The sequence below is a fragment of the Lysobacter capsici genome (genome assembly GCF_014779555.2).
Classification (GTDB): Bacteria; Pseudomonadota; Gammaproteobacteria; order Xanthomonadales; family Xanthomonadaceae; genus Lysobacter; species Lysobacter capsici.
Genome location: NZ_CP094357.1, coordinates 3,266,497 through 3,324,167 on the forward strand (window position 1 = coordinate 3,266,497; position 57,671 = coordinate 3,324,167).

Below are 57,671 nucleotides of genomic sequence, written 5' to 3' on the forward strand. Positions count from 1 at the left end.
AGCCCAGGCGTTCGAATTGCGGGTCGATCTTGCGCAGCGCGGCGAAGGCGCGCTCGGCGGTCTGCTTGGGATCCGACGGCGCGGCCGCGGCGGGCGGCGGCGTGGCGGTCGCGCCGGTCTGGGCCGCGGCGGCGGCCTTGTCGCCGGATTGGCAGGCCGCCAGGGCCAGCATCAGCAGGGACGGCATCAGAGTCTTGCGCATGTTCACTCCTTGAAGGGTTCGGGGTTCGGGGGCGACCCTGGTTAACGCGGTGATTCGAGATTAGGGATTCGGGATTCGCAAGCGGCGCGGCGGCGGGCGCAGGCGCGGCATCAACGTTCTTCGTCCATGTCGAAGGGGCCGTGTTCGGACAGATACAGGTCGCCGTCGATCAGGTTGAACCTGACTTGATGGCCGCCGCGCGTGCCCGGGTCCGGCCAGCGCACCAGCACGCTCGCATCGAGGACGTAAGTGTAACCGTCGGACTCGAGCATGGAATCGTCGGCGCTGGGCTCCAGGTCGAGGTACAGGGCGCGTTCGGCCGACTTGCCCGCGCCCGACGTCGCCAGCGTCGCCTTGCGCGCGTGCTTGCCGTCGTTCTGGAATTCGATATGGCTGAGCATGCCGACGGTATCGCTGAAGCCGCGGCGCAGCGCGGCGTCGGCGAAGATCTGCTCGGGCGCGGCGCGCGGCTTGGCGCGATCGGCCGGCGCGGTCGGAGCCGGAGCGGCGCGCAGATGACGGTCGACCTCGTCCTTGCGCTGGGCCAGCAAGGCTTCGCGCAACTGCTGCAGACGCATGACCACGCGCTGCTCGGTGTCCTGCTCGTACACCTGACGCAGGCGCTTGCGGCGGTCGTCCCATTCGAACGCGTAATAGCCGATGGTCTTCGGAAACGGCACGATGCACGCTTCCAGCGCATCGGCCAGCAACTGGCCGCCGACGATCTCGCGCACCACCGGACAGCCCGAGAACGCCTCGGTGACCTCGGGCTGCAACTGCAGGCCGCCGTCGCGCGCGAGCAGCAGGTAGATGCTCTTGGCGACATGGCGCGTCGCGTCTTCATCGCCGACGCCGTACTCGATCACCACGTCGTCGCGGCCGTCGCGGTCGAGATCGCCGGTGGTGTAGTTGACGTCGAAGCGGTCGAAACCGGGATCGGCCTTGCGCATGACCGCCTCGGCCTGCGCCAGCAACGGGTTGGCGACCGGCGGCGTGTCGTGCGGCGTGGTGCCGCCCCAGTTCAGGGCGGGATCGGTGGCATTGCTCGGCGCGGTCGCGGCCGGTTTCGGGTTCTTGTCGACACCCTCGCCTTCACCGCCCTTGCCTTTGTCGACGCAGCCCGCCACCGACAGCAGCGAGGCCGCCAGCAACGCCATGCGCGCGGCGGGAAGCGCGAAGCTTCCCGCCCTGCTCATCGAACTCACGGCTGACGCACCGACAAGCTCGCCGGCGAGGCCTTGCCGACGCCGCGCATCTCCGGACGGTACATGTCCTCGACCAGCGACGGCGGCACGGTGTAGGTACCCGGCGTCACCGCGCGGACCAGATAGAACACGCGCGCGGTCTGGTTCTGACCGAGCTTGAGCGCTGCCACGTAGCGATCGTCGCGGAACTCCTCGTGCTTGACCTCGGCGGCGCTGGAACGCTCGGACAGTTCGATCCCGTCGACCACCACGCCGGCCCACTGCTTGGCGTCGCCGAGATTGAAGTTCTCGATTTCCAGGCCGGCCGGCAACAGGTCGGTCAACAAGGCATCGGGCATCGCGCTATGCGCCTTGATCGTGACCTGCACGATCAGCGCCTCGCCCTCGACCAGGCTGCCGCCCGACCAGTCCTTGCCCTCGGTCGTATAGAACTTGCGGCTGACCTCGATCTGCGAAGCGTCCGCGGCCGGCGCGGTGCGCGGCACGCCGGCGACTTCCAGGCTCGCGTACAGCGGCGGCTGGCCGTTCGGGGTGAAGCTCACCCCGCTCGACAGCGCGGCGAAGTCGAACACGCGGCCGATTAGCTTGGCCGGATCGGCATCGGTCGAGGCGCCGGCGATGGTCCAGCGGCCGGAGATCTGCTTGCCCTGATCGGCCATCAGCGCCTTGCCCAGACGCGCCAGCGCGACCTGCTCCTGCGTGCTCAGGTACAGCCAGCCGCTGTTGCGGCGCGCATCGAGGTCGCGGCCCATCGACACGGCGCGCGCGTCGTACTCGGGCTGCGACAGCTTGTGCTCGTGCACCAGCGCGATCATCAGCGCGTCGTCGCGCAGACGGCTGCCGTAGTCGCCCAGGTACGGCGGGCGCTGCGAAGCGTCGCGGGCGAAGCCTTCCTTGATCGCCTTGCCGCCGCGCGACTTGTCGCCCTGCAACGACAGCGCCAGGCCCAGATGCACCAGCGGCAGACCGGTCAGGCTCTGCTTGCGATCGTTGTCGTACAGCGCGCGCAAGGTGCCCAGCGGAGCGCGGTTGACCCGCGCCAGCACGTAGCCGGCATGCGCCTGATAGGCGAACTTGAGGTGTTCGCGGCGATCGTAGCCGTAGAACGAGGCATTGCCCGAAAGCAGATCCTCGTTGAGCACCTTGAGCGCTTTCTGCAGCATCCCGTCGGGCACGGCGAAACCGGCGTCGCGCGCATCGAGCAGGAACTCGACCACGTACGGCGTCAGCGCCGGATTGACCGAGTCGCCGTCGCTGTCGCCGCCCCACATCGAGAAGTGGCCCGAGGCGATCTGCATCGCCGCCAGCCGCCCGAACGCGCCTTCCATGCGGGTGCGCCGCTGCTTGGCGTCGATGCCCTTGACCCCGAGCATCTTGGCCGTGGCTTCGTCGAGTTCGAGCGCGGCATAGCCCTTGCTCGTGGTCTGCTCGGCGCAGCCGTACGGGTATTCCAGCGCGCCTTGCAAGGCGCTGGCGAACGGAATCGGCGGCAAGGCGCTGACCACCATGCGCGCGTTGACCGAATCGGGCATCAGGCCGTCGGCGAAATCGGTGCCGATCTGGATCGCGCCGAGTTCGTCGAGCACCCGCGTGCGCGAACGCAGCACCGATGGCCAGGCCGGACGCACCGGCACGTCGTAGCGGCGATCGACCTTGTAGCCGTTGCCGTCGACCCGCACCCGCACCTGCGCGGTGGTGTAGCCCTCGCGCGCCACGACCGGGAAGGTCAGGGTCTTCTTGGCTTCCACCCCGAGCGTGAGCGTGTGCTCGCCGTTGCTCAGCGACAGCGGGCCGATGCCCTCGACCTTGACCGCGAACTCGCCGGGCTTGCCGGTGAAGTTCTGCACGTCCAGGGTCACGTTGCTCCTGTCGCCGGGCGCGAGCACGCGCGGCGTGCTGGCCTCGGCGAGCACCGGCGCGCGCACGATGGTTTCGGCGTCCTTGTTGCCGTAGCTGCCGCCGGAATACACCAGCGCCGACACCCGCAAGGTGCCGTTGAAATCCGGCACCGCCAGCTTGATCCGGGCGATGCCCTGGGCGTCGAGCTTCACGGGACCGGCGAACAGATCCACCGTCTGCACCCGCGCGGTCGGACGCCGCGCCTGCGGCAGCGCCTGCAAGGCCATGTCGCCGCCGAAGCGGATCTTGGCGACCTCGCCCTCGTAGCTTTCGATCACCCGCCCGTACACGTCATAGGCGTCGACCCCGAGCCGGCGCTGGGCGAAGAAATGCGCGGCCGCGTCCGGCACCGGGAAACGGGTGATGTTGAGAATGCCGACGTCGACCGCGGACACGGTCACGTACGCGTCCTTGCCGGCCAGTTGCGGCGCGCTGACGATGACCGGCAGGTCCTGCTCGGGCTTCATCAGCTTGGGCACGTTGATGCCGACGGCGACCTTGCGCTCGCGCCGGTCCATCGGCACGTGCGCCACGCCGACCGCGCGCGCCGGGGTGATCTTGCTCGGCGCGCTGCCGCCGCGGAACACCAGCGCGGTCACGTAGACATCGTGGCGTTCCCAGTCGGCGGTGACCGGAATCTTGAACTTGCTGCCGGCCTTCACCTCGATCGCCTGCACGTACAGCATGCGGTCGGCTTCGACCATCAGCAGGCCGGAGCCTTCGTGCGGCGGGGTCAGGGTCACTTCCAGCGTATCGCCGGCCTTGTACGCGGTCTTGTCGAGCGCGAGCTTGACCTTGTCGGGACGCGCGTCCAGGCCGCGGTTCTGATCGTCCCAGCTCCAGCCGGCGCGGAACGGATAGCGGCTGGTGAGCTTGGTCGCCGGGTCGTACACGTCGACGCGGTATTCGCCCCACTTGACCGCGAAATTCAGCTTGGCCGGGGAGGCGCCGACATCGACGTTGCGCACTTCGACATCTTCGAAGCGGCGAGTGAAATCGTAATCCCAGCCGCCGTCGTCGGCGTAGTTCCAGTGGTAGTCGCGATGTTCGCGCACTAGGGTCACGCGCAGGCCGGTGGCCGGACGCGGCTTGCCGTCGCTGCCTACGCGGGTGATTTCGAAGCCGGCATTGCTGTCGGCGTCGCTGCCTTCCTTGTCGTCGAACAAGGGACGCACGCCGACCAAGGCATCGGCCGGCCACAGCACCCGCTTGACGCTGCGATTGACGCTGCGTCCGCCGGTTTCGAACACGCTGCCGGTGACGATCGCGGCGATCGGGCTGACCGGCTTGGCTTCGTCGGGCAGCGCGATGTCCTGGGTCAGCTTGCCGTCGTCGCCCAGGGTGGTGTCGACCACGTCCTTGGCTTCCTTCGGCAAGGTCAGGGTCGGGTCGCCGAAGAAATAGCCCGGCAACTGCTCCAGCGGATGCTGTTCGACCAGCACCGCGAGCTTGGCGGTGAAACGGTTGCCCGCGGCCGGCGCGCCGTACAGATAGGCCGCGTCGACGCCGAGCTTGAACGGCTGGCCGGGTTTGAGCACCGGTTGCGCGGTCAGGTCCAGCTTCAGGCGTTCGGGCAGGAACTCCTCGATCCGCAGGGTCATGCCCTGCACCGCTTCCTTGCTGCTCGGATCGGTACGGAACTCGACCCGCCAGCGGCCGGTCGCGGCATCGGCCGGAATCACCTGCGCATGGCGCACATAGCCCTGCACATCGGGTTGCAGGCGGGTTTCCAGGAAGGTCTTGCCGTCGGGCTGCACATAGCGCGCGAACACCGGCTGCAGCGCCTTGCCCTTGGTGTCGATCGGCTTGCCGTCCTGATCGCGCAGCAGCGCCGACAGCCGCACCGTCTCACCGGGGCGATACAGGTCGCGGCCGGACCAGGCGAACACGTCGAACCAGGCCTGCTCGCGGCCGGCCACGGCGAATTCGGACAGATCCAGCGCCGGCTGATTGAACGGCAGCATGGTGACGTCGCTGCCCTTCTTGGCGATCAGCACCTGCGCCGCGTCGAGCTTGTACGGCAGCATCGCGTTGCCGTTGCCGTCGGTCTCGCCCTTGAGCACCGGCTCGCCTTCGGCGTTGAGCACCTTGAGCTCGACCCCGCTGACCGCGCCGCCCTTTTCCAGCGAGGCGACATGCACGAACAGCTTGTCCTTGTAGGCGCGCGCGTGCAGGCCCAGGTCGCTGACGGTGAAGAACGCGGTCTCGAACTCGTCCTTGAACTGGCCGGCGCGCTTCATCACCGCGAAGTACAGGCCGGGCTCCTGCAGTTCCTTGATGTCCTGCAGCGGCAGATAGGTCAGCACGCGCTCGTTGGGCTTGCCGCCGAGCACGAAGCGGTTGACGTAGACCGGTTCGGCCAGCTTCGACAACGGCTTCTTGTCGTCCCAGTCGCGTTCCAGGTCCCAACTGCCCTTGCGCCCGCCGCGCTGGTACTCGGCGAAGAACTTCGGCAATTCCTTTTCCTTGACCCGCAGGAATTCGACGTCGACCTCGGCCACGTTGATCGACACCACCGGCAGGCCGCGGCTGTCGCGCGCCGGCAGCACGCTGCCCTGCGAGGCGAAGCCGACCACCGGATCGAGCGGGCCGGTGTAGACCTGCTTGGTGATCGCCTGGGCGATGCGGTCGCCGGCCGCGGCGGTCAGGCCGGGCTTGATCGTGACCGTGTAGTCCTTGCTCGCTTCCACATGCGGGAAACGCAAAATCTTGCCGCCGTCGTCGAGCACCCAGCTGCCCTGCACCGCCGCGCCGTTCTTGTCGGCCACCGCGAGCAGTTCGTCGAAGCTCTGGGTGCCGACCAGCGGCTGGCTGAATTCCAGGGCGATGGCGAGCTCGTCGCCGCGCTTGCTGTCGGGATAGGCCGCGACCAGGGCGAAGCCCTTGATCGCCTCGCGCTTGGCGACGATGGCTTCGCCGCTGACCTCGGGCAACTGCCCGGTGGTGTCGCGCTTGCAGCCGGCGACCACCAGCGTGGTCGCCACCAGCACGGCCACCAGCGCGCGCGCCAGCCACCGCGGCGCACAGGCGGCCCGCTTCGCGCCAGGCGGGTTCGGAGCAGCCGGGCCTACCGCGGGCCGGCTCGAGTCAGGGGTATCCAAGATCGCAGTTCCATCCAGGGGGTGCGCGCGCTTCATGCGTATCTCTCCGAAAACTGCGACGAGTATAGAACGAGCTTGTGTGATCCACGACCGACTTGAGCGTGTCCGGAGCTTGCCTGTCCGGGCGCGATGCGCGGACGCGCGTCGGCTGTGCGAGTCCATCGCAAGCGATCCGCGGCGCTTACGGCGACCGAGTGACCACCGCGGTCGCCACTGCTCCGCTCCGACGTCCATGCAGCAGCGAGCAACAATCGCAATGGCGCGGCCGCAGTCGAACTCGTATCCCAAGCCCCGCCTTGGCAGATCCCGGCCGCACCGACGGCCACGTCAGCATGCCGTTATCGCCGCAGTCGTCAGCGGCCGTCGAGCGGCAGGACTTGGATCGCGCAACCCTCGCCCCACTCTCTTACGCAGCGCGATGCCGTTCGCCCAACCGCAATCGCATATTCAAAAAGAACTCAATCACATCGCAGGCAATTACCCGCCATCGGAAAATCGTGAATCAATACCGATAAATAATCGCAATTCGTCGCCCGCCGACTTCGCGCCCGGCCATATACACAAATAAAACACCGACGCGGCACATCCAACATATCCTTTAAACACAGCTACTTGCGGCATTATTGCTGCGACGCATCAAATTCCCTGAAACTGTATTACAAAATCATCGGCAGCGAATGATATCGATTACTTCGATTCCGCAGCGCGTATTTCCAGATACTTCCGAGCCGCGGCGACCGGCCGGCGAAAACGACCTGGTTTGCATTTTCTCTGTGAAACCCATCGACCGCGTTGACGCTTTCGCGATCGCGCCTCCACGTTCCCTGCGCCGCGCCGCAACCCGTGCCGCGGCTTTCGCGCCGGACACCGGCCGCACCCGTCCACGCGTCGTCTCCCATCGACGTCGCCCGGCCCCGTGCCTCGTGTCTGCCCGGCCTTATCAACGCTTCGGGGAACCCACCAATGAATCGCAACCTGTCCATCCTGGCGATCGCCATCTCGCTCGCTTCGGCCGCCAGCGCCGCCACCGCCGCGCAGCGCGTCGACCTGCGCGCCAAGGACGTCGCCAAGCTCAATCAGCAGTACCGCTCGGCCGTGGCCAAGTCCGGCGCGGCGGTCAAGGCGAACGTGCGTCATGCCGAACTGATCGCGCTCGACGCTCAGTCGTCGCTGAGCCAGCTCAAGAGCAGCCAGGATGCCGACGGCAGCCGCAACTACCGTTACCAGCAGACCTTCCGCAACGTGCCGGTGTTCGGCGAGCATGTGGTCGTGCGCGAAGACGCCAACGGCAATGTGCGCAGCCTGTTCGGCCGCTCGATCGAAGGCCTCGCCGCCGAACTGCCCGACGTCGCGCCCAAGCTCAGCGGCGCGCAGGCCTTGAATCTGGCCAAGCGCGCCGCGCTCGGCAAGCGCCTGGGCCAGATGCGCATCGAGAACGAAAGCAGCCGGCGCATGATCTATATCGACGACAACGGCGTGGCGCACATGAGCTATGTCGTGTCGTTCTTCGCCGACACCGCCAAGGGCGAGCCGACGCGTCCGTACGTGATCGTCGATGCCGACAGCGGCCGCGTGCTCAAGCAGTGGGAAGGCCTGAATCACGCGTTGATCGGCACCGGCCCGGGCGGCAATACCAAGACCGGCCAGTATGAGTACGGCACCCAGTTCGCCAAGCTCGACGTGCAGCAAAACGGCAGCACCTGCGTTATGGAAAACGAATTCGTCAAAGCCGTGGATCTGGCCGGCTCGACCAGCGCCGCGGGCAAGCCGGCGTTCTCGTACACCTGTCCGCGCAATACCTTCAAGGCCATCAATGGCGGGTTCTCGCCGGTCAACGACGCGCATTTCTTCGGCAAGGTCATCTACGACATGTACAACAGCTACGTCGGCATGGCGCCGCTGTCGTTCAAGCTGACCATGGCCGTGCATTACGGCACCAATCACGACAATGCCTACTGGAACGGCACCACCATGCTGTTCGGCGACGGCGCCACCGTGTTCTATCCGCTGGTGAGCCTGGACGTGTCGGGACACGAGGTCTCGCATGGCTTCACCGAGCAGCAGTCGGGCCTGCTCTATTCCGGCCAGTCGGGCGGCATCAATGAAGCCTATTCGGACATCGCCGGCGAGGCGGGCGAATTCTTCATGAACGGCACCAACGATTTCATGGTCGGCGCGCAGATCAAGAAGGGCAGCGGCGCGTTGCGCTACATGGACGACCCGACCCGCGACGGCGTCTCGATCGGGCATGCCAGCAACTACCGCAGCGGCATGAACGTTCATCACTCCTCGGGCGTCTACAACAAGGCCTTCTACACCCTGGCCAAGAAGGCCGGCTGGGATACGGTCAAGGCGTTCAAGGTCTTCGCCAAGGCCAACAAGGACTACTGGACCCCGAGCACCGACTTCAACAACGGCGCCTGCGGCGTGCAACAGGCGGCTACCGATCTGGGCTTCAACGTGGCCGACGTGACCGCCGCGTTCCAGGTGGTCGGCGTGGCTTGCCCCGGCGGTCCCGGCCCGGGCCCGGGTCCGGGCACCCAGACCTACAGCAACGGCAACGACGTCGCGATCGGCGACAACACCACCGTGGAAAGCTCGATCGTGGTCTCCGGCCGCACCGGCAACGCGCCGAGCAATGCCTCGGTGTCGGTCAACATCGTGCACACCTACAAACAGGACCTGAAGGTCGACCTGGTCGCGCCGGACGGCTCGCTCTACAACATCCACAACCGCACCGGCGGCAGCGCCGACAACGTCGCCGGCACCTTCACCTTCAATCTGTCGAGCGAAACCCTCAACGGCACCTGGAAGCTGCGGGTCAACGACAACGTCGGCGGCGACGTCGGCCGCATCGACACCTGGAGCATCACGTTCTGATGGTACGCACCACGTAATACGCAACACCTGAGGCGATGCGCATGATCGCCCCGAAAACCCCGGTCCAGGCCGGGGTTTTCTTTTTCGCCCGGCGACGATGTCGCGATGCGACCACGCCATGCGGCGCGGCTCGCCAGCCGTTGTTGCTTCGCCGCGGGCGGTCGTCGAACGCGGTTTTGTGCGGTCGTGCCGGTTTCGGCCATATAACCCCAGCCATGACGAAACGTTATGCCACGACATAATGATTCGATATTGCCAAGACAGGTCACATGATTCGACGGATGAGTGTCACGCGGCGCTATTGACGAATCCCGGCGATGGTGAGTTTCGAGTTTCAAACGCCCTCGCCCGGCTCATGGCCACGCCCGCGGCGGCGACGAAAACCCGCCGCGGTCACAGTATCGGGCGCCGACGAATCCAGAATCGTCCAGTTCGCCCGATTAAATTATGCTGCATTGCAACATAGTCGCTGAAACATTATTACCCGACGCGGTTTTAGCCCAAAAAAACAGGGAAATAGCGCGATCCAGACAGCGCGCGGCTTTCCGCCGCAATCCCCGATCCGGCGCGGAAATAGCGGTCTCATCGCGGGTGTGATCGCGGTGCGCGGGTTTGACCGTTCTTGCCGGCGATCCCTAGCGTCGATTCCGCCGCACGGCCCGTCCGCGCGGCATCCGCCTATATCCCACCCCACGTCGGATGCGGATGCGAAACGCCGCAAACCGGTCGCACGACCGGCCCTCATTTACTCACTCACTTTCGGGGTTACAAATGAAGCGCAACGTATCGGTACTGTCCTTCGCTGTCTCGATCGCCCTCGCCGCCGGCGCCGCCGGCGCCGCCCAACGCGTGGATCTGCACGGCGTCGACGTCGTCAAACTCAACCAGCAGTTCCAGGCCGCCACCGCCAAGTCCGGGGTCGCCGCCAAGGCCAACGTGCGCCACGCCGAGCTGATCGCGCTCGATGCCGACTCGACCCTGACCTCGCTCAAGAGCAGCCAGGATGCCGACGGCTCGCAAAACCATCGCTACCAACAAAGCTTCCGCGGCGTGCCGGTGTTCGGCGAGCACGTGATCGTGCGCGAGGACGCCAAGGGCAACGTACGCGCCCTGTTCGGCCGCTCGGTCGCCGGCATCGCCGCCGATCTGCCGAAGCTCGACGCCAAGCTCAGCGCCGCCCAGGCCTTGAGCCTGGCCAAGGGCGCCACGCTCGGCAAGCGCGCGGCGACGCTGCAGGTCCGCAACGAGAACAGCCGCAAGGTGATCTACCTCGACGACGCCGATCGCGCCCATCTGGCCTATGCGGTCGACTACTTCGCCGATGCGCCCAGCGGCGGCGAACCCAGCCGTCCGTTCGCGATCGTCGACGCCAACAGCGGCAAGGTGCTCAAGCAGTGGGAAGGCCTCAACCACGAGCAAGTCGGTACCGGCCCCGGCGGCAACCAGAAGATCGGCCAGTACGAATACGGCAGCGGCGGCCGCCCGTTCCTCGACGTCACCCGCAGCGGCAGCACCTATACGTTCAACACCCCGAACGTGAAGACGGTCAATCTCAACCACGGCACCAGCGGCTCCACCGCCTACTCGTACGCCGGCCCGCGCAACACGGTCAAGACCATCAACGGCGCCTACTCGCCGCTCAACGATGCGCACTATTACGGCAAGGTCGTGTTCGACACCTACCAGGCCTATCTGGGCATCTCGCCGCTGACCTTCCAGCTGACCCTGCGCGTGCATTACAGCAACAACTACGAGAACGCGTTCTGGGACGGCCGCGCGCTGACCTTCGGCGACGGCCGCACCACCTTCTATCCGCTGGTCTCGCTCGACGTGGTCGCGCACGAGGCCTCGCACGGCTTCACCGAACAGCAGTCGGGCCTGATCTACTCCGGCCAGTCCGGCGGCATCAACGAATCGTTCTCCGACATCGCCGGCGAAGCGGCCGAGTTCTACGCGCGCGGCAGCAACGATTTCCTGGTCGGCGCCGACATCTTCAAGGCCAGCGGCCGCGCGCTGCGCTACTTCGCCAACCCGCCGCAAGACGGACGCTCGATCGGCCACGCCAGCAACTACACCAGCGGACTGGACGTGCACTACTCCTCGGGCGTGTTCAACAAGGCCTTCTACATCCTGGCCAACAAGCCGGGCTGGGGCACGGTCAAGGCGTTCAAGGCCTTCGCCAAGGCCAACAAGGACTACTGGACGCCGAGCACCAACTTCAACCAGGGCGGCACCGGCGTGCGTCAGGCCGCGGCCGACCTGGGCTACAGCACCGCCGATGTGGTCAACGCGTTCTCCCAGGTGGGCGTGACCGCGCAATAAGTCGGTATGGCCGACCGGTCGCCGAGCGGTTTTTTCGGCACCGGCCATGCGATCGATCGCTCACGATCGCCGGCCCTGCCGCGTCGGCCCACATGCAATCTGAAAACCCCGGCCCCGGCCGGGGTTTTCTTTTCCGACACCGGAACCGTGGTTCGCCAAGCGAACCGCTTATGCAAAAACATAATAAATACGTATTTGGGAGTGCGCTCGCAGAACCGTGCGTGCATGGGTCACAGGCAGGGCTGGAATTTCCATAACACGCTAAAAAACCGGAAACGCCGCGGTTCATGCATGAATCAAGCAGGCATCTGGCAAGCGGCCGAGCTCCGGCGCGAGCCCTTCGAGCAGCCCTCGACCGATATATCCAACGCAATATGTGACCTATTACCCCACCTCGACGACGCAGGAATCTGCTGCATTGCAGCAATAATCCTGAAACATTATTACGCTCCGAAATTTCGTGACGCGCAAACGTGAAAACGTTTCAGGCCTGATCGTAGAACGATCTCAGACGAAATCATTTGTCGCCGCGATCCGCACACGTCGCATTCGACGTGTGACCGGCGTCGGTCGCGTTGACTCGACTTTAGGGCACGGCCAGCGTGCCACCGCCGTGCTACGCGTCAGCACGGTATCCGCACGGAGTTCGACTACGCGAACGTCCTCGGGCACGGAATGCCTCGGGCCGAACGCGCGAACGACGGGGGAGCGGATGTACGAGCACTGAGAGCCGGCCGCGAACGCGGCCACCATCCACACTCGTTTGGGGGTAATACCAGTGAATCGCAACGAATCGCCGTCCCTGCACGCTCTGTCCTTCGCCCTGTCGCTCGCCCTCGTCTCCGGCGCTGCCGGCGCCGCGCAGCGCGTAGACCTGCACGGTCAGGACGTCGCCAAGCTCAACCAGCAGTACCAGTCCGCCGTCGCCAAGTCCGGCGTCGCCGCCAAGGCCAACGTGCGTCACGCCGAACTGATCTCGCTCGACGCCGAATCCGGCCTGAGCCAGATCAAGAGCAGCCAGGACGCCAACGGCACCCGCAACTACCGTTATCAGCAGACCTTCCGCGGCGTGCCGGTGTTCGGCGAGCACGTGGTGGTCAGCGAAGACGCCAAGGGCAACGTGAAGACGCTGTTCGGCCGCTCGGTCGCCGGCCTCGCCGCCGAACTGCCGGCCACCGCGCCGAAGCTGAGCAGCGCGCAGGCGCTGGATGTGGCCAAGGGCGCCGCGCTCGGCAAGCGCGCGGGCGCGCTGCAGGTGCGCAACGAAAGCAGCAAGCAGATGATCTACATCGACGACAACGGCCGCGCGCACATGGCCTATGTCGTCAACTACTTCGCCGACGCGGCCAAGGGCGGCGAGCCGACCCGTCCGTTCGTGATCGTCGATGCGAACAGCGGCAAGGTGCTCAAGCAGTGGGAAGGCCTGGCGCACGCCCTCATCGGCACCGGCCCCGGCGGCAACGCCAAGACCGGCCAGTACGAGTACGGCACCAACTTCGGGTTCAACGACGTCACCCAAAGTGGCAGCACGTGCACGATGAACAACGCCAACGTCAAGACCGTGAACCTCAACCACGGCACCAGCGGCACGACGGCGTTCTCGTACACCTGCCCGCGCAACACCGTGAAGACCATCAACGGCGCGTATTCGCCGCTGAACGACGCGCATTACTTCGGCAAGGTCGTGTTCGACATGTACAACAGCTACGTCGGCACTCCGCCGCTGACGTTCCAGCTGTCGATGCGCGTGCACTACAGCAACAGCTATGAGAACGCGTTCTGGGACGGCTCGGCCATGACCTTCGGCGACGGCGCGACCACGTTCTATCCGCTGGTCAGCCTCGACGTGTCGGCGCACGAAGTCTCGCACGGCTTCACCGAGCAGCAGTCGGGCCTGGTGTATTCCGGCCAGTCCGGCGGCATCAACGAAGCCTACTCGGACATCGCCGGCGAAGCGGCCGAGTACTACATGAACAACACCAACGACTTCCTGGTGGGCGCGCAGATCTTCAAGGGCAGCGGCGCGCTGCGTTACATGGCCAACCCGCCGCAGGACGGCCGTTCGATCGGTCACGCCAGCAACTACACCTCGGGCATGGACGTGCACTACTCGTCCGGCGTGTACAACAAGGCGTTCTACACCCTGGCCAAGACCGCCGGCTGGGATACGGTCAAGGCGTTCAAGGTGTTCGCCAAGGCGAACAAGGACTACTGGACCCCGAGCACCGACTTCAACAACGGCGCTTGCGGCGTGGAAACCGCCGCGACCGATCTGGGCTTCGTCAAGGCCGACGTCACCGCCGCGTTCGCGGTCGTGGGCGTCACCTGCCCCGGCGGCCCGGGCCCGGGTCCGGGCACGACGTACACCAACGGCACCGACTACGCGATCAACGACAACGCGACCGTCGAAAGCCCGATCACCGTGTCCGGCCGTACCGGCAATGCCCCGACCAACGCCTCGGTGTCGGTCAACATCATCCACACCTACCGCGGCGACCTTAAGGTCGACCTGGTGGCGCCGGATGGCTCGCTGTACAACATCAGCAACCGCAGCGGCGGCAGCGCCGACAACGTCACCGGCACGTTCACTTTCAACCTGTCGAGCGAACCGCTCAACGGCACCTGGAAGCTGCGCGTGAACGATAACGCCAATGCCGACGTTGGCCGCATCGATACCTGGAGCATCACGTTCTGATTGGTACGCAACACGTAAGGCGATGCGCATGATCGCTCTGGAAACCCCGGCCTAGGCCGGGGTTTTCTTTTGCGCGATGGGCACGGCTACGCACTTGGTTTGCGCTTCGCGCCGAGGTAATTTCAGCCGAGCGCATGGGAGACAAACCGCCAAGCCGATCCCGCCTCGCGCGACGGCTTTATTCAGACGGCATGCGTGAACACAAGATCGCCACCCTGTGAACGCAACGGGTATCGTGCCATGACAGATTTCGGTTCCAGCTTCGCATCGCTTTCCGGCATTCTTCGCAAGCACAGCGCCGGCATGTCCATCAAGACGGACGAACCCGGTCATTTCTACGTCGAACGGGCCGCGGCCACGGCCAAGGCGAAGCCCCGGTTTTTCGGCGCCGTGCAGACGAAGAAGTCCTACGTCAGCTATCACCTGATGCCCGTGTATGAAGATCCGTCCCTGCTCGATGGCATCAGCGACGGCCTGCGCAAGAAGATGCAGGGAAAATCGTGCTTCAATTTCACCGCGAGCGACCCGTCGCTGTTCGAAGAACTCGATGCGCTCACGAAAAAATGCGCGGCGGCAGCCGACTGATCCGGCACGGCGCCTGATGCTTCATTCAAAACCGACTTGCGTGATTCCAGCAAAAGCGCGGCATCGACAGCCCGGCAGGCGCTTGCGTCTCAACTGCGCGCCGCCCCGCTCGAGCGAGGCGGCGCGCCTCACGTGACGGTCCGATCAGAACTCGACCAGCTTCTTGAACCCGCCGAAGATCATCCGCTTGCCGTCGAACGGCATGTTCTCGGCCTGCATCTTCAGGCGCGGGTCGTTCATCACCTGCTTGTTGATGCGGTCGCGCGCCGCGCGGCTCTTGTAGACGATCCACGCGAACACCACGACTTCGCCGGGCTTGAGCTTCACCGCCTGCGGAAACGAGGTGCTCTTGCCCGGCTTGACGTCGTCCTCGACCGCTTCGACGTACGACAGCGCGCCGTACTCCATCCAGATCTTGCCGGCCTGGCGCGACAGGCGCCGGTATGCGGCGAGATTGCTCTTGGGTACCGCCAGTACGAATCCATCCACGTAGCTCATGCGTCCTCCTGCGGGCCAGGCCCGTTGCTGGGATTGAAGCCGTTCGAACTTATTCGTGTGGGCAACGCTCAATGCATCGCCGGCTGCGCGCTCTCGGCGGCCTGATTCGCCGGCGTGCGCAGCAGCAGGCCGCCGAGCAAGGCCGCGGTCAAACCGAATACCGCGCCGACCGCAAACGCGAGGTGATAACCCTCGGCCTGCGCCGCGATCAGCTCGCTGCCCGCGGCGATCCGCGCCGAGGTGCGCGACGCGGCCAGGCTGGCCAGAATCGCCAGTCCCAACGCGCCGCCCATCATGAACGCGGTGTTGACCACGCCCGAAGCCAGGCCCGATTCGGCCGGCGAGACATCGCTCATCGCCGCCAGCAACAAGGGATTGAACGCGATGCCGGCACCGAGCCCGAGCAACAGCATGCCGGGCAATACATCGCTGACGAAATCGCCGCCGACCGGCGCGCGCGCGAACAGCAGCAGGCCGATCGTCGCCAGGGCCAGGCCGGCCGCGAGCGGCCAACGGATGCCGAAGCGCATCACCAGCTTGGCCGACAAGCCCAGCGAGAACGCCGCCATGATCAGGTTCGACGGCAGGAACGCGAGACCGACCTGCATCGGCGAGTACTTCAGCACCAACTGCATGTACAGCGCCGACAGGAAGAACCAGGCGAACATCGCCGCCGCCCACAGCACGCCGACCGTATTCGCCACCGCGACATTGCGCAGGCGGAACAGGCTCAGCGGCATCAGCGGCGCGCTGACCCGCGATTCGATCCACAGGAACGCGAGCAACAACACAATCGCAACACCGAGCAGGCCGAGCGTAGCCAGCGAGGTCCAGCCGGCTTCGTTGCCGTTGACGATCGCGTACACCGCGAGCATCAGCGAGGCGGTCACGGTGATGGAACCTGCGACGTCCAACTGGCCCTCGCCCGGCCCGCGCGACGCCGGCAGCAACTTCAGCGTCGCCGCGATCACGATCAGGCCGATCGGAATATTGACCAGGAAAATCCAGTGCCAGCTCAATCCGCCGGTGAGCAATCCGCCGAGCAGCACGCCGACGCTGCCGCCGCCGGCGCAGACGAAGCTGTACACGCCCATCGCCTTGGCCCGGTCGGCCGGCTCGGTAAACAGATTCATGATCAGCGACAACGCCACCGCGGTGACGACCGCGCCGCCAAGCCCCTGCACGCCGCGCGCGGCCACCAGGAAGGTCTGACTGCCGGCCAGCCCGCAGGCCAGCGACGCCAGGGTGAACACCGCGATGCCGATCAGGAACACGCGGCGATGGCCGAACAGATCGCCGAGCCGCCCGCCCAGCAACAGGAAGCCGCCGAAGGTCAGCAGATAAGCATTCACCACCCAGGCCAGCGAGCTTTCGCTGAACCCCAGGTCGGTGCGGATCGACGGCAGCGCGACATTCACGATGGTCGAGTCGAGCACGATCATCAACGCGCCCATGCACAGCACGGCCAGCGCGGCCCAGCGGTGGTCGTGGGGCTTGCGCTCGGCGTGCTCGGCGGAAAGCTGTTGATCGGTCATGCGCGATGAAGTCCTTTGCTGCGGAGATGCGGCCCGGTTGCCGGATCGATCGATCCGGAAACGATCGTTCGCTCGGGTCGGGCGCGCGTTGATTGCGATACTCGATGCATGCGGATGCGAGTTGCAAGCGGCTTGCGATTTCGCGGTTCGATGGATCGCGGTTCTAGCCGGTTCGATGCAAATCCGCAGCCAAATCCACGGACGTCGCCGCTGCTCGCGCGGCGACGCCGCATCAGCCGCGGCCGCTTTCGACGCGCCTCATGACCGAATCCGACACGAACCGCACATGCCCACGCATCCGAGCCACCGCCAGCCTGCGAGCGACTATCGCCCGCGCCCGCAGCCGGTCACAGTGTGATTTGTCATGCCAGATCTTGACTTGAATCAACCAAATGCGTGTTCTCTGGCACGCGATCGCACTGTATCGACACAACGAACCTCGCATCCGCGTTCAGCCAACACCATGGCCACGTCGACGATCAAGGCCGACACCTCGCAATCGATACGATCGCGTATCGATGTGGAATCGGCGAACGATCTCAACTTCGCGGATCGTGGATCGGCACAATCGCAAGCTCGCGTCGCTGCCGACGGATCGCCTCGCAGTTCGAACGCGCCTCGTTCGTGGATCGACGAGTCCGACCGATCCCGGATCGCCCCCCAACGCCTGGGGATGCCACTGGAGAAGGATTCTCTATGCGCTACGTCAACACCCGCTCCCAACCCACCCGCTCGCACGGCCTGAGCCTCGCCATCGCCGCCTCGATCGGCCTGTGCTCGCTCGCCGGCGCGCCTGCGTTCGCCGGCGAAGCCCGGCTGTCCGGCCTGGATGCGCAGCCCTCGTTCGATCGCTTCATCGTCCGCTATGTGCCCGGCAGCGCCGCGCGCGGCACCGCTTCGGCCAAGGCGTCCGCGTTGAATCGCGCCGCCGAACGGGTGCGACGCGGCGCCGAACCGGCGCTCGCGCTCAAGACCCTGCGCTCGACCGCGCTGGCCGGCACCGACGTCGTCATCGCCGACCGCCGTCTCGACCGCGATCAGGCCGCCGCGTTGATGCGCCGGCTGGCCGCCGATCCACAAGTCGATTACGTCGAGATCGATGCGCGCATGCACACCACCATGACCCCCAACGATCCGAGCTACCCGTTGCAATGGGGTTACAACGACGCCGACGCCGGCATCCGCGCCGAACAGGCCTGGGACATCGGCAACGGCGCGGGCGTGGTCGTCGCCGTGCTCGATACCGGCATCACCTCGCACGGCGATCTAAATGCCAACATCGTTGCCGGCTACGACTTCATCAACGACGCGGCCACCGCACGCGACGGAAACGGTCGCGATCCCAACCCGAACGACGAAGGCGATTGGGAAAGCGCCGGCGAATGCGGTCCGTTCGCGGCCGCCAATTCGAGCTGGCACGGCACCCATGTCGCCGGCACGATCGCCGCGGTCACCAACAACGGCTCCGGCGTCGCCGGCACCGCGTTCGGCGCGCGGGTCCAGCCGGTGCGCGTGCTCGGCCGTTGCGGCGGCTATCTGTCCGACATCGCCGACGCGATCGTATGGGCGTCCGGCGGCGCGGTCGCCGGAATTCCGGCCAACGCGACGCCCGCCAACGTGATCAACATGAGCCTGGGCGGCTCGGGCGTGTGCAGCGCGACGTATCAGAACGCGATCGACGGCGCGGTCGCGCGCGGCACCACCGTGGTCGTCGCGGCCGGCAATGGCAACGTCGATGCCGCCAACGCCAACCCCGCCAACTGCAACAACGTGATCGCGGTCGGCGCGGTCGACAGCAACGGCGCGCGTTCGGTCTGGAACGCCAGCCAGCAATCCAACTTCGGCGCCCTGGTCGATCTGGCCGCGCCGGGCACCGATATCTACTCCACGCTCAACTCGGGCGCGACCACGCCCGCGGCCGCCAGCTACGGCTATATGAGCGGCACCTCGATGGCCGCGCCGCATGTCGCCGGCGTGGTCGCGCTGCTGCGTTCGGTATCGTCGCAGCAACGCACGCCGGCGCAGATCGAAAGCCTGCTCAAGTCGACCGCGACGCCGTTCCCGAGCACGCCCTCGCAACCGATCGGCACCGGCATCGTCAATGCCGCCGCCGCGGTCAATGCCGTCGCGAGCGGCGCGGCGCCGGGCACGATCGTCGGCATGGGCAACAAATGCCTGGATGTGCGCGGTGGCGCCACCGCCAACGCGAGCGTGGTGCAGGTGTTCGGCTGCAACGGCTTTGCGCAGCAGAACTGGTCGCTCGGCGACACCTACGCCAATCTGCGCGGCGTGCCGAGCGGACGCATGCTCGACGTGGTTGGGATCAATCCCGACAACGGCGCGCAATTGCAGATCTACGACGCCACCGGCGCGAGCAATCAGGCCTGGAGCTTCACCAACACGACCATCCTCAGTCTGGGCAGCAAGGCGGTGGACGCGATCGGCGGCAGTTCCGCCAACGGCACGCTGCTGCAGCTGTGGGACAGCTCCGGCGTCGCCCAGCAGACCTGGAACTTCAATCCGCAGACCGGCGCCATCACCGGCATCGGCGGCAAATGCCTGGACGTGATCGGCGGCAACAGCGCCGACGGCACTCCAGTGCAGTTGTGGGACTGCAGCGGCGTGGCCCAGCAGAAGTGGCGGCTCGGACCCGGCGGCCGCATTCTCGGTATCGGCGGCAAGTGCCTGGAAGCGGCCAACGGCAGTTTCGCCAATGGCACCCAGATACGGATCTGGAGCTGCAACGGCCTTCCCCATCAGTCCTGGCGTTTACGCGGCGAAATCCGCAGCGGGCTCAACGGCAAGTGCCTCGACGATCCGAACTTGGGCCAGTACGACGGATCGCTGGTGCATATGTGGACCTGCCACGGCGGGCCCAATCAGCGTTGGGAATATCGTTCGTACTGAGTCGGCCGCGCTTGCGATGATCGGCGACATGCGCCTGGGCGAAACGACGCTCAAGCACCCTGCAGAACCAGACGCGCCGCCCGAGGGCGGCGCGTTCTGGTTTCTGTCTTGCGGGTTTCCCGCTTGCGCGGTGCACCGCGCGATTTGCGATCAACGATTTCCAACCGCGCGATCGCGACGCGGATCGATCGCGCCGCGCGCGATCACTCCGCCGCGACCGCCTCGATCTGGATACGCAGGTTCACGTCCATGCTGAAGCCCCAGTCCTTGCCGGCGGCGATGCCGAACTGGTCGCGCTGGAAGGTCGCGCTGGCGTCGGCGCCGCAGACCTCGCGCTTGAGCATCGGATGCGGCATGCACTTGAACTTGTTGATCTTCAGCTCCAGCGGCTTGGTCACCCCGTGCAGGGTCAGCTCGCCCTCGACCTTGCTCGGCGCGCCGTCCTTGAAATCGGCCAGCTTGCCCTTGTAGGTCGCGGTTGGGAACTTGGCGGTATCGAACAGCTCGGCCTTGTTGGCGTGCTCGTTCATCGCGTCCAGGCCGAAGTCGATGCTGGTGGTGTCGATGGTGACCTCGACCGTGCCGGCGCCGGCCTTCTTGTCGAGCGTCACCGTGCCCTCGGACTTGTTGAACTTGCCGCGCCAGGTCGACAGGCCGCCCATGTGGTCGGCTTCGAAGCTGGGATAGGTGTGGGACGGGTCGATCTTGTAGGTGACCGGCGCGGCGAAGGCGCTACCGGCGAAAACGGCCAGCGAGGTCACGGCGCAAAGCGTCAGCTTGTTCATGAGAAGGTCCCATTGGCGGAAGTCGGGGCACGCTACCACCGCGAGCCGGCGCCTCGCAATCGTGCCGATGCGCGGCATCGTGAACGCGCGGCGCGCCATCGTTACGATGCGGTGCAACAACGTCCACGCGACGGATCGCCGGACGGCGATACGCCGCGTTCCGACCGTCGCGCGGCGCGGCATAGCGGCATTCGCCATTTTCGCTCGATGCCTGCGCATTCACGCGCTGGCACTGCGTATCCAATCAAGGCCGTCGCGCGCGACACGACCCGACGCACCGCCGCCGCGGTGGTACGCGGCGGCGTTCGCCAATCCCGCTGCGCCGGCGCATCGGCTCGCCCGCGATGCGACCCGACGGATGCGTCGATCAGAAGTCGATATTGGTCTTCAACCCGAGGATCAACGCATCGCGATTCGCATCGGTACCGCCGGGATGACGGATGTACTGCAGATTGGGCCGCAGCGACACCGAGGCGATCGGCGACCAGTTGTAGAACAGCTCGGTCACGTACTCGTTGCCGTCCTTGACCGGCGCCGCCGACTGCGGATGCAGCCGATTGAACAGACGCTGATGATCGGCCGCGCGCGGGCCGGCGTGGGTGGCGCCGAAGGCCAGGCCGACGTAATCGTTGGGCCGCTGGAACACGCCCTTGTAGGTCACGCCGAGCGCGATCTGGCGATCGGTCGACGAGGTGTTGCGGTCGGCCTGGGTCAGATTGAGGAAAACGCTCGCTCCATTGCGGCCGCTTTCACCGCTGAGTTGTTGCTGGAACGACAGGAACCCGCCGTAACGGCTGCCGCGATGCAACGCATCGCCGCCGGTCAACGCACGCGGCTGCCCGGTGCGGTCGTAGAACAGATCGGCGCCGCCGGCGTTGCTGTACCAGCCGCCGATCTTGTAGCTGCCCGGTCGGCCGCCGAGCTTCGGCGTCCAGCCGAACTCGACCGGAATCAGCGCGCCGGTGGTGCCCGACGGGAAATCGGGTTTCCAGCCGTTGCGCTTGGCGTAGGCGTCGTCGACGTACTTCGGATTGAGCTGGTACGCGCCGATTTTCAGATAGGTATCGGCGCCGGTGTCGAGCTTGATCCGCGCCGCCCATTGGCTGGTCGGCCAGTTCACCCAGTAATCGCCGGCGATATTGCCCGGAGGCGCGCCGCAGAAGGTCAGGCTCATGAAGTCGCAGCTGAAGCCGGCGAAGTCCTCGCCGACCGGCAAGCGGCCGATGCGCAGATTGGCCTTGCCGCCGAACAGGTCCTGGCTCAGCGCGAACACGGTCAGATGCCAGGTCTGGCCGCGGCCATAGACTTCCTGGATGAGCTGGTTGTTGCCGATGCCGGCATCGGCGCCGAGGTTGTCGCCGCCGCGATGGGTGAACATCACCTGGAACGCGCTGCCGGTCCAGCCCCAGGTCTTGTCGAGGTCGACGACGGCGCCGAGTTTCCATTGATCGGTGTAACGGGTCAGTTCGCGCTGGCCGCCACTGCGATTGCGCGCGGTTTCGCTGGTGTGTCCGAATTCGAAGCTCACGCCGCGATCGGCCAGCGCGGTGCGTTTGCCGCCCCAGTCGCCGAACAGGTACGGACTGTCCTCCTGCGCGCTCGCCGGCGCATGGGCGACGACGCCGAACAGCGCCAGCAACAAGGAAGCGTGAAGCGGATTTTTGAGTAAAGCGGGCATAGCACGCCTCCTGAAAGGCATGGGTGGGTACGAGGATCGAAGGGCGGCTATCGCGGCGCGGACCGAAGTTCGCGACGCGACAGCGTCAGTGGGTCGGCATGACGAACTGGGCTCCGCCGCTGGCGCCGCCGGCCAGCCAACGTTGGGTGACGGCTTTCTGCCGGGTGTAGAAACGCACCGCTTCCGGGCCGTGCGCGTGGTGATCGCCCATCAGACTCTTCTTCCAGCCGCCGAAGCTGTGAAACGCCATCGGCACCGGGATCGGCACGTTGATGCCGATCATCCCGACCTGCACGCGATGGGCGAACTCGCGCGCGGCCAGGCCATCGCGGGTGAAAATCGCGGTGCCGTTGCCGAACTCGTGCGCATCGATCAGCGCCAGCGCCGCGGCGAAATCGGGCACGCGCACCACGCACAGCACCGGTCCGAAGATTTCCTCGCGATAGATGCGCATGTCGGTGCCGACGCGATCGAACAGGCTGCCGCCGAGGAAGAACCCGCGTTCGCGACCGGCCACGCGATGGCCGCGTCCGTCGACCACGAGTTGCGCGCCGGCGGCCACGCCGTCGTCGATGTAGGCGAGAATCTTGTCGCGATGCTGGGCGGTGACGACCGGCCCCATTTCGCTGCCCGGGTCCATGCCGTCGCCGATGCGCAGCGCGCGCACCTTCGGCGCAAGCCTGGCGACCAATGCATCGGCGGTGGCCTCGCCGACCGCGACCGCGACCGAGATCGCCATGCAGCGCTCGCCGGCGGCGCCGTAACCGGCGCCGATCAACGCATCCGCGGTCGCGTCCAGATCGGCATCGGGCATCACCAGCAAGTGGTTTTTCGCGCCGCCCAACGCCTGCACGCGCTTGCCGCGCGCGCAGCCGCGGGCATAGATGTATTCGGCGATGGGGGTGGAACCCACGAAGCTGATCGCCTGCACGTCGGGATGGTCCAGCAGCGCATCGACCGCGCGCTTGTCGCCTTGCACCACGTTGAACACGCCATCGGGCAATCCGGCCTCCTTGAGCAATTCGGCCAGGCGCAGCGCGGTGGACGGATCGCGCTCGGACGGCTTGAGCACGAAGCTGTTGCCGCAGGCGATCGCCATCGGGAACATCCACATCGGCACCATCGCCGGAAAATTGAACGGGGTGATGCCGGCGCACACGCCCAGCGGCTGGCGCATGGTCCAGGCATCGATGCCGTTGGCGATCTGCTCGGTGTAATCGCCCTTGAGCAATTCGGGGATGCCGCAGGCGTACTCCACCACCTCCAGACCGCGGATCAGCTCGCCGCGCGCATCCGACAGCACCTTGCCGTGCTCGCGGGTGATCAGCGCGGACAAGCCGTCCAGTTCGCGTTCGATCAGCTCCTTGAAGCGGAACATCACCCGCGCGCGCTTGAGCGGCGGCGTGCGCGACCAGGCGGGAAACGCGGCGCGCGCGGCGGCGACCGCCGCATCGACCTCGTCCGCGGTCGCCAACGCGACCGCGCCGATCACCTCGCCGCTGGCCGGGTTGTAGCAGGCCGCGCTGTCGCCGTCGCCCGCGCGCGGGCGACCGTCGATGTAATGGCCGATGCGCGCGGGGCCGGTTTGAGGTGACATCTGGGCGGACATGTTCGGTCTTCCTGTCGTAAGCGGGATCAGGGCTTCATCAGCCAGTCGTGGGCCGGATCGTTCTTGAAATGCCAGACCCGGCGCGGACCGGCCATCACGTTGAGGTAGTAGCCGCGATAGCCGTGCGGCATCACCACCGGGTGGTAACCGCGCGGCACCATGACCAGATCGCGGTCGCACACGGCCATGGATTCGTCGAGCTCGCGATCGTCGGTGTAGACGCGCTGAAAGGCGAAGCCCTGCGGCGGATCGATGCGGTGGTAATAGGTTTCCTCCAGCGAACTTTCCTGCGGAACGTTGTCGCTGTCGTGCTTGTGCGGCGGGTAACTGGAGGAATGCGCGGCCGGCGTCACCACTTCCACCACCAGCAGGGATTCGGCCGCCTCGGTCTGCGGCAGGATGTCGCAAACGTAGCGGGTGTTGCTGCCCTGCCCGCGCACGCTGCGCTGCATCGTATCGGCGGCGATCAGCCGCAGCGGATGCCGGCCTTGGCCCGGCGCGGTCGCCAGGGCCAGTTCGGCGTCCTCATGCGCGTGGATCCGAAGCGGCGTCGCCGGCGGCGCGTACACCGCGTCGGGCGAACGCGGCTCGAACACGCTCGCGCGTCCGCCGATGCGTTCGAACAAATGCGCGCCCGCGCTGACATCGACGGTGCCGGTCAGCACCACCAGGCAGCCTTCGCGGCCCGGCGGCAGATCCAGCGCGGCGTCTTCGCCGGCGCGAAGCCGCAGGCTTTCGAAACCGACATGGCGCCAGCCGGCGGACTCGGGCGTGACCTGGACGATCCGCCGGCCTTCGGGTCGGGCCTTGACCAGCAGACTCATGCGACCTCCCGCATCGCGGCGCCGTCGACCAGCGCGCGCAAGGTCCGATAGCCTTGCTCGGCATAGGCATAACTCGGCGCCACCGCCGGATCCTGTTCGGCCTCGACCACCAGCCAGCCGGCATAGCCGTGTTCGCGCAACACGGCGATCAGCGCGGCGAAATCGATCGCGCCGTCGCCGGGCACGGTGAACACGCCGTTGAGCACCGAGTCGAGAAAACTCCAGTGGCGATTGCGCGCGAGCTTGATCAGCTCCGGCCGCACGTCCTTGCAATGGACATGACAGACCCGGCCGATATGACGGCGCAGCAACGCCAGCGGATCGCCGCCGCCGAAATAGGCATGACCGCTGTCGAACAGCAGGCCGACTTCCTCGCCGGTCGCCGCCATCAGCCGGTCGATATCGCCGGGCGACTCGATATAGGCGCCCATGTGATGGTGATAGGCCAGACGCACGCCGTGTTCGAGCAGATAGCGCGCGAACGCGGTCACCCGCTCGCCGTAGCGCGCGAATGCGTCTTCGTCGGCGAAGCGCGGGCGCTTGTGCAAGGCCACGCCGCGCTCGCCCTGGATCGCGTCGGCGACTTCGCCGTAGACCATGACCTTGCAGCCGTTGCCGGCCAGCAAACGCAGATGCGCTTGCACCGCGGCAATTTCCTCTTCGACCCCGCGCTGCGCGAGCCGTCCGGAGTACCAGCCGGAAATCACCTCCAGCCCGTAGCCGGCCATGAGTTCGCGCAGCGCCTCGGGCTCGCGCGGAAACTTGTTGCCCAACTCGAAGCCCTGGTAGCCGATCTGGCGGCCTTCGAGCAACGCCGTCGCCAGCGGGATTTCGCCGCCCAGCGAGGGCAGATCGTCGTTGCTCCAGCCGATCGGGTTGATGCCGATCTTCACCGCGAACGCGCCGTCAGACATCGCAGTCTCCCTGTGCGGCCGGCGGCCGCGGTTGCTGTCGTTGTTTGGCGATCTCGTAATCGCGCCGCGCCTGCCGCACCGCGTCGCGCTCGGACACTTGCGGCACCGCCACCTCCCACCAGCAACCGCCGTGCTCGGTGGTGCGGCGGTGATCGGTGTCGATCGAGATCAGATAGGTGCCGCGCGCCGCGCGCGCGCGCCGCATCGCCTGCTCCAGCGCGTCGATGTCGGCGACATGCTCGGCCTGCGCGCCCATCGCCCGGGCATGCGCGGCGAAATCGATCGGCGGCGCGCCGTCGCCGGCGTGCAGGCAGTCGTCCCACATATTGTTGAACGCCGCGCCGCCGCAGGCCTGCTGCAGGCGGTTGATGCAGCCGAAACCGCGGTTGTCCAGCACCACGACGATCAGCTTCATGCCCAGCATCACCGAGCTGGCGATCTCGGCGTTGAGCATCAGATAGCTGCCGTCGCCGACCATCACCACCACTTCGCGCTCGGGCCGGGCCATCTTCACGCCCAGGCCGCCGGCGATCTCGTAGCCCATGCAGGAGTAGCCGTACTCCATGTGATAGCCGCCGGGCGTGCGCGTGCGCCAAAGTTTTTCCAGTTCCGCCGGCAAGGTACCGGCGGCGCAGACGACGATGTCGTCGCGATCGGACCGCGCGCCCGAGCGTTGCACCGCGCCGATGACTTCGCCGTCGTACGGCAAGGTGCCCGCGGCCAGTTCGCGCCGGCCGGTGACGGCGTCGACGATCGCGCGCCACGCCTGCGCTTCGTCCCGCGCGCGCGCAGCCCACGGCGCGGGCGCGTGCCAGTCCGACAGCGATGCCGACAGCGCGCGCAGGCCCAGACCGGCGTCGCAGATCAGTTCCGGTCCCCCGCCCTTCAAGGCGTCGTAAGCGTTGACGTTGATCGTGGCGATGCGCGCGCCGGCATACAGCGCATTCGAACCGGTGGTGAAATCCTGCAGCCGCGTGCCCACCGCCAGCACCAGATCGGCCTGCGCGAGCAGCGCATTGGCTGAGCTGGAACCGCAGACGCCGGCCGCGCCCAGTTGCAAGGGATGATCCCAGGCCAGCGCGCCCTTGCCGGCCTGGGTTTCGGCCACGGGCACTCGATGCAGGTCGGCGAAGCGACGCAGCTCATCGCCGGCGCGGCCGTACAGCACGCCGCCGCCGGCGATCAGCACCGGCCGCTGCGCCTCGCGCAATGCGGCGGCGAGCGTCGCGACCTCGTCGGCCTGCGGCGACAACGCACGGAAGGCATGCAGGCGCGGCGCGAAGAAGGCCTGCGGCCAATCCCAGGCTTCGGTCTGCACGTCCTGCGGCAAGGCCAGGGTGACCGGGCCGCACAGGGCCGGATCGGTGAGCACGCGCATCGCCCGCGGCAATGCGCGCAGCAATTGCTCGGGCTTGACGATGCGGTCGAAATAACGCGACACCGGACGCAGGCAATCGTTGACGCTGACCGTGCCGTCGGCGAAATCCTCGAGCTGTTGCAGCACCGGATCGGGCGCGCGCGAAACAAAGATGTCGCCCGGCAACAGCAGCACCGGCAATCGGTTGACGTGGGCCAGCGCCGCCGAAGTGACCAGATTGGTCGAACCCGGCCCGATCGACGCGGTCACCGCCATCATGCGCCGGCGCATATGCGCCTTGGCATAAGCGATCGCGGCATTGGCCATGCCCTGCTCGCTGTGCGCGCGGTAGGTCGGCAACGCATCGCGGTGCTGATACAGCGCCTCGCCCAGGCCGGCGACATTGCCGTGGCCGAAGATCGCGAACACGCCGCCGAACAGGCGCACGCGTTCGCCACTGTCGGGATCGATCGTGTACTGCGCGGCGAGGTAACGCACCAGGGCCTGGGCCATGGTCAGGCGCACCACGCCGCCGGAACCGGATGCCGTCGCCGACGCGGGGGAGGACGTAGCGTTCATGCGGCATGCCCGACGGTTCCGGCGGCGGGCGCGCACCGGACTTGACGCGACCGCGCCCACAGCGCGGCGAGTTCGGCGAACCCGGCGCAGGCGCGGGCCACCAGGGTTTCGTCGTCGATGTCGCCGCGCAGCCAGGCGCGCGCGGGCTCGACGAAGATGCTGCGGCCCACCGCGAAACCGCGGCAACTGCGGCTGCGCGAGGCGGCGGCGAAACCCTCGGCCAGTTCGGCGAACGGCGCGTTCAAGCCGAGCAGCAACACGCCGCGGCAATACGGGTCGCGTTCTTCGATCAGCGCGTCCAGCGCGTCCCAGTCGCGCATCGGCAGCGGCGCCAGTTTCCACCACTGCGGACGGATGCCGAGGTTGTAGATCCGCTTGAGCGAACGCAGCACCCGTTCGCCGCCGCGCCGGCCTTCGCTGTCGGCCGGCGGTATCACTTCCAGCAACAACTCGTGCCCGCTCGCCCGCACCGCGTCGTACAGACCGCGCAACTGGGTTTCCTGTTCGATCCGCGCCCGCGCATCGCCGTCGGGATCGAACTGCACCAGGCACTTCACCACGTGTTCGAGCGGCCAACGCGACAACTGCGTGCCGATCGAGCGGCCGTACTCGAACTCGAGCGGATTCGAACCGGGCATTTCGACCGGACGGCCGATCCACCAGCGGCGTCCGGTCGCCGCATCCAGCGCATCCTGGCCGTAGGTTTCATCGCACAGCAAACCGATCCGGCCATGCAGATCCAGACTGCGTTCGGCGCGATCCACCGCCTGCACCAGCAAGGACTTGAGCCGCGGCAGGCGCGATTCGGGCGCGCCGCATTCGCGCGCCAGGTCGAACAGCTGGCTGCGATGATCGAACGCGAACACATGCAGATCGTCCCACTGCGCGCGCGCCACGCTGACCCGATGCAGATGGGCCAGCTGTTCGTCGCGATCGGGCCGGCGCAGGCGTTCGGCATTGGCGAGGAAATAATCGAGTTCGGCGCGGCTCGGCATCGCCGGCGCGCAGCCGTGGCGCGAAACCACCAGCGCGCCGCAGGCGTTGGCATAAGCGCAGCAGCGTTCGATCGGTTCGTCGCGCAACCAGCCCGACAGAAAGCCGGCCATGAACGCATCGCCGGCGCCGAGCACGTTGAGCACCTCCAGCCGGGTCCCGCGATAGGTCGGCGCGTCGTCGATATCCGTCGGCACCGCGGCTTCGATCACGCTGCAGCCCCGCGCGCCGCGCTTGACCACCAGCAAGGCCGAGGTGACCGCGCGCACCGCGCGCAACGCCGCGATCAAATCGCTGCCGCCACCGGCGACGAGGAACTCTTCTTCGGTGCCGACCACCAGATCGAACAAGGGCAACACCGACTGCAGATGCCGGGTCACGCCGTCGTCGGCGATGAAACGGGTCTCGCCATCGCCGCGTCCGGTCAGTCCCCACAGCACCGGCCGATAATCGATGTCGAGCACGCTGCGCACGCCGTGGCGACGCGCGAATTCCAGGGCGCGCAGACTCGCCGCGTGCACGCCGGCGCTGGACAGATGGGTGCCGGTGATCGCCAGCGCGCGGCTGGAGGCGATGAAATCCTCGTCGATATCGGCCGCGCTCAGCGCCATGTCGGCGCAATTTTCGCGATGGAAGATCAGCGGAAACGTATCGCGGTCCTTGATGCCGAGCAGCACCAGCGCGGTGAGCCGGTCCGGATCGGTGCGCAGCCGGCTCACATCGCAGCCTTCGCGCGCGAGGGTCTCGCGCAGGAACCGGCCCATATGATCGTCGCCGACCCGGCTCAGCATCGCGCTGCGCAGGCCCAGCCGGGCCAGGCCGAAGGCGGCGTTGGCGGACGAGCCACCCAGGTACTTGGCGAAACTGGCCACGTCCTCCAGACGCGCGCCGGTCTGCTGCGCGTACAGATCCACGGCCACGCGGCCGAGGAAGATGGCATCGAGAGCGCGATCGTTCATGGGCGGGTTCCGGAAAACAGTGGGGGCCGGCGTGCGCGATTCATGCGGCGCTGCGTCCTTCGAGCCGGTCGAACAGGGTCTGGATCTCGCTGCCGCCGGCCATCATGTCCAGCACGCGTTCCTTGCTGATCTCGTGCTTGGCGAAACTGCCCATCGACTGGCCGCGGTTGAGCACGGTGAAGCTGTCGCCGATCGGATAGGCGTGGTGGACGTTGTGGGTGATGAAGATCACCGAGATGCTGCGCTCGCGCGCCTGATGAATCAGCGTCAACACGTTGCAGCTCTGCTTGACCCCGAGCGCGGCGGTGGGTTCGTCCAGGATCAGCACCTTGGCGCCGAAATGGATCGCGCGCGCGATCGCCAGGCATTGCCGCTCGCCGCCGGACATGGTGCCCACCGGCTGATGCGGCGAGCGCACGTGGATGCCCATCTCGGCGAGTTTGGTCATCGCCGTTTCGGCGGCGAAGTCCAGGTCCATCACCGGGATCAAGCCCATCAGCTTGCGCCGCGGCTCGCGGCCGGCGAAGAAATTGCGCGCCACGCTCATCAACGGCACCAGCGCCAGATCCTGATAAACCGTGGCGATGCCGCGATCGAGCGCCTCGCGCGGCGATTTGAAGCACACCGGCTGGCCTTCGACCAGATAGCGGCCCTCGCTGGGACGGTGAACGCCCGCCAGCGTCTTGATCAGGGTGGACTTGCCGGCGCCGTTGTCGCCGAGCAGGCAATGCACCTCGCCACGGCGCAGGCGCAGGCTCACGTCCTTGAGCGAGATCACGCTACCGAAATATTTGCTGACGTTTTCCAGTTGCAGGATGCAGTCGTCGTTCATGGCCGGGCCCTCACTTCGCGCCGGTCGCGCGCAGGCGGATGTAATGGTTCAACAGCACCGCCAGCAGCAGCATCGCGCCGAGGAACACGCGGTACCAATCCGAGTTGATGTCGGTGTAGGAGATGCCGATCTGAACCACGCCGAAGATCAGCGCGCCGATGCAGGCGCCGCGGATCGAACCGTAGCCGCCGGTCAGCAAGGCGCCGCCGATGACCGCGGCGATGATCGCCTCGAACTCCTTCTGCAGGCCGCGATCGGCCGCCGCCGAGCCGATGTCGGCCACTTGCAGCACGCCGAACAGGCAGGCGCACAGCGCGGTGACCACGAACAGGCCGATCTTGACCCGCCGCACCGGCACGCCGACGTTCTTGGCCGCGGTGGCGTCGCCGCCGACGGTGAAGATCCAGTTGCCGGTGCGGGTTTGCGACAACACGAAACCCGCGGCCGCGGCGAGCGCGCCCCACCACAGCAAGACCTTGGGAATGCCCTCGACCACCGGCTTGCCGTTGGGCAGGCGCTCGATCGCGCCGCTGTTGGCGAGCCATTCGAACAACCCCGGCAAGGCCGCGCCGCGGAACAAGGCGCTGATCAGCGGATCGCGCGCGACCGCTTCGCCGACGCCGCTGACCACGGTGCTGTTGGAAAAATGCGTGGACAGCACCAGGGTCAGCCCGCGCAGGATGAACATGAAGGCGAGCGTGACGATGAAACTGGGCAGGCCGGTGCGCACCACCAGATAGCCGTTAAGCCAGCCCAGCGCGGCGCAGCACACGAAGGTGAACGCCACCGCCGCCCACATCGGCCAGCCCAGGAACATCGCCGGCACCGCCATCAGCATGCCGGCGAAACCGATCATTGAACCGATCGACAGATCGAACTCGCCGGCGATCATCAGCAGACACGCACCGACCGCGATGATCCCCAGATAGGCGGCGACCTGCGACCAGTTCATCACCCCGTCGAGGTTGAACATTCCCGAATCGCCGGCGAACACCGCGAACAGGGCGAACACCAGCACCGCGCCGGCCAGGGATCCGAATTCGGGCCGGGCGGCGAACGCGCGCCAGAAGGCAATGGGCCGCACGCGCTCGTCCTTGCGCTGGCCGGGAAGGTCGTTCATGGAAGTCGCCATGTGAGGGAACGTCGTACTCATCGGGTTCTCCGTGCGAAAGCGGACGAGCGCCGGCCTTGCGACCACGGCCCCAGGCCGGCTCGCACGCGGTGATCGGACACGCTCGGTGCTGCTGCTCGGCGCTAGGTGCTCAGCGCCATGGGCTCAGCGGTATTGGCCTGCGTACTTCTTGATCACATCGAGCCGCTCGCGGGTGACGAAGCCGGGGCCGGAACTCACGCCGTCGGCGGTGTACACCGGCTCCAGCGCGTACTGCTTCAGCCGCGCCTGGATCTTGGGATGGGCGCGCAGCCTGGCGACGATCACGGCCGGATCGCGGGTGGTTTCGTCGTGCGCGATCTTGAGCGCGGCGATCGCCAGATAGCCCTGCAGATACGGCTGCTGGTCGATGGCGAAATTCAGTTCGCCGTCCTCGATGCCCTGCACGATCGTCGGCGACAGATCGAAGGTGGCGAAGAAGATCTTGCCGGCCAGGCCCATCTGCTTGAGCACCTGCAGGGTCGGTTCGGCCGAGTTCGGACCCAGCGCGAGCACCGCGCCGGTCTTGGGGTTGTTGCGCAGGTAAGCGCCGACCTTGCTCGAGACCACGGTGGGGTCCACGCCGGTGTCGAGCATCGAAGCGCGCAAGTCCGCGCCGAGCGCGTCGGCGAATCCCTTGCAGCGCTCCACCGAGGCCAGATTGGTCGCGTAGTGGTTCACGCACAGGAACGAGGTCACGCCGGCGGCCTTGGCGCGTTCGCCGGCGGCCTTGCCGGCGTCGTACTCGGGCTGGCCGATGTGCATGATCGCGTCGAGCTGTTTGCTCTGTTCGCGCGTGCCGGAATTGATCGTGACCAGGGCGATGCCCTTGCCGGTGACGCGCGAGGTCGCCTTGGACAGCACGCTGAAATCGGCGATCGAGGTGGCCACGCCGGCGTAATTGCGCGCGGCCGATTGCTCGATCAGCCGCGCCATGTCGGCCAGGTCGCCGTTGGGCGGATTGCGGTAGTCCACGGCCACGCCGAAATCCTCGCCGGCATCGACGACCGAGTTCTTGATCGTGTTCCACCACGAATCCGAATCCGGCGCATGGCTGACCAGCACGTAGCGCTCGCCGCCGCGGCCGCTGCCCGCGCCGCCACCGGCGGAAGCCGGCGCGGACGGCGCCTCGCCGCCGCCCGAGCACGCGCTCAGCACCAGCGCCAATGCGATCGAAACCGAGCGCAGGCCGAATCGCCCGTGCAGAAATGACCCGATAACGCGCATACACCCCACTCCCCTATGGACCGGCCAGGCCGGCGACGGACCGCCGCTGCGACCGCGAAACGGCGGCAGCGACTCGATGGGGGCCGAGCATAGGGGCAAGGAAATCGCTTTTGCAACCCGCAGTGCAACATTTTTAAAACTAGAATTTAAATTCCATTTCAGGTATAAAGACACCCACACCACTCCAGGAGCCCGCATGTCCACCTACCAGGGAGTCGATGAGCTGATGCAAGGCATCGCCGCCGAGTTCGACAACCTGCCGCGCCAGTTGCAGAGCGTGGCCCGCTACATCGAACAGCAACGCGCCAACCTGATGGTCCAGCGCATCAACGAAATCGCCGAGGGCAGCGGCGTGCACAGCTCGGCGGTGGTGCGCTTCGCCCAGCGCTTCGGCTTTTCCGGCTTCACCGAGATGCAGGCGCTGTTCCGCAACGCCTACACCGAGCAGGTCGCGCCGGCGCGCAGCTACCAGCAACGCATCCGCCGGGTGATCGAAGACGACGGCGGGCGCATGACCAGCGCGCAGATGGCGCTGCGCTTCATCGACGCCAGCCGCCTGGGCCTGGACGAACTGGCCGCCGAGTTCGACGCCGAGCGCTTCCAAAGCGCGGTCGACCTGCTGGTCAAGGCCGAGAACATCTACGTGGTCGCGGTGCGCCGCAGCTTCAGCATCGCCAGCTACATCGCCTACGCCCTGCAGCACACCAACAAGCGCGTGCATCTGATCACCGGTCTGGGCGGCATGCATCGCGAACAGATCCGCAGCATCGGCAAGAACGACGTGCTGATCGCGATCAGTTTTCCGCCCTACGGCAAGGAAACCCTGTTCTGCGCGCGGGTGGCGCGCGAGCGCCACGCCAAGGTGCTGGCGGTCACCGAAAGCGAACTCGGGCCGCTGGCCAACTACGCCGACGTGCTGCTGAAGGTGCAAGAAGGCAGCGCGTTCGCGTTCCGCGCGCTGACCAGCACGATCTGCCTGTGCCAGGCCTTGTTCGTCGCCCTGACCTACGAGCTCGAACTCAAGGTCGAAGAAACCAACCGTCCCGGGGAATACGATGATTGAAGTGGCTTTGTTCGGCGCCGGCCGCATCGGCAAGATCCATGCGGCCAATCTGGTCCGTCATCCGAAGGCGCGGCTGCGTTATGTCGTCGACGTGCACGACGCGGCCGCGGCCGAACTGGCGCGGACGCACGGCGCGCGCGTCGCCAGCGCCGAGCAGGCCCTGGCCGATCCGGCCGTGAACGCGGTGGTGATCGGTTCGAGCACCGACACCCACGCCGATCTGATCCAGCGCTCGGCGCTCGCCGGCAAGGCGATCTTCTGCGAGAAACCGGTCGATCTGGACATCGGCCGCGCGCGCGCCTGCGCCGACACGATCGCGCGCACCGGCGCGGCGTGCATGATCGGTTTCCAGCGCCGTTTCGATCCGACCTTCCGCGCGCTCAAGCAGCGCCTCGACGCCGGCGAGATCGGCGCGCCGGAAGTGTTGCTGATCACCAGCCGCGATCCGGGCCCGCCGCCGCTGGACTACATCGCCCGCTCCGGCGGCGTGTTCAAGGACATGCTGATCCACGACTTCGACATCTTCCGCTGGATCCTCGGCGCCGAAGCGGTCAGCGTCTACGCGACCGGCGCCGCGCCGGAGTTTGCCGAGATCGCCGCCGCCGGCGACCTCACCACCGCCGCGGTCACCTTGCGCACGCGCGAGGGCGCCTTGTGCCAGATCAACACTTCGCGCCGCGCCGCCTACGGCTACGACCAGCGCTTCGAAGTGCTCGGCAGCCGCGGCCTGCTGCAGGCCGGCAATCTGCGTCCGACCGAAGTGGTCGCGTGGAACGCACAGGCGATCAGCCAGGACACGCCCGAAGCGTTCTTCCTGGAACGCTACCGCGCGGCCTACGCGCTGGAAATCGAGCATTTCTTCGATGGCTTGAGCCAGGGCACGCCGCTGCATCCGAACATCGACGACGGGATCAAGGCGCTGGAACTGGCCGAACTGGCCACGCGCTCTTGGCGCGAAGGCCGGGCCCTGGACTGCTCGATCTGAATACGACGGCGGCCCGATCGCGCGCACCGCCGCCGCGCTCATCCGTGCGCGCCAACAGAGGTAGTCATGAGTCAGAAGTTGCTGAAAATCGGGGTCGCCGGGCTCGGCCGTCTGGGCCGGCGCTACGCCGAGAATCTCGCCCGGCACGTGCCCAGGGCGCGCCTGGACGCGGTCTGCAGTCCAATCGCCGACGAGGTGGATTGGGCGCGTGAGCACCTGGGCGTGCAACGCGCCTATGCCGACTACGCCGCGATGCTGGCCGATCCTGAGCTGGACGCGGTGTTCCTGATCACCCCGACCTCGCTGCATCCGCAACAGATCGAACAAGCGCTGGACGCGGGCAAGCACGTGTTCTGCGAAAAGCCGCTGTCGCTGCGGATGGACGAATGCCGGCGCACGGTCGAGCACGCCCGGCGCCATCCCGCGTTGCGCGCGATGGTCGGATTCGTCCGCCACTTCGACGCCAGTTATCGCCAAGCCAAGACCCGCATCGACGACGGCGCGATCGGCAAGCCGTTCCTGGTCTATTCGCAGACCGCCGACCTGTTCGACCCCAGCGGCGCCTTCGTCAAATTCGCCCCGACCAGCGGCGGCCTGTTCCTCGATTGCAGCGTGCACGACGTCGACCTGGCGCGCTGGCTGCTGGGCCGGCCCAAGGCGCGGCGGGTTTACGCGATGGGCACGATCGCCGCGTATCCGGATCTGCAAGCCATCGGCGACATCGACAACGGCGTGGCCGTGTGCGAGTTCGACAACGGCTGCATGGCGATGTTCTACGCCTCGCGCACCCAGGCCCACGGCCACGAAACCTGCACCGACGTGGTCGGCACCGCCGGCAAGCTCAGCATCGGCCGCAATCCGCGCCTGGATCGGCTCGAGATCGCCGACGCGCACGGCGTGCGCAGCTTGTCGACGGCGAACTTCTTCGAACGCTTCGGCGACGCCTTCCTGAGCCAGTGCTCGCATTTCGTCGACGCGGTGCTCGACGATCGGCCTTTCGATCTCGACCTGGAGGACGCGGCCGAAGCCACCCGCATCGCGATCGCCTTGCGCGAATCCTTGCAGACCCGGCAGCCGGTGGACCTGTGACCGGTTCCGGCCGATCTGTCCGCGCCGCCCCGTAACGGTCGAGGCGACGGCAGACCGCCCGAACGCGACCGCAAAAGAAAACGCCGCTCGAAGGCGGCGTTTTCTCAAGGCTCATGCAAACGACGATCAGGCATCCGCAGCCGGCGTTTCCACCGCGTCACCGGCATCGGCCACCGGCGCGGCCGGCACCTCGCCTTCGATGCCGTCCTCGACCTCGTCCAGCGACGCGTCCACGCGCTCGATGGTCTGCAGGGTCTCGTCCTCGGCCAGGCGCATCAGGGTCACGCCCTGGGTATTGCGGCCGACCTGGGAGATTTCCGCCGCGCGGGTACGCACCAGGGTGCCGCCGTCGGAAATCATCAGCACTTCGTGGTGATCGCTGAGCTGGATCGCGCCGACCAGCGCGCCGTTGCGCTCGGTGGTCTTCAGCGCGATCACGCCCTGGGTGCCGCGGCCCTTGCACGGGTACTCGTCGACCGGCGTGCGCTTGCCGTAACCACGCTGACTGGCGGTGAGGATGTCGCCGTCGCCGTCGATCACGATCATGCTCACGACCGATTCGCCCTTCGCCAGCTTGATGCCGCGCACGCCACGGCTGTTGCGGCCGGTGGAACGCACGCCGCCCTTGCCGCGACGCGACCGGTCGGCGCCCTCGCCTTCGGCCACGACTTCAACGGCGTCTTCGCCGCTGTCTTCGGCGCCGTCGGTGTCGACCGATTCCTCGACCGCGTCGGCATCGTCCTCGCGGCCGCTCTCGGCGAAGCGCACGGCCTTGCCGTTGCTCGCGAACAGCATCACTTCGCGCTGGCCGTTGGTCAGCGCCACGTCGACCAGGGCATCGCCGTCGTCGAGATTGATCGCGATCTTGCCGCGCGCCAGACGATAGGCGAACTCGGTCAGCGGGGTCTTCTTGACCATGCCGTTGCGGGTGGCGAAGAACACGAAGTGGCTGTCGTCGTACGCACGCACCGGCAGCACCGCCTGCACCTGCTCGCCGGCTTCCAGCGCCAGCCAGTTGATGATCGGACGGCCGCGCGCGTTCGGGCCGGCGTCGGGCAGCTGGTGCACCGGCAGCCAGAACACCCGGCCGGTGCTGGTGAAGGTCAGCAGCGTGTCGTGGGTGTTGACCAGCCACAGCTTGTCGATGAAATCCTCGTCCTTGGTCATCGCCGCGTTGCGGCCCTTGCCGCCGCGCTTCTGCGCGCGGTAGGCGCTGACCGGCTGACGCTTGGCGTAACCCGAATGCGACAGGGTCACCACCACGTCTTCCGGCGCGATCAGGTCGAGGATGTCGAGGTCTTCTTCGCTCGCGCGGATTTCGCTGCGGCGCGCGTCGCCGAATTCTTCCTTCAGATTAAGCAGTTCGGTTCGGATCACCTCGAGCAGCACGTCGGGATTCTCGAGGATCTCGATCAGGCCGCGGATGGCCTCCAGCAGCACCTTGTATTCGTCGGTGAGCTTTTCCTGCTCCAACCCGGTCAGGCGATGCAGGCGCATTTCCAGGATCTGGGTCGCCTGCGTCTCGGTCAGCTGATAGCGGCCGTCGTGCAGGCCGAACTCGGCCGCGAGGTCCTCCGGACGCGAGGCCTCGGAACCGGCCGCGGCCAGCAAGGCGCCGACCAGACCCGGTTCCCAGGTCTTCTCCAACATGCGCTCGCGCGCTTCGTTGGGATTGGCCGAGGTCTTGATCAGCTCGATCATCTCGTCGATGTTGGCGAGCGCGACCGTCAAACCTTCCAAAATATGCGCGCGCTGACGCGCCTTGCGCAGTTCGAAGATGGTGCGGCGGGTCACCACTTCGCGGCGGTGACGGATGAAGGCTTCGAGGATCTGCTTGAGGTTCAGCAACTGCGGGCGGCCGTCGACCAGCGCCACCATGTTGATGCCGAACACCGACTCCATCTGAGTCTGCTGATAGAGGTTGTTGAGCACCACCTCGGCCGATTCGCCGCGCTTGACCTCGATGAAGATGCGCATGCCGTCCTTGTCGGACTCGTCGCGCAGCTCGCTGATGCCTTCCAGGCGCTTTTCCTTGACCAGCTCGGCGATCTTCTCGATCAAGCGCGCCTTGTTGACCTGGTACGGGATCTCTGTGACCGCGATCGCTTCGCGGCCGGTGTCCTGATTGACCTCGATCTCGGCGCGCGCGCGCATCCGCACCCGGCCGCGGCCGGTGCGGTAGGCGTTGATGATGCCGGCGGTGCCGTTGATGATGCCCGCGGTCGGGAAGTCCGGACCGGGGATGTATTCCATCAGCGCATCGACGTCCAGCTCCGGCGCGTTGATCAGCGCGATGGTCGCGTTGATCACTTCCGACAGATTGTGCGGCGGGATGTTGGTCGCCATGCCCACGGCGATACCGGCCGAGCCGTTGATGAGCAGGTTCGGCACCCGGGTCGGCATGACCGTGGGTTCGAGTTCCTTTTCGTCGTAATTGGGCTGGAAATCGACGGTTTCCTTGTCGATGTCGGCCATCAGCTCGTGGGTGAGCTTGGCCATGCGCGATTCGGTGTAACGCATCGCCGCGGCGGAGTCGCCGTCGACCGAACCGAAGTTGCCTTGGCCGTCGACCAGCAGATAGCGCAGCGAGAACGGCTGCGCCATGCGCACCAGCGTGTCGTAGACCGACTGATCGCCGTGCGGGTGGTACTTACCGATCACGTCGCCGACGATACGCGCCGACTTGAAATGCGGCTTGTTGCTGTGGGCGCCCAGCTCGCTCATGGCGTACAGGACGCGGCGATGCACAGGCTTGAGGCCGTCTCGTACGTCGGGAAGCGCGCGTCCGACGATCACGCTCATGGCGTAATCGAGGTAGCTGCGGCGCATCTCGTCTTCGAGATTGACCTGGATGATTTCCTTGGCGAGTTCGGCCATCAGGGTTCCGTTGCGGGCGGTGAGTCGAACAACCCGGGCGAACGGCGTCGGCGTCCCTCACGGAACGCCGCGGATATGGCTGAAAACAGGGTCCCTGCGGGCCTGTCCTGCAGCTCGCTCGGGGCGGCATCAAAACGACAGGAAATCATAGCACAAAACGCGGTTTCACGGGAGTCTGATTCCCACGCAGAAACAAGCACTTGGCGGGGTTTTTCAGCTGCATTGCAGCATTGGGTGCGGGGTTGGATTGGCGTTGCCTGCGTTGGGCGTTTTGGCGGGCACCGGAGATGCTCGCCAAATGGGCTTTGGCGGCTGTCCCGCGCTCATGTTGGGCAGCCTTCGCAGTGCATGAGCCGGGGGCAAGCGCGAGAGCGCTGCGCGTTCGGGAGAGCTGTCCGACATCGCGAATGCTGCGCTCATCCAAGAGATCTGCGCCCCCCAGCCGTCATTCCCGCGGAGGCGGGCTCTGCTTTACTTCGGCGAAGCCGAACATCCAGAGACTTCAGCGTCATTTCTCAGAACGTCATTCCCGCGAACGCGGGAATCCAGGGCCTTTCGCGCGAGAACGCCTAAAGTCGCTGGATTCCCGCCTTCGCGGGAATCACGGCCTCAACGAATGGCGCTGAAGATATTGGCCTGCGAAGACAGCACGGCAACCAAACGCAATCGCGCCGGAGCGAGTCGAAACCTCAGCCAGCAACCACCGGAAACCTCACCCCCCAAACGCCGCCTTCATCGCCGCCGCATCCGGCCGTTCGATCACCCCGCGCTCGGTCACGATCGCGTCGATCAACTCGTGCGGGGTCACGTCGAACACCGGGTTCCAGGCGCCGACCCGCTCGGCCGCGGTGCGGGTGCCGCCGACGGCGAACAGCTCGCCCGGGTCTCGTTCCTCGATCTCGATCAGGTCGCCGGACGCGGTATCCATGTCGACCGTCGACGACGGCGCGGCGACCATGAACTTGACCCCGTGATGGCGCGCGGCGATCGCCAGCTGGTAGGTGCCGATCTTGTTGGCGGTGTCACCGTTGGCGCAGATGCGGTCGGCGCCGACGATCACCCAGCCGACCTTGCCGGTCTTCATCAGATGCGAGGCGGCCGAGTCGGCGATCAGGATCGGCGCGATGCCGTCCTGCTCCAGTTCCCACACGGTCAGGCGCGCGCCCTGCAGCCACGGCCGGGTCTCGCCGGCGTACACCTGGGCGATGCGACCCTGAGCGACGCCGGCGCGGATCACGCCGAGCGCGGTGCCGAAACCGGCGGTGGCGAGCGAACCGGTATTGCAGTGGGTCAGCACGCCGTTGCCCGGTGCGATCAGGGCCGCGCCGAGCGCGCCCATGCGCCGGTTCGCGGCCAGGTCTTCGTCGGCGATCGCCTGCGCTTCGCGCGCCAGCACGTCGCGCCAGTCGGCGCCCGCGACGGCCAGCACGCGGCGCATGCGCGCCAGCGCCCAGGCCAGGTTGACCGCGGTCGGTCGGGCGGCGTTGAGGCGCTGCATGGCCGGCTCGATCCGCGCCAGCGCGGTCGCGCCGTCGTCGGCCTCGATCGTCTTGGCCGCCAGCACCACGCCCCAGGCCGCGGCGATGCCGATCGCGGGCGCGCCGCGCACGGTCAGCGCATGGATCGCCGCGGCGACCGCGTCGCTGTCTTCGCAGGACACGTACTCCACCGCGAACGGCAGCTTGCGCTGGTCCAGCAGTTCCAGGGCCTGCCCGGTCCAGCGGATCGGGCGGATGCGGTCGTAGCGGTCGAAATCGATGGTGTCGTTCATGGCGTCGAGTTTAACGGATGCAGGTGTCGGCCCTGAAACATCCGCCGCCACAAACGACATCGCCCCGACCTTGCGGCCGGGGCGATGGGTACCAGCGTCAACTCAGGATCGAGCGCGATCAGTTGACCTGGAAGCGACCGCGGCAACCGTTCGACACCCACACGCCGTTGCGGTCCCAACCCCAGGTCTGGCCTTCGATGCACGGCGAACCCGAGTTCTGGCGCAGCAGACGCACGTCGCGGCGCACGCTCATGTTGCAGCGGTTCTGGCGGTTGTTGTTGGACTCGCAGGAAATCTCCTGACCGCCACCGCCCCAGCCGCCGCCGTTGTTGCCGCCACCACCGTTCCAGCCGCCGCCACGGGTGGCGACGAACTCACCGCGGCAACCGCCCGACACCCACACCTGGCCCGGACGCGAACCCCAGTTCTGACCCTCGATGCAGGTGGTGCTGGACAGCTGGCGCTGCAGACGCGCGCGATTGCCGCTGATGCTGCAGCTGCGCTGACGGCCGCCGTCGGATTCGCAACGCACCACGTCGCCGTTGCCGCCGCCGTTCCAACCGCCGCCGCCACCGCCGTTCCAGCCGCCGCCGCGGCCGAGCGCGAATTCGGCGCGGCAACCTTCCGACACCCAGATGCCGTTGCGGTCGTAACCCCAACTGCGGCCCTGGATGCACGAGGAACTGGACAGTTGACGGCTCAGCTGCACGCCGCCTCGGGTATCGGCATCGCAACGGCGCTGACGGCCGCCGTCGGATTCGCAGCGGATGACGCCGTTGTCGGAGCCGTAACCGTAATCGTTGTACTGCGGCGCCGCCTGGGCGACGCCCGCGGACAACCCCAAGCCCACCATCAGACCCAGACTGGAAAGAATGCGTGCGGACATGCTTGTGCTCCTTGTCGATTTGTCGAGGACTCTAGCCGAACCCGCTTAACGCCAGCTCAAGATTTCGCCCTGTTCGCCAATCACGGTAACGATGCGACCGTTTTGTTCATGACGGGCTTAGTTTGCGCCCTGTTTCGCGGCCGATCTCCGCCGTTGGTCGCATGACGCATGGCCCATGACGCGCGCCGATCAACCGCCGCCGCGCCGGTAATCGAGTTCGAATTCGGCGCGGCAACCGTCCTCGACCCATACGCCATGCGCGTCGTAGCCCCAACTGCGGCCTTCGACGCATTCGGTGTTTGACAGCTGCTTGACCATGCGCACGCCCTGGCCGGTTTCGCCGTCGCAACGACGGGCCTTGCGATCGCGCGATTCGCACAGCAGCAGTTTGCCCGGCGCCTGCGCCGCCGGCTCTGCGCCGAGCAGACGGAACTCGCCGCGGCAACCGCCGGAGACCCACACGCCGTTGCCGTCGGTGCCCCAGGACTGATTGCGCAGGCAAGGTTGTTTGGACAATTGCTGGGCCAGGACCACGCCGGCCTCGGTGTTGGCGGCGCAGTGATTCCAGCGCCCGCCGATCGACTCACACTTGATCACGCGCGCGCCGGTCCTGCTGTCGCTGCCGCTGCCGCCGCGTCCGAGCACGAAGTCCGCCGAGCAGCCCTGCGAGACCCACACGCCGCCGCGATCGGCGCCCCAGCTGGTGCCTTCGACGCAGGGCTTGCCGGAGGTGCGCCGGACCAGGCGCACGCCGCCGCGGGTATCGGCCGGGCAACGCACCGTCTGCTCATCCTGCGATGCGCAGCGCAGCACGTCGCCGCCGAACATCCGTTCGCCCGCCGGTTCCGCGCGCGCACTCGTCGCGCACACCGCGGCGGCGAACGCAAACAGATGGATCGCGGCTTTCACACTGCGCATGCATGGCCCCCGGCACCCGATGCGAGCACTCTAACCATGATCGATGAACTTGCAATCAAAAACGCGCAGTGAGCCGATCCGGCGAAGCGCATGGTTCATCGCGGTCAAGCGCGCGTGAAATCGAAGGCCAGTACCTCGGCGATGCGCGCGCTGTCGAGCATCGCCATCAGCAGCCGATCCATGCCCAACGCGACCCCGGCGCAATCGGGAAATCCGCCGGCCAAGGCGTCAAGCAAGGCCTCGTCGCGCGGCGGACACACCGCCCCGCGCTCGCCGCGCCGCTCGCGGTCGCGATCGAACCGCGCGCCCTGCTCGGCCGCATCGGCCAGCTCGTGATAACCGTTGGCCAATTCCAACGGCCCCAGGTACAGCTCGAAACGCTGCGCGACCGCGACGCCGTCGCGATCCTCGCCCACTCGGGCCAGCGCGCATTGCGAGGCCGGATAGGCATGGATCGCCAGCAATTCGTCGCGGGAAAACTGCGGCTGCAGGCGGTGGGTCATCAACAGATCGAGCCAATCGTCGCGGTTCAACCCCTGCGGATCGATCACCACCTCGCCGAGCGCGGCGCGCAACTGCGCTTCATCGGCGAGCATCGGGTCGAGGCCCAGGCGATCGCGGTACAGATCGCGATACGCCACCGTGCGCAGACGCGCATCGCGCCCGACCAGGGCCAGCGCGGCGCGCACCAGATCGGCGGTTTCCTCGATCAGGCGACGATGGTCCCAGCCGACCCGATACCACTCCAGCATGGTGAATTCGGGGTTGTGGCGGCCGCCGGCTTCGCCGTCGCGGAACACCCGGCCCAGTTCGTAGCAGTCGCCGAACCCGGCCGCGAGCAGACGCTTGAGCGGGAATTCCGGCGACGTGCGCAGCCAGCGCGTGCGCGGCGCGCCGTCGGTGCGGCCGCTGAACTGCAGCGCGAACGAGGCGATGTTCGGATCGGTATTGCCGGCCACCGACATCAGCGGAGTTTCCACTTCGATCACCGCACGTTCGGCGAAATAGGCCCGAACCGTGGCGTTGAGCCGCGCCCGCAGGCGCAGCGTTTCGAAGCTCGCCGACGGATGCCAGTCCGGCGGCCGCGGCGCTGAAGGGTTCATTCGTTCTGCGCCAGGAACGCCAGCAACTGGTCTTCGTCCCAGACCTCGATACCGAGTTCCTGCGCCTTGTCGAGCTTGGACCCGGCTTCGGTGCCGGCGACGACGAAACTGGTCTTCTTCGACACGCTGCCGGCGACCTTGGCGCCGAGCGCTTCCAGACGCGCCTTGGCTTCGTCGCGGGTCAACGCGGCCAGGCTGCCGGTCAGCACCGCGGTCTTGCCGTCGAGCACGCCAACCGAAGTGGCCGAGGCCGCAGGCGTCAACGCATCGAGTTGCTTCAGCGCGTCCCCTACCCGCGTCAACAACTGCACGTTCTCATCGACGCTCAACCACGACGCCAGCGCCTGCGCGCTGTCGGCCGGCAATCCGGCGGTGATGTAAGCGTGCTCGGGCGCATCGCGCAGTTTCCCGGCATCGGCGAACGCGGTGGCGAGCTGCTCGGCGCGGATCTTGGTGACCTTGGGAATTTCCATGTCGACCAGCAAGGTCGCCAGGTTCAGGCCTTCGCGCAGTTTCGGCGACGGCGCATGGGTGTCGGCGATCAGCACGCCGCGTTCGAGCAGATCGTCGATCACCTGCTGGTTGCCGGGTTGATCGAAGAAATGCCCGAGCGAACGCGCGACTTCGCCGCCCACATCGGGCAGACGCTTGAACACCGGCCACGGCAGGCGGCGGATCAGCTGCAGATCGCCGAGCCAGCCCGACAAGGCCTTGGAGGTGTTTTCGCCGACGTGCTGGATGCCGAGCGCGAACAGGAAGCGCTCCAACGTGGTCTTGCGGCTTTGGTCGATCGCCTCGATCAGGTTGTCGGCCCACTTGGTCGCGACCTTGCCGGCTTTCACCGTCTCCGGCGTGGTGCCGTCGCGCTCGTCGGCGCGGCGCTTCATCTCGAGCAGATCCTCGAGCTTGAGCTTGAACAGGTCGGCGACCGATTGCAGATAGCCCAGGTCGGACAAGTCCTCGATGTAGCGATCGCCCAGGCCTTCGATGTCCATCGCCCGACGCGAGGCGAAATGGCGGATGGCTTCCTTGCGCTGCGCGGGGCAGCTCAGTTCGCCCGAGCAACGCCACGCCGCCTCGCCTTCCTCGCGCACGATTTCCGAACCGCATACCGGGCAGGCGGTCGGCATCTGCCATTGCGGCGCGTCCGGGTTGCGGTACTCGGGCACGACCCGCACGATTTCCGGGATCACGTCGCCGGCGCGGCGCACGATCACCGTATCGCCGATGCGCACGTCCAGACGCGCGATCTGGTCGGCGTTGTGCAAGGTCGCATTGGTCACCACCACGCCGGCGACCTGCACCGGCTTGAGCCGCGCGACCGGCGTGGCCGCGCCGGTGCGGCCGATCTGAATGTCGATGCCTTCCAGCACGGTGGATTGTTCCTGCGCCGGGAACTTGTGCGCGATCGCCCAGCGCGGCGCGCGCGAGACGAAACCCATTTCGCGCTGGCCGGCGTAGTCGTCGAGCTTGTAGACCACGCCGTCGATATCGAACGGCAGCGAATCGCGCTTGGCGCCCATCTGCCGGTAATAGCCGAGCAAACCGTCGGCGCCGGCGACCACGCCGCTCTCGGCGCTGACCGGGAAACCCCAGTCGCGCAATTTCTTCAGCGTCTGCGAATGGCTGGCCGGCAAGGTGTAGCCCTCGACCACGCCGACCGCATAGGCATAGAACGCCAGCGGCCGTTGCGCGGTGATGCGCGGATCGAGCTGGCGCAGCGAACCGGCCGCGCCGTTGCGCGGGTTCGCCAGCACCTTGCCGCCGTCCTTGAGCGCTTTTTCGTTGTAGGTCTTGAACGCGGCCAGCGGCATGTAGACCTCGCCGCGCACTTCCAGCACCGGCGGCCAATCCTTGCCGCGCAAGGTCATCGGAATCGCCTTGACCGTGCGCAGGTTGAGGGTGACGTCCTCGCCGGTGGCGCCGTCGCCGCGGGTCGCGCCCTGGACGAAGCGGCCGTTCTCGTAGCGCAGGCTGATCGCCAGGCCGTCGAGCTTGGGTTCGACCGAAAACTCGGGGTTGGCGGTGTCCAGGCGCTCGACGATCTTGCGCACGAAGTCGGTCACCTCCTCGTCGCTGAAGGCATTGCCCAGCGACAGCATCGGCACGACGTGGGTGACTTGGGCGAAGGTGCCCGACGGGGTGTTGCCGACCCGCTGGGTCGGCGAATCGGCGCTGGCCAGTTCGGGATGCGCGGCTTCCAGCGCTTCGAGCTCGCGCAGCAGCCGGTCGTAATCGGCGTCGGTCAGGGTCGGGTCGTCGAGGACGTAGTAGCGGTAGTTCGCGTCGTCGAGCTGGGCGCGCAGTTGCGCGGCGCGTTGGGCCGCCTGGGCGGCGTCTTGCTTGGATTGGGTCGTCACGGGCGGTTTGTCCTTGCGCTGCCGTTCGTGCGGAGCGGATGCATTTTGAACGGATTGGCCGTGATTGTGGATGCTGGGCGTGTCGCGGGTTGCGACCGGCGGCCGGCGGCGGTTAGGGGCGGGCGTCTTAGCCGTTAGTTAGCGCCGTTAGCTGTTGCGGTTAGCCGTTTGCGTCGTTCCTGCCGCTGCCGTCGATGGTAGGGACCGCAGGTGTCGCTATGGCTATGGCTGTAGCTATGAGCTATGAGCTATTAGCTGTGGCTGTGGCTGTGGCTGTGGCTGTGGCCGGCAGAGAATCATGCCCACTTTGGAAAAGGGGGCTGCGCGTTGCGCTGATTGAGGTCTAAACATAGATCGGCGCGCGGGGGATTCGCTTTTGGCCCCGGCTGGCGCGGCGTCTGAGAGCAAAAGCGAATCCCCCCTACCCCCCCTTTTCCAAAGGGGGGAAACAACTTGAGTAGCGGGATACGACTGAGATGGGCGATCAGGTGCAAGGCCGTAGCTTACGGCGAGGATTCGAGAGCCGGATCAAACGCGGCTACCGCGTGCGATCCACGTTGCGCAATCTAACCAGGCTTCGCAACTCACCCACCCACGCCACTCACCAACGCGTCGGCTTACTCAACGGCGGCGCTTCGCGCTGGCGGTCGTAGGCGCGCAGCTCGTCGCGCAGGTGGGCGATGCGCTGGCGGCCGAGTGCGTTGCGCTGTTCGTCCAGCACCACCGCGTCGAGCAGTTCGGCCATGCGCTGGGCAGTCGGCAGCATGGTTTCCCAGGCGTCCAGGGCCGCCACCGGCGCCGGCAGGGTCAGGAAGAACGCGATCGCCGGGGTTTCCAGCGACTGGATCGCGGCCATGTCGAAACTGCCGGGCTTCATGATGTTGGCCACGCTGAACACCGGGCCGCGCTCGGGGTGGCCCTCGACGAGGCGGTGGTACACGCCCATGTGGCCATAGACCAAGCCGGCCTTTTCCGCCGCGACCACGATGTCGGGACCGTGCAGCTTGTGCCCGGCGCGCGCGGCCAGGTACAAGGTGACGATCTTGTCGAATTCTTCGCTGACCCGGCGGCCCAGCTCGCTGTTGGCGGCGTTGGCGTTGCCCTCCAGGGTCTTGTCGAACAGTTCCAGTTCGGCCTGGGTGGTGGCCTCGCCGGGCGCGCCGGCCTGCTCGAGTTCGCTCTGGATCTGCTCGCCCAGGGTCGGTTCCTGGCGCGGCCCGCTCTTGCGCGGTTCGGCGCCGCGCGCGGCGTCCTCGCGCGCGACGCGCTTGCCCTGCCCCGGCTTGCGCGGGCGGCCGAAGAATACGATCGCGCCGATCAGGATCAGGCCGGCGATCAGGATGCCGATCCTCATCAAGGTCACGTCGGACATTCGTTGCTCCTTTTGGTGCGGGGATTCGGCAGTGGGGATTCGGGATTCGTCACAGCGGCGACGCCGATCGTTGATTCCCTGCCCGCTACCGATTCCAAAAATATGACGATTGAGAGATTGGTATCCGCAAGAACGGCGGACGCGCCGACGTTCGATGACTTACGTTGCACCAACTCAGAAAAAAATTGCTAAGGACTCGTTACGTCTTGGCGTTTGCCAATCCCGAATCCCGAATCACCAATCCCGGGTGCGGCCTCAGGCCGCGCCCGCCAACCGCGTCGCCTCGGCCAGATCGACCGACACCAGGCGGCTGACACCGGGTTCGCGCATGGTCACGCCCGACAGCTGCTGCGCGGCTTCCATCGTCGCCTTGTTGTGGCTCACGAACAGGAACTGTACCTGTTCGCTCATCTCGCTGACCATCGCGGTGAAGCGGCCGACGTTGGCTTCGTCGAGCGGCGCGTCGACCTCGTCGAGCAGGCAGAACGGCGCCGGATTCAGACGGAAGATCGCGAACACCAGCGCCACCGCGGTCATCGCCTTCTCGCCGCCGGACAGCAGCGAGATGTTCGACACGCGCTTGCCGGGCGGTCGGGCCATGATCGCCACGCCGGTGTCGAGCAGGTCTTCGCCGGTGAGTTCCAGATACGCGTGGCCGCCGCCGAACAGACGCGGATACAGCTCCTGCACGCCGGAATTGACCCGATCGAAGGTGTCCTTGAAACGGCCGCGGGTTTCGCGGTCGATCTTGCGGATCGCTTCTTCCAGGGTTTCCAGCGCGGTGTTGAGGTCGAGGAACTGGGCGTCGAGGTAGTCCTTGCGCTGCGCGGCCTCGGCATGCTCGGCGATCGCGGCCAGATTGACCGGTTCGAGCCGACGCAGCTTGTTGTCGAGCTCGATGACGCTGCGTTCCCAGGTCTGCGGCTCGGCGTTTTCGTCGAGCGAATTGACCACGTCCTGCAGCACCGCGCCGGCCTCGGCGATGGCCTCGGTCAGGGTCTCGGCCTTGAGCACCAGGGCCTGCTGTTCCAGGCGGCGCTGGCCGATCGCTTCGCGTTGCTGCAGCGCCTGTTCGTCGCGTTGCTGGCGGGTCTGTTCGAACTTGCGCAGGTCGTTGTCGATGCCGTCGAGCGCGCTGCGCGCGGCGGTGAGGTCCTGCTCGGCCAGCACGCGCTGCTCCAGCGCGACCTGACGCTGTTCTTCCAGCGCGACCACCGGTTCGTCGCCGTCGCTGAGCTGGGCCGACAGTTCGCTCAAACGCGAATCGAGCTGGCCGCGCTGGCCGCCCATGCGCTCGAGGGTCTGGCTGAGGCCGGCGATCTGGGCGCGCTGGGTTTCCAGGGTCAGGGTCAAGGCATGCGCGGCGTCGCGCGATTCGCGCGCGGCGTTGCGCGCGGCGTCGCGCGCTTCCGACAGCGAGCGGCGCTCGGATTCGAGCTGCAAGCGCGAGTCTTCCAGTTCGCCCATGCGCTCGACCGCAGCTTCCTGGCGCATGCGCGCCTCGCGCGCCTGCTCGCGGCCGGCGTCCAGGCCGATCAGCAACTGCTCCAGGTCCGCGTCGATCTTCTCGATCCGGTTGCGCGCCGAATCCAGGCGACCCTGGTGGCTTTGCAACTGGCCGGCCAGTTCGGACACGCTGCGGTGAGCCATGTACAAGGCGCGCTGCGCGTCTTCGCGCTGCTGTTCGGCGGCCAGCGAGCGGTCGCGCAACTGGATCTGGGTCTGTTCGAGTTCGCGCTCGCGGGTCAGCAGTTCCTCGATCTCGACCCGCAGGGTCTGGATCTCGCGCTCGCGCAGCAGCGCGCCCTGCTTGGCCGCGCCGGAGCGCAGCACCCGCACCCAGCCGGCGCCCAGGCGCTCGCCGTTGCGGGTGATGATGGTCTCTTCCGCGCCCAGCGAGGGCTGCAGCGCGCGCGCCGCGGCCAGATCGTCGGCGCCGTGCAGGCGCGCGAGCAGGCGGCGGATCGCGGCCGGGCCCTGGACCTTCGATGCCAGCGAGGTCGCGGCGTACGTGGCGTCGTCGCGCTCGGGCGAGACCAGGGTCAGACGGCCTTCGCCGAGTTCGCCGATCGCATCGACCAGGGTTTCGGGCGATTCGACCAGCACGCCTTCGATCAACTGGCCCAGCGCGCTTTCGACCGCGTTTTCCCAGCCCGATTCGACGCTCAGGGTTTCGCCGACGCGTTGCGCCGAATCCAGGCCGCGCGCCTTGAGCCAGGTCAGCGCGGCACCTTGCTCTTGACCGAGGGCCGCATGCTGCAAGGTTTCCAGCGACGACAGGCGGCCGCGCGAGGTCTGCGCCTGCTTGCGCACCTCGGCGAGCTGGTTCTGGGTCGCGCGCTGCTGTTCCTGCAGATCCGACACCGCGGTCTTACGGATTTCCAGTTCGTCGGTCAGGCTTTCCAGCGATTCTTTCTGCAGGTCGTGCTGGCTCTGCAATTGTTCGAAGGCTTCCGACAACGCGCCCAGGTCGAGGCCGGCGCGTTCGCTGGCCAGCGATTCGCGGCGGCGGTCGGCGTCGAGCGTCTGCCGGTCGAGGCCTTCGATGCGGGTGCGTTCGACCTCGGCCGCGCGCGCGGCTTCGGATTGTTCGCGGCTGTGCGCGTCCCAGCGCTGCTGCCAGTCGCTGAGCCGGTTTTCGGCGTCGCGCAGCGCGTCCTGGCGCGCTTCGTCGTCCTCGCGCATCGCCTCGATACGCGGCTCGGCGTCGGCGACCGCGGCCAGCAGCACGTCCAGGCGCGCCTGATCGCTGCCGATGTGCTCGCCGATCTCGGCCAGTTGATTCATCGCTTCGTCGCGCGCCTTGAGCAGGCGGCTGGACATCTCGCGCTGATGCTGGATCTGCTGCTCGATCCGCGCCAAGGCGCCGCCGACTTCGTAGCTGGCTGCCTGGGCCTTGTTGAGCTTGGCCGCGGCTTCCTCGCGGCTGACCCGGCCGGTTTCCAGTTCGCGCTCGGCCTCGCGCTGTTCGGCGATCAACTGCTGCAGGCGGGTTTCCTGCTGCGACAGCTTCTCGCGCTGGGCCTGCAGTTTCTGGTCGAGGGCGCGGTACTCCAGCGCCTTCCACTCCACGTCCTTGATCTTGCGCTCGGCCTGGATCGCCTGGTACTGCTCGGCCTGGCGCGCCTGCCGGCGCAGGTGTTCGAGCTGCTTGCCGACTTCCTCGCGCAGGTCGTTGAGGCGATCGAGATTTTCGCGGGTGTGGCGGATGCGGGTTTCGGTTTCCTTGCGCCGTTCCTTGTACTTGGAAATGCCGGCGGCTTCTTCCAGGTACACGCGCAGGTCCTCGGGCTTGGCCTCGATGATCTGGCTGATCATGCCCTGCTCGATGATCGAATAACTGCGCGGGCCCAGGCCGGTGCCGAGGAACAGGTCGGTGATGTCGCGACGCCGGCACTTGCCGCCGTTGAGGTAGTACTGGCTGGTGCCGTCGCGGCTGACCGTGCGCTTGACCGAGATTTCGTTGAACGCGGCGAATTCGCCGGTGATGGTGTGATCGGAGTTGTCGAAGATCAGTTCGACCATCGCCTGCGACACCGGCTTGCGCGCCGAGGAACCGGCGAAGATCACGTCGGTGAGCGAGTCGCCGCGCAGGCGGCTGGCCGAGCTCTCGCCCATCACCCAGCGCACCGCGTCGATGATGTTCGACTTGCCGCAGCCGTTCGGACCGACCACGCCGGTCATATTGGTGGGCAGGTGCAGCGTGGTCGGATCGACGAAGGACTTGAAACCGGACAGCTTGATCGTGGACAGACGCATGCGGCGTTGGGGCCTCTGGGTGCGGCGGACGCGGCCGTGAGTAGGTTGTTATGCAGGTTATCAAGTAATGCGGCCAAGTGATTGAATCGGCTGGGCCGGGCGCGGTTCTTGGCCGCGCTTACCCGGGAGTATAGCGGGCTGGCGCCGAGCTCGCCGTCGGTGCGCCGCGACGGGCCCGGGCGGCACGCGATCCGTGACGTCGCCAACGCGTCGCCGGCCGCCGCCTCAGTACCCGCCGACGGCGGCGGGATCACTACTAATTCGATAGTTGACAGACCCGATCCGGGCATGCTCCCATCAATCAACTAATAAACCAGTAGATCCCCATGGCCCGACCTGCCTCGCCCACGCTCACCCAGTCCGAGCAAGCGATCCTGGAAGTGCTGTGGGACAAGGACGAGGCCTCGGTGCGCGAGGTCGCCGACGAACTGTCCCGGCACAAAGCGGTGGCCTATACGACGGTGCTGACGATGTTCAACGTCCTGGCCAAGAAGGGCTTCGTGACCCATCGCCAGGAAGGCCGCGCCTTCATCTACCGCGCCGCGATCAGCCGCGAGCAGGCCCGCAAGCAGGCCCTGGACCATCTGCTGCAGCAATTCTTCGACGGTTCGCCGAACCTGCTGGCGCAGCATTTGCTCGACCGCCACGACGTCGACCGCGCCGAACTCAAGACGCTGCGCGACAAAGTCAGCGCGGCCAAGGCCCGGGGGGACGCGTGATGGAAGGCCACGTGATCGAAAGCCTGATCGACGCCGCGCCGGCGTTCGCGGCCCAGCATCTGCTGCAAAGCGCAGTGTTGTTCGCGCTGGCGGTGGTGTTCATGCGGATGCGCGCGCTCGACGCCGAATTGCGCTCGTGGCTGCTGCTGGCGGTGTTCGCGCTGGCGCTGCTGGCGCCGTTGGCGACGCTGCTGCCGGGACCGCCCTCGCCTGCGTTCGCTGCGCCCGCCGAGCAACTGGTCCCGCTGCCGGACGAAGGCCCGACGCCGGACGAGGCGATCTACGAGGCCGGGCAACGCGCCGACGTGCTGTATCTGGAAATACCGCAATCGTTTTCGACCGCGCTGGCGCTGGCCTGGGCGCTCGGCGCGCTGTGGCAGTTGATGCGGCTGGTCGAGGGCGCGCGTCAGGCGCGCCGGCTGCGTCGCTGCGCGCATCCTGCGCCGGCGCTGGAGACGTTGCTTGCGCAGGAACTGCCGCGCCGTGCGCGAATCGCGACCACCGCCATCGACGGCCCGATGGTGGTCGGCCTGCTGCGCCCCACCATCCTGATTCCGCGCGCATTGGCGAACACGCTGGACACCGCCGCGCTGCGCGACATCCTGCGCCACGAAATCGCGCATATCCGCCGCGGCGACCTGTGGCTGACCGCTGCGGTCCGCGTCGGGCTGGCGGCGTTCTGGTGGAATCCGCTGCTGCGGCTGATCCATGCGCGCCTGGACCTGGCGCGCGAGATGGCCTGCGATGCGCGCGCGGCCCGCGCTTGCGAGGCGCGCGTGGATTACGCCGGCTCCTTGCTCAGCAGCGCCGAGACCCTGCTGGACCTGGGCGAACGGCCGACCTGGCTGGCGGTCGGCATGCTCGAACGCCGCAGCCATCTGGCCCAGCGCATCGACGGACTGATCGAACCCGGCCCGGGCGATGAACCGCGGCGCCGGCATGCGGCGGTCGCCGTGTGCGTAGCGGCGCTGCTCGCGTTCGCCGGCCTGGCGCTGGCGAACACGCCGCGGCTGGACGTGAGCGGCCGCCATGTCGCCGAACCCGACGCCCGGGTCGTCGCCCTGCTCGCCGCGGCCAAGGCCGGCGATGCCGCCACGCTGCGGACACTCGCCGCCAGTGGCGTCGACATCGACGCACGCGTGCTCGGCGACGGCACCGCGCTGATCCAGGCCGTGACCGCGCGCAACCTGAGCACCGTCGACACCTTGTTGGCCCTGGGCGCCGATCCGAACCGCGCCGCGCTCGGCGAAGGCAATCCCTTGATCGTCGCCTCGCGGCTCGGCGCGCAGCCGATCGTCGAACGCCTGGTGCGTGCCGGCGCCGACGTCAATCGGGTGGTGACCTACGACGAAACGCCGTTGATCAACGCCGCTCGCGCCGGGCATCTGGCGACGGTCCAATACCTGGTCGCGCGCGGCGCCGACGTCAATCTGGGCATGGTCGCCGACGGCTGGCTGGGACGCTGGCGTTCGCCGCTCAATCAGGCCCGCGATCCGGCCGTGCGCGCTTATCTGATCGGTCGCGGAGCGGTCGCCGGCCAGCCCTGATCGTCGCGTTTCCCGCTGCATCCGTTCGAACTGCCTTCGGCGCGGGCCACGACCGTTCGCGCCCGGCCCCGCTTTGCCCGCAATCCCGCCCCCCCCCTACGACCGCCACAGGGTATGACCACGATGAAATCCATGATGCTCGCCTGCACGCTGGCGATCGGTTTGCTCGGCGCCGCCGCCCATGCGCAAACGCCGGCCGAACCCGACGCCGCGCGCTTGAAAGCCGCGATCGAGCGCGGCCTGCGTCCCAGCATCGTCAAGGCCGGCGAATCCATGCCGACCTGGACCCTGCAAGAGCGCATGGCGCACCACAAGATCCCCGGCGTCGCCATCGCCATCGTCAAGGACGGCAAGCTGCTGTACGCCGCCGGCTACGGCGTGCGCGAAGCCGGCACCCACGATGCGGTCGATGCCGACACCCTGTTCTCGGTCGGATCGGTCAGCAAGATGATCGCCGCGGCGACCACGCTGCAACTGGTCGCGCACGGACGCATCGATCTGGACCGCGACGTTAACGCCTACCTGAAATCCTGGCGCATTCCGGCCGCGCCCGCGATCAAGAACCCGACGGTGACGATGCGCATGCTGCTGTCGCATACCTCGGGCCTGGGTGTGCATGGTTTCCAGGATTATCTGCCGACCGAAACCCTGCCGACCCTGGTGCAGACCTTGAACGGCACGCCGCCGGCGAAGAACGATCCGGTGCGCCTGCAATACGAACCGGGAACGCGCAGCGATTATTCCGGCGGCGGCATCATGCTCGAGCAGCAGATCATCGAAGATCTGACCGGCCAGCCGCTGGACGCGGTCGCGCGCGCGCAGGTGTTCGAACCCGCGGGCATGCGCCGCAGCACTTACGAGAATCCGCTGTCGCCCACGCGCGGCAATATCGCCAAGGCGCACGACGGCAACGGCGCGCTCACCGCGCTGCCGCGCGGCTGGCAGACCTTTCCGGAGCAGGCCGCCTCGGGCCTGTGGACCAGCGCGAACGATCTGGGCGCGTTCGTCGGCGCGCTGATCCAAAGCTATCGCGGCCAGGGCGGCTTGCTGCCCCAGGCGATCGCGCTGCAGATGATGAGCGAGGTTTCGCCGGGCGTGCGCGGCCTGGGACCGGAACTGGGCGGCAGCGGCAAGGCGCGCCGGTTCTTCCACAACGGCGACAACGACAGCTACCACGCCGCGATCGAGGGCTATCCGGAAACCGGCTACGGCTTCGCCATCCTCACCAACGGCGAAAACGGCGGGCGCATCCGCGGCGAAATCCGCAATGCGATCTCCGATGCCCTGGACGACGGCATGAAGCCGCCGATCCGCACGATCGCGCTGGACCTGAGCGCGCCCGCCTACGCCGACTATGCCGGCAGCTATCGCCTCGATCCGGCCGTGCCGATGGATATCCGCAGCGCGCTCGCCGACTGGTTCGACTTCGACTCGATGACCGTCAAGGTGGCCGACGGCGCCATCAGCATGGATCTGCCCGACGGCCCGACGGCCTCGCCGTTGCTGCCGCTGAGCCCGACCCGGTTCTTCGCCTCGGCCGCCGGCGCGGAACTGGAGTTCCATCGCAACGCCCGCGGTGTCGTGCATGCGGTGAGCGTCGTGGCCGGCAACTCGCGCGCTTACTACCGCCGGCAAGTCGCGCACCCGGCGGGCGCCGGCGCCGAGCCCGATCGCGATCGCCCGCGCCCCTGAGCTCGGCCGCGCGCGCGCGCGCGACAATCGCCGCGTGCGGCAAGCGCATTCGGCGACCGCGTGCGTGTTTCGTGCCCGCGGTACGCCTGCTTTCGCAGCCGCGACGCGCGACGTGGTACATAGGCACGACCCGCCTTCGATCGCGATCCTGGAACGATCCGCCCCGTATGAGCCGACCGCGCGCATCCAATCCCGCCCGCAAGGCCGGCGAACACCTGACCATGGCCGACCTGGCCGAACTGGCCGGGGTTTCGGCGATCACCGTCTCGCGCGCCCTGCGCGACAGCCCGCTGGTCAATCCGGAAACCCGGGCCAGGATCAAGGAACTGGCCGAGCGCGAGGGTTACCAATTCAACATCAGCGCGCGCAACCTGCGCCTGCGCCGCAGCATGACCGTGGCGGTGGTGGTGGAAATGAAACCCACGATCGAACGGCAGATGTCCGGGCCCTACCCGCTCGACCTGCTCGGCGGCATCAGCCAGGAACTGACCTCGGCCGGCTACAGCGTGCTGCTGACCTCGCTGCAGGGCGGCGCGCTGCCCAGCGTGCAGGCCGCCGACGGGGTGATCCTGCTCGGCCAGGGCGCGCACGAGGACGCGATGCACGAGGTCCGGCGCTGGGGCCGGCCGATGGTGGTATGGGGCGCGGTGAGCCGGCACGAATCGCAGATCGTGGTCGGCAGCGACAATCATCTCGGCGGCCGCCTGGCCGCCGAACGTTTCCTGGCCCTGGGCCGGCGCCGGCCGGTGTTCCTGGGCGACAGCGCGCACGGCGAATTCGCCGAGCGCCTGGAAGGTTTCCAGCGCACCCTGGCCGCGCACGGCATCGAGCCGTTGACCCCGACCGTGGCCAATTTCACCGTCAGCGCCGGCGCGCAGGCGGTGCATGCCCTGCTCGACCGGCACCCGCAGTTCGACGCCTTGTTCGCGGCCAGCGACCTGCTGGCAATCGGCGCGATCCGCGCCCTGATCGAACGCGGCCGGCGCGTGCCCGACGACGTGTCGGTGATCGGTTACGACGACACGCCGCTGGGCGCGACGTATCTGCCTCCGTTGACCTCGATCCATCAGAACTTCGTCGATGCGGGGGTGTCGTTGGCGCGCAAGATTCTGGCGATGATCGAGGGGGAGCCGGCGCAGTCGGAGATTTTGCCTACGCATTTGGTGGCGCGGGTTACCTGAGGGGTTCGCGGGTTATGGGGTTGGCGACGCGACGGTGGCCTATCGCGGGAGTGGACGGCTGCGCCGTTGACGCGGGTTCGCGGTCGCGGCTTGCGCCGCTCCTACAGGTAGGCCATGTGGCTTTTGCTTGAGCCAGAAGTCACGCAGTTCATCCAGCGCTGCGACGCTCGGAACTCGCGAGAACAAGAGGACACCCGAAGGGCGGCGCACATGGATGTGCGCCGTGCGCCACAGGGACAGGATGTCCCGTGTGGCGCATGCCTGCGTCTGCATCGATCGCGCGGGCTCTTGATTCACAAAAAAGCATTTTTCTTTGGTTACCTTTCTTTTGTTGCTTTAGACAAAAGAAAGTGACCCGCCGCTTTAGCGGCGGAACGCTTTTGATCCTGCTTGCAGCTTTAAGGCTCTAAAGCTTTGAAGCTCTAGAGCTTTTGAAGCCAGAGGCAAGATCAACAGCTTTCGTCCGCAAGCGGCCGAGTTACTTTCTTTTGTCAAAAGCGACAAAAGAAAGGTAACCAAAGAAAAACGCTTTTTTGTGAATCAAGGGCCCGCAAGTTCGGCGCAGACGCGGGCATGCGCCACACGAGACATCCTGTCTCGGTGGCGCACGGCGCACATCCATGTGCGCCGCCCTACGGGTGTCCTGTTGCTAACGCGAGTTACAAGCCTCGCAGCGCTGGAAACGAAACCTGACCTCGAACGAAAGCCACATGGCCTACCTGTAGGAGCGGCGCAAGCCGCGACCGCGAACCCGCATCAACGACGCAACCTCCCACTCTCGACAAACCGGCCAAACCGAAACTCTCCGCGCGAAATCGGTACTCCGTCATGCTGCAACGCAGCGACAACGCCGACGCCAGATGATGGTGCGCACATGGATTTTTGCGCATCGCAACAATCCTTAAGCATCTGATCCAACGCGATAAATCGCAAATCAACACCGACACACAACAGCCTCCAGGCACACCGACGCACAACCCGCCCAAGCTCAATTGTTATCGGTAACTTGACATCGATAACAATCAATCCCTACGGTCCGCCACCAAGACATCGCCGCACACCATCGCAACCCGCCACATCGCCGATGCCGCCCACCCGCTTTCAGGCCTTACGCGTGACCCCGAACCCCGCTCCCGCAATGCCCGCCTCACCCCACGACACCAACGCCTGGCGCCTGCGCCAGGATCGTCACGACCCCGCGTTGCGTCGCCGCGACGAAACCCTGTTCGCCCTGGCCAACGGCTCACTCGGCGTGCGCGGCGGCTTCGAGGAGGCCGACGGCGGCAGCGACGGCAGCTTTCTGGCGTCGGTGTTCGAACAACACCCGATCCACTACCACGAGCGCTTCCCGGGTTTCGCCCGCAGCACCGACACCCGCCTGCCGGTCGCCGACGGGCAACGCATCGCGGTGTGGCTGGGCGCGCAGCGCCTGGACATCGACGCGGCGCAGTGGCTCGCGTTCGAACGCGAACTCGATCTGCGCAGCGGTCTGCTGCGGCGGCGTGTGCGCCTGAAGACCGCGCAAGGCCACGGCATCGAAATCCGCGCCGAGCGCGTGCTGCCGTTCGACAGCGGCGCGGCCGGCGTGGATCTGCTCGCGATCCGCTACACCG

At 66.9% G+C, this 57,671-nt stretch carries 36 protein-coding genes (2 of these 36 only partly in view); 13 read left to right on the forward strand and 23 right to left on the reverse strand.

Translation table 11 applies throughout. The features are described 5' to 3' along the window. The 3 genes from IEQ11_RS13195 to IEQ11_RS13205 form a co-directional block, all read right to left on the reverse strand. Positions 1-202, reverse strand: the beginning of a protein-coding gene (locus tag IEQ11_RS13195; RefSeq protein WP_057921761.1) for a hypothetical protein. It extends 803 nt beyond the left edge of the window; the window shows 202 of its 1,005 coding nt (coding positions 1-202); it begins with the start codon at positions 200-202; the stop codon falls past the left edge of the window. Positions 203-312: 110 nt separating this feature from the next. Then, complete coding sequence (locus IEQ11_RS13200) at positions 313-1,398, reverse strand: hypothetical protein (protein ID WP_191822705.1); 1,086 nt, start codon at positions 1,396-1,398, stop codon at positions 313-315. 5 nt (positions 1,399-1,403) lie between these two features. Beyond that, positions 1,404-6,305, reverse strand: coding sequence for an alpha-2-macroglobulin family protein (locus IEQ11_RS13205; RefSeq protein ID WP_228464818.1), 4,902 nt, complete (start codon positions 6,303-6,305; stop codon positions 1,404-1,406). 1,065 nt (positions 6,306-7,370) lie between these two features. Here IEQ11_RS13205 and IEQ11_RS13210 point away from each other — a divergent pair. From IEQ11_RS13210 to IEQ11_RS13230, 4 genes are all read left to right on the forward strand, one after another. Continuing rightward, the gene (locus IEQ11_RS13210; RefSeq protein WP_191822703.1) at positions 7,371-9,287 is read left to right on the forward strand and encodes a M4 family metallopeptidase; all 1,917 of its coding nucleotides are present in this window, start codon (positions 7,371-7,373) and stop codon (positions 9,285-9,287) included. A gap of 771 nt (positions 9,288-10,058) precedes the next feature. Beyond that, positions 10,059-11,609 carry a M4 family metallopeptidase gene (locus IEQ11_RS13215; protein ID WP_191822702.1) on the forward strand — a complete coding sequence of 517 codons (1,551 nt, stop codon included), beginning with the start codon at positions 10,059-10,061 and terminating at the stop codon, positions 11,607-11,609. Positions 11,610-12,387: 778 nt separating this feature from the next. Further along, complete coding sequence (locus IEQ11_RS13220; RefSeq protein WP_198338847.1) at positions 12,388-14,304, forward strand: M4 family metallopeptidase; 1,917 nt, start codon at positions 12,388-12,390, stop codon at positions 14,302-14,304. Between the two features lie 240 nt (positions 14,305-14,544). Next, complete coding sequence (locus IEQ11_RS13230) at positions 14,545-14,889, forward strand: hypothetical protein (protein ID WP_191822701.1); 345 nt, start codon at positions 14,545-14,547, stop codon at positions 14,887-14,889. Between the two features lie 144 nt (positions 14,890-15,033). Here IEQ11_RS13230 and IEQ11_RS13235 read toward each other — a convergent pair whose 3' ends face one another. Beyond that, positions 15,034-15,387 carry a DUF1428 domain-containing protein gene (locus tag IEQ11_RS13235; protein WP_046656733.1) on the reverse strand — a complete coding sequence of 118 codons (354 nt, stop codon included), beginning with the start codon at positions 15,385-15,387 and terminating at the stop codon, positions 15,034-15,036. Between the two features lie 68 nt (positions 15,388-15,455). Continuing rightward, positions 15,456-16,922 carry a DHA2 family efflux MFS transporter permease subunit gene (locus IEQ11_RS13240; protein WP_191822700.1) on the reverse strand — a complete coding sequence of 489 codons (1,467 nt, stop codon included), beginning with the start codon at positions 16,920-16,922 and terminating at the stop codon, positions 15,456-15,458. Positions 16,923-17,618: 696 nt separating this feature from the next. Here IEQ11_RS13240 and IEQ11_RS13245 point away from each other — a divergent pair. Then, a complete protein-coding gene (locus IEQ11_RS13245; RefSeq protein WP_191822699.1) occupies positions 17,619-19,829 on the forward strand; it encodes a S8 family serine peptidase in 2,211 nt (736 codons plus the stop codon). Between the two features lie 203 nt (positions 19,830-20,032). Here IEQ11_RS13245 and IEQ11_RS13250 read toward each other — a convergent pair whose 3' ends face one another. The 10 genes from IEQ11_RS13250 to IEQ11_RS13295 all read right to left on the reverse strand — a co-directional run bounded on the left by IEQ11_RS13250 (position 20,033) and on the right by IEQ11_RS13295 (position 32,736). Further along, entirely contained in the window at positions 20,033-20,614 is a 582-nt protein-coding gene (locus IEQ11_RS13250) for a YceI family protein (RefSeq protein ID WP_191822698.1), read from the reverse strand. A 367-nt stretch (positions 20,615-20,981) separates the two neighbouring features. Beyond that, entirely contained in the window at positions 20,982-22,292 is a 1,311-nt protein-coding gene (locus IEQ11_RS13255; RefSeq protein ID WP_191822697.1) for a carbohydrate porin, read from the reverse strand. 85 nt (positions 22,293-22,377) lie between these two features. After that, positions 22,378-23,901 carry a CoA-acylating methylmalonate-semialdehyde dehydrogenase gene (locus IEQ11_RS13260; protein ID WP_228464813.1) on the reverse strand — a complete coding sequence of 508 codons (1,524 nt, stop codon included), beginning with the start codon at positions 23,899-23,901 and terminating at the stop codon, positions 22,378-22,380. A gap of 26 nt (positions 23,902-23,927) precedes the next feature. Next, positions 23,928-24,725, reverse strand: coding sequence for a 5-deoxy-glucuronate isomerase (iolB, locus tag IEQ11_RS13265; RefSeq protein ID WP_191822696.1), 798 nt, complete (start codon positions 24,723-24,725; stop codon positions 23,928-23,930). Further along, positions 24,722-25,639 carry a myo-inosose-2 dehydratase gene (gene iolE, locus IEQ11_RS13270; RefSeq protein ID WP_191822695.1) on the reverse strand — a complete coding sequence of 306 codons (918 nt, stop codon included), beginning with the start codon at positions 25,637-25,639 and terminating at the stop codon, positions 24,722-24,724. Before iolE ends, iolB begins: the two co-directional genes overlap by 4 nt. Beyond that, complete coding sequence (gene iolD / locus IEQ11_RS13275) at positions 25,632-27,575, reverse strand: 3D-(3,5/4)-trihydroxycyclohexane-1,2-dione acylhydrolase (decyclizing) (protein WP_191822694.1); 1,944 nt, start codon at positions 27,573-27,575, stop codon at positions 25,632-25,634. The genes iolE and iolD overlap by 8 nt, the downstream gene beginning before the upstream one ends. Then, a complete protein-coding gene (locus IEQ11_RS13280) occupies positions 27,572-29,527 on the reverse strand; it encodes a bifunctional 5-dehydro-2-deoxygluconokinase/5-dehydro-2-deoxyphosphogluconate aldolase (RefSeq protein ID WP_191822693.1) in 1,956 nt (651 codons plus the stop codon). Before IEQ11_RS13280 ends, iolD begins: the two co-directional genes overlap by 4 nt. 40 nt (positions 29,528-29,567) lie before the next feature. Next, a complete protein-coding gene (locus IEQ11_RS13285) occupies positions 29,568-30,359 on the reverse strand; it encodes an ATP-binding cassette domain-containing protein (RefSeq protein ID WP_191822692.1) in 792 nt (263 codons plus the stop codon). 10 nt (positions 30,360-30,369) lie between these two features. Next, entirely contained in the window at positions 30,370-31,479 is a 1,110-nt protein-coding gene (locus IEQ11_RS13290; RefSeq protein ID WP_228464811.1) for an ABC transporter permease, read from the reverse strand. 156 nt (positions 31,480-31,635) lie between these two features. Beyond that, a complete protein-coding gene (locus tag IEQ11_RS13295; RefSeq protein WP_191822690.1) occupies positions 31,636-32,736 on the reverse strand; it encodes a sugar ABC transporter substrate-binding protein in 1,101 nt (366 codons plus the stop codon). A gap of 196 nt (positions 32,737-32,932) precedes the next feature. Here IEQ11_RS13295 and IEQ11_RS13300 point away from each other — a divergent pair, with 196 nt between their 5' ends. The 3 genes from IEQ11_RS13300 to IEQ11_RS13310 all read left to right on the forward strand — a co-directional run bounded on the left by IEQ11_RS13300 (position 32,933) and on the right by IEQ11_RS13310 (position 35,873). Next, complete coding sequence (locus IEQ11_RS13300) at positions 32,933-33,799, forward strand: MurR/RpiR family transcriptional regulator (protein WP_036104288.1); 867 nt, start codon at positions 32,933-32,935, stop codon at positions 33,797-33,799. Then, complete coding sequence (gene iolG, locus IEQ11_RS13305; protein WP_191822689.1) at positions 33,792-34,784, forward strand: inositol 2-dehydrogenase; 993 nt, start codon at positions 33,792-33,794, stop codon at positions 34,782-34,784. Before IEQ11_RS13300 ends, iolG begins: the two co-directional genes overlap by 8 nt. Before the next feature lie 66 nt (positions 34,785-34,850). Further along, on the forward strand, positions 34,851-35,873 hold the full coding sequence (locus tag IEQ11_RS13310; RefSeq protein ID WP_191822688.1) for a Gfo/Idh/MocA family oxidoreductase: 1,023 nt from the start codon (positions 34,851-34,853) through the stop codon (positions 35,871-35,873). Between the two features lie 126 nt (positions 35,874-35,999). Here the strand turns inward: IEQ11_RS13310 and gyrA are convergent, their stop codons facing one another. The 8 genes from gyrA to smc form a co-directional block, all read right to left on the reverse strand. After that, positions 36,000-38,750 (reverse strand): DNA gyrase subunit A, encoded by a 2,751-nt coding sequence (gyrA, locus tag IEQ11_RS13315; RefSeq protein WP_046656744.1) that lies wholly within the window; start codon positions 38,748-38,750, stop codon positions 36,000-36,002. Positions 38,751-39,462: 712 nt separating this feature from the next. Further along, positions 39,463-40,521, reverse strand: coding sequence for an S-methyl-5-thioribose-1-phosphate isomerase (gene mtnA, locus IEQ11_RS13320; protein WP_191822687.1), 1,059 nt, complete (start codon positions 40,519-40,521; stop codon positions 39,463-39,465). Between the two features lie 118 nt (positions 40,522-40,639). Then, positions 40,640-41,407 carry a DUF3011 domain-containing protein gene (locus tag IEQ11_RS13325; RefSeq protein ID WP_191822686.1) on the reverse strand — a complete coding sequence of 256 codons (768 nt, stop codon included), beginning with the start codon at positions 41,405-41,407 and terminating at the stop codon, positions 40,640-40,642. Between the two features lie 189 nt (positions 41,408-41,596). Next, positions 41,597-42,325 carry a DUF3011 domain-containing protein gene (locus tag IEQ11_RS13330; protein ID WP_057921777.1) on the reverse strand — a complete coding sequence of 243 codons (729 nt, stop codon included), beginning with the start codon at positions 42,323-42,325 and terminating at the stop codon, positions 41,597-41,599. 104 nt (positions 42,326-42,429) lie between these two features. Next, positions 42,430-43,428 (reverse strand): EF-P lysine aminoacylase EpmA, encoded by a 999-nt coding sequence (gene epmA / locus IEQ11_RS13335; protein ID WP_191822685.1) that lies wholly within the window; start codon positions 43,426-43,428, stop codon positions 42,430-42,432. Next, complete coding sequence (ligA, locus tag IEQ11_RS13340) at positions 43,425-45,788, reverse strand: NAD-dependent DNA ligase LigA (RefSeq protein WP_191822684.1); 2,364 nt, start codon at positions 45,786-45,788, stop codon at positions 43,425-43,427. Before ligA ends, epmA begins: the two co-directional genes overlap by 4 nt. A 601-nt stretch (positions 45,789-46,389) precedes the next feature. Continuing rightward, entirely contained in the window at positions 46,390-47,160 is a 771-nt protein-coding gene (zipA, locus tag IEQ11_RS13345) for a cell division protein ZipA (RefSeq protein ID WP_036104303.1), read from the reverse strand. 255 nt (positions 47,161-47,415) lie between these two features. Continuing rightward, on the reverse strand, positions 47,416-50,919 hold the full coding sequence (smc, locus tag IEQ11_RS13350; protein WP_036104306.1) for a chromosome segregation protein SMC: 3,504 nt from the start codon (positions 50,917-50,919) through the stop codon (positions 47,416-47,418). Positions 50,920-51,245: 326 nt separating this feature from the next. Here smc and IEQ11_RS13355 point away from each other — a divergent pair, with 326 nt between their 5' ends. From IEQ11_RS13355 to pgmB, 5 genes are all read left to right on the forward strand, one after another. Continuing rightward, entirely contained in the window at positions 51,246-51,638 is a 393-nt protein-coding gene (locus IEQ11_RS13355; RefSeq protein ID WP_191822683.1) for a BlaI/MecI/CopY family transcriptional regulator, read from the forward strand. A gap of 11 nt (positions 51,639-51,649) precedes the next feature. Further along, positions 51,650-53,185, forward strand: a complete 1,536-nt coding sequence (locus tag IEQ11_RS13360) for a M56 family metallopeptidase (RefSeq protein WP_191822682.1) — start codon at positions 51,650-51,652, stop codon at positions 53,183-53,185. A 123-nt stretch (positions 53,186-53,308) separates the two neighbouring features. Continuing rightward, positions 53,309-54,877, forward strand: coding sequence for a serine hydrolase (locus IEQ11_RS13365; protein ID WP_191822681.1), 1,569 nt, complete (start codon positions 53,309-53,311; stop codon positions 54,875-54,877). 167 nt (positions 54,878-55,044) lie between these two features. Then, entirely contained in the window at positions 55,045-56,058 is a 1,014-nt protein-coding gene (locus tag IEQ11_RS13370) for a LacI family DNA-binding transcriptional regulator (protein WP_046656753.1), read from the forward strand. A gap of 1,138 nt (positions 56,059-57,196) precedes the next feature. Next, positions 57,197-57,671, forward strand: the start of a protein-coding gene (gene pgmB, locus IEQ11_RS13375) for a beta-phosphoglucomutase (RefSeq protein ID WP_191822982.1). It continues 2,537 nt past the right edge of the window; only the first 475 of its 3,012 coding nucleotides appear in the window; the start codon lies at positions 57,197-57,199; the stop codon falls past the right edge of the window.

Bases quoted from the DNA above. Each gene is read 5' to 3' on its own strand.
- IEQ11_RS13250 (WP_191822698.1), bottom strand. From the start codon at position 20,614: ATGAACAAGCTGACGCTTTGCGCCGTGACCTCGCTGGCCGTTTTCGCC.
- IEQ11_RS13235 (WP_046656733.1), bottom strand. From the start codon at position 15,387: ATGAGCTACGTGGATGGATTCGTACTGGCGGTACCCAAGAGCAATCTC.
- IEQ11_RS13370 (WP_046656753.1), top strand. From the start codon at position 55,045: ATGAGCCGACCGCGCGCATCCAATCCCGCCCGCAAGGCCGGCGAACAC.
- IEQ11_RS13230 (WP_191822701.1), top strand. From the start codon at position 14,545: ATGACAGATTTCGGTTCCAGCTTCGCATCGCTTTCCGGCATTCTTCGC.
- IEQ11_RS13295 (WP_191822690.1), bottom strand. From the start codon at position 32,736: ATGCGCGTTATCGGGTCATTTCTGCACGGGCGATTCGGCCTGCGCTCG.
- IEQ11_RS13330 (WP_057921777.1), bottom strand. From the start codon at position 42,325: ATGCGCAGTGTGAAAGCCGCGATCCATCTGTTTGCGTTCGCCGCCGCG.
- IEQ11_RS13355 (WP_191822683.1), top strand. From the start codon at position 51,246: ATGGCCCGACCTGCCTCGCCCACGCTCACCCAGTCCGAGCAAGCGATC.
- smc (WP_036104306.1), bottom strand. From the start codon at position 50,919: ATGCGTCTGTCCACGATCAAGCTGTCCGGTTTCAAGTCCTTCGTCGAT.
- gyrA (WP_046656744.1), bottom strand. From the start codon at position 38,750: ATGGCCGAACTCGCCAAGGAAATCATCCAGGTCAATCTCGAAGACGAG.
- IEQ11_RS13240 (WP_191822700.1), bottom strand. From the start codon at position 16,922: ATGACCGATCAACAGCTTTCCGCCGAGCACGCCGAGCGCAAGCCCCAC.
- iolG (WP_191822689.1), top strand. From the start codon at position 33,792: ATGATTGAAGTGGCTTTGTTCGGCGCCGGCCGCATCGGCAAGATCCAT.
- epmA (WP_191822685.1), bottom strand. From the start codon at position 43,428: ATGAACCCTTCAGCGCCGCGGCCGCCGGACTGGCATCCGTCGGCGAGC.
- mtnA (WP_191822687.1), bottom strand. From the start codon at position 40,521: ATGAACGACACCATCGATTTCGACCGCTACGACCGCATCCGCCCGATC.
- iolE (WP_191822695.1), bottom strand. From the start codon at position 25,639: ATGTCTGACGGCGCGTTCGCGGTGAAGATCGGCATCAACCCGATCGGC.
- IEQ11_RS13245 (WP_191822699.1), top strand. From the start codon at position 17,619: ATGCGCTACGTCAACACCCGCTCCCAACCCACCCGCTCGCACGGCCTG.
- IEQ11_RS13260 (WP_228464813.1), bottom strand. From the start codon at position 23,901: ATGTCCGCCCAGATGTCACCTCAAACCGGCCCCGCGCGCATCGGCCAT.
- IEQ11_RS13325 (WP_191822686.1), bottom strand. From the start codon at position 41,407: ATGTCCGCACGCATTCTTTCCAGTCTGGGTCTGATGGTGGGCTTGGGG.
- IEQ11_RS13255 (WP_191822697.1), bottom strand. From the start codon at position 22,292: ATGCCCGCTTTACTCAAAAATCCGCTTCACGCTTCCTTGTTGCTGGCG.
- iolB (WP_191822696.1), bottom strand. From the start codon at position 24,725: ATGAGTCTGCTGGTCAAGGCCCGACCCGAAGGCCGGCGGATCGTCCAG.
- IEQ11_RS13285 (WP_191822692.1), bottom strand. From the start codon at position 30,359: ATGAACGACGACTGCATCCTGCAACTGGAAAACGTCAGCAAATATTTC.
- IEQ11_RS13300 (WP_036104288.1), top strand. From the start codon at position 32,933: ATGTCCACCTACCAGGGAGTCGATGAGCTGATGCAAGGCATCGCCGCC.
- zipA (WP_036104303.1), bottom strand. From the start codon at position 47,160: ATGTCCGACGTGACCTTGATGAGGATCGGCATCCTGATCGCCGGCCTG.
- IEQ11_RS13280 (WP_191822693.1), bottom strand. From the start codon at position 29,527: ATGAACGATCGCGCTCTCGATGCCATCTTCCTCGGCCGCGTGGCCGTG.
- IEQ11_RS13310 (WP_191822688.1), top strand. From the start codon at position 34,851: ATGAGTCAGAAGTTGCTGAAAATCGGGGTCGCCGGGCTCGGCCGTCTG.
- iolD (WP_191822694.1), bottom strand. From the start codon at position 27,575: ATGAACGCTACGTCCTCCCCCGCGTCGGCGACGGCATCCGGTTCCGGC.
- IEQ11_RS13290 (WP_228464811.1), bottom strand. From the start codon at position 31,479: ATGAACGACCTTCCCGGCCAGCGCAAGGACGAGCGCGTGCGGCCCATT.
- IEQ11_RS13200 (WP_191822705.1), bottom strand. From the start codon at position 1,398: ATGAGCAGGGCGGGAAGCTTCGCGCTTCCCGCCGCGCGCATGGCGTTG.
- IEQ11_RS13210 (WP_191822703.1), top strand. From the start codon at position 7,371: ATGAATCGCAACCTGTCCATCCTGGCGATCGCCATCTCGCTCGCTTCG.
- IEQ11_RS13365 (WP_191822681.1), top strand. From the start codon at position 53,309: ATGAAATCCATGATGCTCGCCTGCACGCTGGCGATCGGTTTGCTCGGC.
- IEQ11_RS13215 (WP_191822702.1), top strand. From the start codon at position 10,059: ATGAAGCGCAACGTATCGGTACTGTCCTTCGCTGTCTCGATCGCCCTC.